Genomic DNA, 57,671 nt, shown 5'->3' on the forward strand with positions numbered 1-57,671 from the left:
CCAGCATACTGCTGTAAAATCGTCGTTTCTGTGCGTGTGAGATAATATTCTGGTAAATCACAGATTTGCTCAAATAGCTCAGAACCACGGTCATCATAAAAGTAACAGGGGGGTAGAGATTTAGATGTTTGAGTTAATCCCTTGACTACATCACTCCCAGTACTAGGAGCAACTATTTGAGTTGCTCCTACCAAACGCTGTATCTGCAAGCGTTTTTCAACGGTGCTTTGAGAAGTAACGTTCCTGTTGACAGCTTTAGATATCGACATTAAACCTCCGTATGCTTGGCGTAATAGGTTACCTGTCATTCATAGGCAAGGGAGCAGGGGGCGCTTTGCTTAGGGGAAAGACTGAGACGGAGCTTGTACTCCGCCCCAGTTCAAGCGTCCTTTATGATGGGGCAACTCTAGGAGACGCTCCGCGAACGTACCCGTGTTTCGCTCCGCTTCACGCTCAAGGGATAGGCTTGCTCCCCCAAGCTTTTAGCTCCCTTTCCCCCCTGCCTCTTCTGTGATGGCAAACCCTTACTCTAATTAGTGAAACACATAGTCATAGCTAATAAAATCATGCTTGAGCAATATTACTTAAGCTTTAAAGGTATTTTTAGGGATTTACCGATTCAAATGACCAAAATTTGGCGTTGCTGAATTCAGCTATGAAAATGATTTTGCATGATTTAAAAGCCTTTGTAGAGACTAGCAATTGCTAATCTCTGCACCCAGATTCATACATTTAATCAGCAACGCCTAAAATTTTAATGGAGTAATTCTTCAACTTGATGCTGGCTCCACAAAGTTCTATATAAACCCTTTTGTTCCAACAGATGTAAGTGATTGCCTATCTCGACAATTTTTCCCTTTTCCATCACAAAAATTCGGTCAGCCGCCGCCGCAGCAGATAATTGATGCGTAATGAAAATTACTGTTTTGCGTATACTACCACCAGAGAGATTTTTAAGGATTTGCGTGGCTGTTTGATTATCCACACTAGAGAGGGCATCATCCAAAATTAATACTGGAGCATTGACCAGCATAGCCCTAGCTAAGGCAGTACGTTGTCGTTGACCGCCAGAAAGAGTAATACCGCGTTCACCAACAAGGGTTTCGTATTGCTGGGGAAAATTGTTAATTTCTGATTCAATTTGGGCAAGTTTAGCGACAGATTCTATCTGCTCTTGTTCGCTAAGTGGATCACCGTAGCGGATATTATTTTTGATTGTAGTGCTAAATAGAAAACTATCTTGAGGAACGTAGGCGATCGCACCTCGCAAATCTGCCAAAGCTATCTTAGTAATATCCACCCCATCTAAAAACAATTGTCCTGATTCAATATCCAATAAGCGCGGCAAAGCATTGGCTAAAGTGGATTTTCCCGAACCAATTGCCCCAACAATAGCCACGGTTTCTCCGGGAGCAATGGTAAAGTTAACATTTTCTAGAGCTGGAGTAGTGGAACCAGGGTAAGTATAGGTGAGATTTTTAGCTGTCACTTCCCCTTTAAGTTCAGCCACTGGTAGATGTACGGCATCGGCTGTATCTTGAATTTTCGGTGTGACAGAGAGAATAGATTCAAGCCTATCGATACTAACTTCACCCCGTTGGTAGGCCGTAATTGTGAATCCTAAAAGGGCTGTGGGGAAAACTAGACGCTCTACATAAATTAACAGTGCTAAAAAGTCGCCAACCGCAAGCGTCCCAGAAGACATCCGCGCCGCCCCTAGCCAGATGATTACCAGCGAGCTAACATTGGCTAGCCCGCCAATTAATGGAAACAGTGTATTTCGGAGTTTTGCCAGTTCCAGGTTAGCAGTCAATAGCTGCTGATTTTTCTTAGCGAAGGCTCGACGCTCGTTTGCTTCTTGGGCATAGATTTTAATTAAGGCAATGCCACTGATATCTTCTTGGATGAGTTCGCTGATGTCAGAGAGTTGCTCTTGGACTGCTGCTTGTTGTTTGCGTAAGCGATCGCTAAACAGACTCACTAACAAGAGCATAAAAGGGTACACTGCCAGGGAGGCTAGTGTGAGATCCACACTAATCGCTAGCATTACTGGCAGTGTCAGGGCGTAGGCAAATACGGTATTTGCCAAACTCAAGACAGCAAAACCCAACAAACGCTTGATATTGTCCACATCACTGGTAGCCCGATTAATCAAATCGCCAGCAGTATTACTAGCAAAATAAGCCGGCTCCAGCTTGAGTAAGTGTTCAAAAATCCGTTGTTTCAGGTCAAATTCCACTTGACGCCCCACCCCAAATAGCCAAATGCGGGATGCCATCCGCATTAGCCACATCGCCGAACTGAGCAAGACAATGATTACTACGTAATGTAGTATTTGGTTCCAGCTAAAGGTTGTCGAGAGTTTATCAACACCAGCACGAATCAACCAAGGGATATAAACGCCCAGTGCATTGACAGACAACAAAGCGAGAATGCCTAAAGACGCCTCCCGCCAATGGGGACGTAGGTAAGCACTGAGTTTAGCGATTCGTCGAGATTTTGCCATTAAAGCAATTTTGCAACTTTATCATCTTAGATTAACTGCTAGTCCAAGAAGACAGCTATCTAGAGGGAATATCGCTTTTGACATACTCCTTGGCGTAAACGCACTCTTGATTCTAATTCATGGGTAAATTAACAAGAAAGAATTCAGGAGTCAGGAGTCAGAATACCCTTTTAGGGAAGCAAGCTACAGAATTTAATTCTTTGCAGCTGCTGCTATTAGCGCAGCGTAAAGCCTTCTCTACCAGAGGCAACGCCTTCGGCATAGCAACTCTTGGAGACGCTACCGCGAACGCTTAGAGCTAGGGATGAGCGTCACCCGTTCGCTCTTAGCTTTACCGCAGGTTAGGGTGGATGATTAACAATTCAAAATTCAAAATTCACGCATTCAAACATTTTAGACATTTTCAGACGAAGAGAAGTGCCAAGCGATAGGTTAAGAGCGTTGTGGCAACTACGTTCGATTTAAACCCCGACTGAAAATGATACTACGTGTAATGGTTGGGGTCTTAAACCCTTTGATTTCCGATAAACGGGTTTAAATCCCCCGCCAAATTCAAAATTTGGTGTTCTTCTCCCAAAGGGAGACGCCCAAGGCGAACAACCTGACTTTTCCCGTTAAGTCATGAAACAACGAAGCAGCAAGAGTTTCAGACTATAATTTATTCTCAATAACTTAATATTACTGACAATAAATTACGAGAGAATAGGGCTTTGGGCTAGGGGTATAGTAAGCGATCGCTCAATCAAGGAGATAACGGGAAAAGTCAGGGCGAACAACCAGTGGCGGGTCTAAATCCTCCACTGATTGCATTCTGAATTCTGTATTCTGAATTCTGACTTCTCTTTTACTTTATTAGCGCTGAACACGCAAGAAGTTGTAAATGTAAGCGAGATAACCTTCCCAAGTTCTTGTTGTAAGTTGCAACGTTTCTGAATTTGGTACAAAGTCTTCAAGCCGTAAACCGCGTGTGCGAATATCTTGAGGATTTCCTTGTTGTAATAGGTAGGGAGGCACTCTCAAATTATAAGAAATAATGCTACCCCCAGTCACATCTGAAATGCCCGCCGCCGTGGTTTGTTGCCCTAATGCCACCAGTGTCCCAGATGTTGGCGTAGCAGTTGCTACATAAGTATCACCTGCCATTGCTAGAGGTGCCCGATAAAGGAAATAGGCGACTGCTGGTGTACTTGCCAACAGCAAAATCGTCAGTGCCCAACCGATTAAGTATCCTCCTGGTTTCTCTATTCCACCTCCTTTGATTTTCTGAGCTGCAAGAATCATCAGTAAAACAGATGCTCCTAGAGGCTTGAGTGGAAAAGATAGCATCCTCCACAAGGATGCTACAGCTGGTTCAGTGGGGTTAAGAAATGATAGGGCTACGATTACTAAAATAACGACTAAGATTGATCGCCCTACAAAACTTCCAGAGGGGTAAAAGCGCTGGAACAGAGAATATACGATAGTGCCAATCAGCAGCCACAGAAGTACTCGGCTTAACAATAGAAACATAGATTAACTCTCAAATTTTCTCGTGCAGTGAGCCAATGTGGTGGTAAGACAGTCCTCCTTGCTTGGGATTTTCACGCTACTTCTCCTGTTCAGAGAAAAAGTGGCTCCCCAAGAGGAACTGTCATGCATGGTTTCCCTGCATAAAACAACTAGCGACTTCTTAGCTATAGCGACGCTAGGAGCGTCACCCGTAAGGGTCAACCTAGAGGTTTTGGGAAATGGATTTATTTTATTGCCAAATTGTAATCGCACTGTTTGACTTAAAATACCTCAAACCTCACACCCAAAGACTACCGTCGTAGTGATTTTAGTGCAATTTTTTGACACTGCGTCTATTATTTATAATTTTCTAGAAGAGTAATATGGTACCGGTAAACTAAATTAATTGAGTAATCGACTGAAAAGGAAAAACTATGTCGCCTGGAAAGCCTACCATTTTGGTAACGGGGGGAGCTGGATATATTGGTTCTCATACGGTGCTTGCTTTGAAACAAGCGGGTTATAACGTTGTCATAATTGATAATCTGGTCTATGGGCATCGTGACCTGGTAGAAAAGGTTTTACAGGTAGAACTGATAGTAGGGGATACAGGCGATCGCGCCTTGCTAGATCATCTATTTCAAACCCACGATATTGCTGCTGTGATGCACTTTTCTGCTTATGCCTACGTAGGAGAATCGGTGACTGACCCGGCTAAATACTACCGCAATAACGTTGTTGGTACTTTGACCTTGTTGGAAGCGATGCTGACGGCATCTGTTAAGAAATTTGTCTTTTCTTCTACTTGTGCCACCTACGGTGTACCAGAATTTGTACCCATTCCAGAAAACCATCCCCAAAATCCGATTAATCCCTATGGCGCTACAAAGCTAATGGTAGAGCGGATTCTTTCTGATTTTGATGTTGCTTACGGTTTTAAATCAGTGCGTTTCCGCTATTTTAATGCTGCTGGTGCTAATCCGAGTGGCTTACTTGGCGAGGATCACAACCCAGAAACCCATTTGATTCCCTTGGTGCTGATGACAGCTTTAGGCAAACGAGAATCCATCTCAATTTTCGGCACTGATTACCCTACGCCCGATGGTACTTGTATTCGTGATTATATTCATGTTAACGACTTAGCAGATGCCCATATTTTGGGATTGGAATATTTATTGAAAGGTAGCGATAGCGAAGTTTTCAATTTGGGCAATGGCAGTGGTTTCTCTGTCAGAGAAGTTATTGCAGCTAGCGAACAGGTGACAGGAATTTCCATACCAGTAGAAGAACGCTCACGCCGTCCTGGCGATCCCCCAATTCTCATTGGCACCAGCGATAAAGCTAGAACAATCTTAGGCTGGCAACCTCAGTATCCATCCATCAAAGATATTGTCGCTCACGCGTGGCAGTGGCATCAGAAGCGACATCATTCGACTTGATGGCATTGAGCCGAGATGCAGTTATGGCTATTTGTCTTTTTCTCTACAATTTGTACAAACTGTACTTATGGTACGACAGTGCATTCATCTCTATAAGTACCAACAGTACAAAAAGTTATGATTGGAATGAACCGTAAAGTGGTAACTATGAGCGGGAAAAGACGAATAGCCGTAAATCTAGAACCTGAAATTTATCAGCAGATGGAACAGGAAGCCACCAAAGACAAGAGGGCAGCATGAGTCAAGCCAAAGATGACCGCCTAGACCGTATCGAAGCCGCCCTAGATAACCAAGTGGTGGTAAACGCACAGTTACGTACCTCAACCCAACAATTGAGCGCAACAGCTGAGGCATTACTCTCTACTGTCCAGATACACCAGCAAAACTTTGAGGTACTCACAGCACGGTTTAACGCCCTTGTTGAGAGGCAATTACAAACCGATGCCAGGTTAGAAGAGTACCAACGTACTACTAGCGCCGCACTCGACAGAATTGGCGCGGTCTTAGACTACCTAGTCAGACAGCAAGACCGTTGAGCAATATGTGACATTTCCATGACTAAACCTGATTATGCGATCGCTTTGGCATTTTATCGACTCAGGGCATGAGGGAGACGAGAGGGACAAGGAAGAGAAATTGCTCCATTGTCTCCCTACTTCCCACTCCCCACTCCCTACTCCCCACCCCTCCTCATACTTTGCATGACGACAACTAAGATGCCAATAAATCCGAGAATTGGCAGTGCGATCGCCCAAGTTGGTAATTGTTGAGATTCACCCTCTACTAAATTACCATTGACATCTCGCAGGTTTCGTGTATTCTGTGTAGACCCGCCTCCTGCCACAGTCACTTCAAATTTGAATTCAAAGGGTTTGAATCTTGCCCCAGAGACAGGTTTTCCATTTAGTTGCAACTGATAAATACCTGGCTTGGGAAAGACAACTTCCGCACCTGGAATGCCTTGATAGCGTTCAGCTGCAACAGGTTCTAACTGTGGTTCTAACAGTGGTGGCTCTCCGGCTGCATAGGGTTGGGCATAAACAGCCAACTGACAATTACACTGTGACAGAGGAATCACCCTTCCACCTCTGCGGGTAAGTGCAAACCAGGCTTGGCTTGGTTCTCCAGCACGGGGATTATCATTTGGTTCAATGTGAAGAGTGCCACCGACATCTCCAGCTACTTCCACTTTATGAGCAAAAACAGGGTAAATATTAGTTATTGATATAACTAAGCAACTCAGGAATAATAAATACTTTATTGTTCCTTGATGCCAGGAAATGCCTTTAAACAGGTAATGCCTCTGTTTTTGACTCGTTGAGATGGAGCCAGAAAATAAGGATGATTTACCGCGATTTGGTTGGGGGAACATAAAACTTTTCTACGGCTAACTTTGACCAAAAAAAGCGCGAACGTACCATCAAGACACCGAGGGTAGCAATTCCCATCAGTACTGCCGCTAATTTATTTCCCCAAGTTGATTCCAAGGAACCCAGGTAATGGGAACCAATCAACACAGTATGAATGGCACTCAAGAGCAAGGCTGGCACACCCAATAGATGAATCTGTCGCCAACGCTTGCCCAAAGATTTCTGCAACGATTCCCAACTCGTTAAAGCGGCGGGGGACATTAATACCAATGCTACAGCACCCGCAGCCATACCCCACTGAAATTCTGGCGGCAGGAAATAAAAGGCGGCAAAATTCCATTGCAATGAGTGTTCTATCATGTGGGCGGTGTGAACCACAGAAAGCACAAAAGATCCCACTCCCAATCCCCGGCGGTAACGCAGTGGTGATGCCCACAAGCCACTAATAGGACGCGCAATTAGCGCCAAGATTAAGCAGATTAAGGCGGCGTGTCCGGTGTAATCTACCATTGTGTCACCAGTCCGCAACAAGGTAATCACGCCAATGATGAGTGTCACCCAACCGCCTAATCGAAACAACTGACTGCGCCTGTCTTTACTTACCAACGATGTGGAAACGCCTACACCTAGCATAGTGGGCAGGGTTCCCAAGCCAAAAGCCAGCATAGTTGCCCCACCCATCCATAAATTGCCAGTTTCAGCAGCTTTAATTTGGGCAGCATACAGGAAACCACAGGGCATTAAACCCCAAGTCATTCCTAAAAGCATTGGCGTCCACCATTTGGTTTTTAAGGAAAGCTTAACCATTCCTGTGCTGAGGCGATCGTGTAAACTACCTTGTAATAATGGGTGTAACACGGGAATGCGCGGCAGCAAATCAGGTTTTACTTGTCCTAAGCCAAACCAAATCAGCATTACGCCAGTTAGAATTGCCATCCAACGCCGGAAGTCGCTACCAACGCCCGCTAGCTGTCCACCTTGCAGCAATACCGAACCTAGCGCCCCAATGCCAGCACCGACTAGGGCATAGCTCAACATCCGCCCCAAGTTTAGCAGGATATGAAATTTTAATTGCTGTTGCCAAGTGTCGGACTTTTCTAAGGTTGATGTCCGTCCCAAAGAGACTGTTTGTGGAATTTTCGACTGATGAGACAGGGAAAACGCCACTGTTAGGGGGCCACACATGCCAAAGCAATGCCCAAAACTCCCCAGGAACCCCAGGATTGTGATCAGCAACAAATCTACCATAAAAAAAACCTGAGTTCTGAGTCATGAGTTCTGAGTGTCAGAATAAAGATTTTGAAGAAGTAATAATAAGTTCTTTTCTTCTTTGCTCAGTACTCAGCACTCCTCTAGTGGGGCACTGTAAGTGAAGTTGCGATCGCTGTCAAAAGACAAGTTGTCAAACTTGATATTCACTCTAGGAAAGAAAGCTTGCCTGTAAATATCTTTAGCTGTGGTTTTAGTCTTTTTCGGGATAATGTCATTAAGCTATACGCCAATCAGTGTGATAACGCATAAAAAAGTAGAAGCTGAGAGGGCAGCGTACATGTCATATTTTGAATCAAACAATGACAATACCGTTCAAGTAAATGGAATTCAATTTGAAACTGTGATGCCTGAGCGTGTACTGCCAATTCCACCAAAGCTACCTGGTGCTAAAACTCAAGTTAAAGTTGGCATTCAGATTACTAACAATACGGCAAATCCTCGTAATTTATTACTCTGGGCAGGGCATCCAGAATTTATCCAACAAAATAAGCAAAAAGTGCCACAGTTTGGCCCTAATGTAAATGGGAGCTACAATCCCCAGCTATCTGATTTTCAATTATTGATGCCCGGAGAAAGCTTGTGTTTCGTATTAGAAGGATATTTTTACTGGGAGAGCAATAAACTGAAATTTCTATTTCTTGAAAAAGATGGTTGTAATTGGATATTCAGTGATTTTAATCATGGCAGATATTGGGTTCAGTTTACTTATAAAAATCAATACTCAGCATGGGAGCAGAGAGGCGGTTGGAGTAACCCTATAGATTTAAAGCCAGTATGGGAGGAAGCAATTTACAATAACCCTATAAGTGATATTAACAAGATAAAAGATGTTTGGGTAGGTGAGGTAAATACACATCCTATTGAGTTTGATTTAACTATGCAGTGAACTGAATTATATTTATAATTTTCATTTTTTTAAGGCAAATAATACCACTGTATTGACGTTTCGATGACTACCTTTAAAATCCCAATTGATCTGAGATGGAAGGAAGGTAAGCTCAGAGTTAAGGCGGGTAAGTATCAGTTCCAGAGTCAAAGCGAATAATATAGGACTGGCATATTGACAAAAAGCATTATTTATGTTACATAGATAGTTCTATCACTACTAAGGTTCTCAAAAATATACTCACGTACAACTAAAGTGACCTGACTTAATTAGATGAGGTATATTGAGCTTAGGACAAATAGATTAAAGCCATAATCACAGGCTTTGTTTATCATGGAAACCTTGAGACTTCGTAAGATCAAAAACAAATTGATACCATCTTTTCAAAGTCTAAAATTTAGACGTAGTAAGAATGGGGTACTTTTCGCTGTGAAACATTCTCGTAATCCTCAAACCACACCTGACAAGTCTGAATTTGAAAAGGCTATGGAAGCTTATCAAAAAGTAAGCAGTAAGTATAGGAATGCACTTCGTGAGCTAGCTAAGTGAATGATATTTTTTGGTTGAGTGAGGCAGTCATTAAAGCGATGCACAAAGAACAACTAGCAGAACACGGCGGACTTCCAGGTATAAGAGATAGAAATCTGCTTTTAGCTAGTTTAGATAGACCGAAAAATTTATTTGCTTATGGCGAACCTACACCAACTGTTTTTGAGTTAGCCGCGGCTTATGCTTTTGCATTTGCGAAAAATCATGCATTTATAGATGGTAACAAAAGGGTAGCTTTCGTTTCGATGGCTACCTTTCTTATATTGAATGGGTATTCTTTAGAAGTGCCAGAAAAAGAAGTTGTATTAATGATAAAAAGACTTTCAACTGATCAAGAGACTCAAGAATCGATAGCAGATTGGATTAAAGAAAATTGTATTAAAATAGACAATTAAGCTGATTGCAAAGTAACTTTGCAGGTTTATCTAAGAATTTAGGAAACCAAAATATTAAACCTTCCTAGCAATCCTGGAAAGTTATACCTGGGGATTTGCGCTACCCTAAGTCAGGAAGCCAAGGATAAGATCGCATGAGAAAATGGATTTGGCTGATGCTGTTGGTGCTGATGGCAGTTGCCGTGGTGGGTAGCAGAGGTGGCACGTTTTTTGAACAGCGTCCGTCGCCAGCAATTGTTGAAAGTATTCCAGTGGAAACACCCCAACCACAGCCAGAGTCAAAGGAAGTTGACAGTGCGCCGCAAGTGTCTACTAATAAGCTATTAACCCATATCCAAAAGTTGAATTTTCAGCGCTACACAACAACAGAGCGATCGCTTACTCGCACTTATATCACAACTGAACTCACAAAATTAGGCTGGAAGCCCAAATTGGAAAAGTTCTCCGAAGGTGTGAATATTTTTGCCGAACGTGTAGGAACGAGCATTGCAGCTAAAGCAATTCTCGTGGGAGCGCATTACGACACTGTTGCTTTATCCCCTGGTGCTGATGATAACGCCAGTGGTGTAGCTGTGGTGCTGGAAGTAGCCCGCTTGCTCGGTTCCCGTCCTACGCCACGGACATTACAGCTAGCTTTTTTTGACAAAGAAGAAGCAGGACTTTTGGGTAGTCAAGCTTTCGTTAGCAAGACGGCACGCTTGCAAAATTTAGGCGGAGCGATCGTTATGGATATGGTAGGTTATGCATGTTACACTCCTGGGTGTCAAAAATACCCTGCCGGATTGCCTGTTACCCCAATTAGCGACAAGGGCGACTTTTTGGCAGTAGTCGGTGATACAGAACATTTGCCTTTGCTGAGTGCCTTTCAAAATTCACAGATGCTCCCTTCAACCGCTGTGAATAAACAAAAATCAATGCCATCAGTCCTAACACTACCAATTCCTTTTAAAGGTTTACTGACACCAGACACCCTACGCAGCGACCATGCACCATTTTGGTATCAGGGTGTGGGTGCTGTGCTGGTGACAGATACCGCAAATTTACGTACTCCCCACTATCATCAACCTAGCGATATTCCAGCGACTATCGAGCGATCGTTTTTTACGGGAGCAGCACAGATTGTAGTCAATGCTACTACTGCCTTGTTAGAGAAAAACGAAGTTTTGGAAACTCAACCACCAAGCTGACTGAATAATTCGTAAATCGTAATTCGTAATTCGTAATTAAATAAGAAATGACTAATTCCGCGTAGCGGTACTAGTTTTTGGTTCAGGGAAAGTCAAAGTCCAATTGTTTTTATCATTGATTTGAAAGTACAAACCTTGGAAAATCAGCCGCAGAGCCGTTCGAGTTCTAATAAAATTCCTTACCAGATAAGTTCCTGGTTCAGCAAAGATATCATTATAGTTTTTTATCTGACCAAATTGTTTTGAACAGTAATTGCCAGCACCTTTTACTGTTAATACAAAAAATGGAGCTTTTTTGTATTTATCAGGAATCATAAAAATTCCATATACATGGTGACGACCACGCCACGGCTGAACTATAACCTTAGTAGCATGTGCTTGGAATTTTATTGTTTTTGAAGCAAGAATTGCCTCGGAATTGCAATCAGAATTATTCACAGGCCACCACAGTATAATAATACTCAGGGAGAGCAGCAAAATCAAAATATAGCGGAGTCTGCGATGCATAAAGCCAAGAAAAATTGTTGATGTGGCTGGTAGAATTTGATGGGTAATGATAGTGCAGTTAAAGCAGTAAGACTATCCCCTGGCAACACCTATGCAACACGTTCTAAAGGGCAAAAAGAAAACATTAAGCGGTCGGTTAAACTTTGCGTCAAAAAAAAATTGCAGTCAAGAAATCAGCCCAGAAAAAGTTTAGATTGTAGATGCGATCGCTTACTCTGTTCTAAAGTTTTCTTACAGTATTAAACCTAGCTGAGAAACAATCAGGCTTTTGTGACTGTGAACACTGATTTATGCTCAATCTTTTTAGCTGTGATGAATTCTACAATTAGTTGCCTTTGTTATGTTTTTGATGTAATTCTGTTCGCATCTGCCGATGCTTTGAGGAGATCAGCGCAACGCCGATAGCGTACCCCTACTCTTAAAGCTTGCTACGCGTAGCGTCTTGTAGAGAAGCGGTAGCGAGTCTTCTCCCTACAGCCCTTCTCAAGACAGGAGACGCTGTGTTTCGACTCCGCTCAACATAAATTCGCGTTCGGGCATCCTACGGCAGGCGCTAGCCTCTCACGAATGGGATTCGGGGAGACGCTAAAGGCGTTAGCGAGTCATCGAGCGTCATAGGCCGTCGTAGACTCGCTATCCAGTTCAGCCAAAAATCTGCTTTTATTTCTAGGTGATTATTGGGGTAGTCAAATACACAAATATTCGTTATATTCCCGTCAGTAACATTTGGTATAAATATTTATGAGAAGAAGTTGGGGAAGTCTAAAGACAGTTGCGGGTTTCTTTGGGGCGATTGCACTTACACAGTTCGGGGCAAATACTTCGGCTATTGCGGCTGACACAGTTGTTGTGCGTTTCGGTTTATTTACAGAAACCATCTCCCTTGCTGAGTTGCAAAAGGCTGGAAAAACTGGGGAATTGCCTGGGAGTTTGCAGCCTTACGCTAAAAAATTATCTGAACAACAAAGTCGCTTCCTCTTGGGAGCGCTGGGTATGAATATACCGATGAATGTTGTCACCGTTAATAGGTTAGTTAATACCCAGATTGGTACAACTATTCTCAATGACTTTGCTACAGCCTTAGCCCGAAAGGACAAAGCTGGGGTGCAAGCGCTCAGAGCAGGATTGGTATTAGGTTCTACTGCACCGCAAGGTCTTTCTATACTTAGTTTTATCGCGGCTTATCCCAGTAAACGCCTAGAAATTGATGTGCCACAAGCTTTTGTAGTTGCACGGAATTTGAATACAGCTTTTTGGCGCACCCAGCAATTTATGCTAGCCATCGCTCCCCAACTCGACCCCATAACACCGCAGCCTAGAACACCGCAGATTGCTTTCCCTTTTGATCCCAGCCAACCAGGAATAGCTCAAGTAAAAATACTCAACTTAAGCCTGAATGACCAAAAGCGCGACCGGAAAATTCCAGTTGATGTTTACTGGTCAACTGCTGCAACTCCTGACAAACCCGTAATTGTCTTTTCTCACGGCTTCGGGTCAGTCCGCACGGACTTGCATTACTTAGCAGAACATTTAGCATCCCACGGTTATGTAGTAGCAGCTTTAGAACATCCCGGTAGTAATGAGACAAATACTAACTTAGCATTCCAAGGCAAAACCAGAGTTATAAAGCCTCAGGAGTTTTTAAATCGCCCTCAAGATATTAGTTTTGTTCTCGACGAATTAGAAAAGCTCAACCAAACGGCTAATCATCCCCTGCAAGGGAAACTTGCAACCAATAAAGCGATGGTCATTGGCTATTCTTTTGGTGGTGGTACAGCTTTAGCACTCGCTGGAGCCGAGTTACAACTCCAAGGTCTCAAACAACGCTGTAAAAAGAACTTGGCTATATTGAGTCTGGGAGAAGCTATGCAGTGCATCGCTCAAGAACTGCCAGAAAATACCTATCAACTACGGGATACTAGAATCAAACAGGCGATCGCTCTCAATCCTACAACTTCTCTAATGTTTGGCGAAACTGGGTTAACTAAGGTGCAAGTTCCTACCCTAGTGTTAGCAGGTTCCGCAGATAAAACCACCCCAGCTTTAACTGAACAGATTGTAGGATTTGACAAAATCCCATCCCCCAAATGGCTAGTTGGTATAGTTGGCGGTACTCATCTGAGTGTAAAAGACCCCAGCACCACTTTGGATCAGATAGGACAACCAAATACACCAATTAGTGGCGGTGAAGTTGTGGGTGAACAAGCAGCAGATGTTCGCAAGTACCTTAAAGCTATAGCTTTGTCCTTTGCTTTCCAGATGACTCCAGAAGCTAAAAACTACGCTATTTTTCTGACATCAGATTATGCCCAATTTGCTTCGACTGCGGCATTTCCATTTCGCCTAATTACGCAGATTCCTCCGGATGCTATGGCTGTGGTGAAAGAATTTGTTGGGAAATAAGCGACTTCCAATTAAACAAATATCTAATTTTGTGAGTAGCAAGCTTTAAGAGTAGGGATAGTTACGGTGTACAAGTCGAAAAAAGCTCGATTTCCATTGTTTTCTCGTTCCCATGCGGAGCATGAGAATGGCTATTAGGGGCTGCTCAATATCTGACTGGAGGCAAAGCCTAGTGAATGCATTTCCAAGCGGGAGCCTCTTAACGAGGAAAGGCTCATCTAAGAGGTTTTACTACGCAAAACCTGTCCCTCTCAGACTCAGAGAGAAACTTGAACTAAAGTTCAAGACAGAGAGAAATTCGTCGAACTCACGTTTCTTAAAGTTCGGATTTTTGGCGTGACCAGCCCATAAGTTACCAAACGTCTTTTACAGATGTCTAATTAAGTCATTTTTGGAGTGATATTAGCTGCTTTTGGAATGCATTCTACTTTATAAATTAATTTATATATTCAGTAATATACAGCTTATAAAACTCCAATTAATTTTTGATATTATGTTTAAAAAAGTATATTAACTTGATAATCAATGCATATTTACTGTTAAATCAATACTAAACTTTTACAGTAAAGCTAATTATTTAGACATAAACTTTATATTTTTCTTATTAAAAATAATAGAAACTTGAGAGTGTAAAAAAAGTAGGAGCATCTGCTGGATAATACATGTATATTCTAGGTAAAATGCCAAAAGTAAAGGAACATAGATTACTTAGTTCAAAAAGATACCTGAATATTTTTTGCATAAATTTTATTAAATTCACAAAAATACTAGAGCATTTTTATCTACTACAAGCCATATATAGCGGTTCTCAGTTGAGTAGGGTGCAAGAACCCCTTCCCCGTAAGCGAGGAGAAGGCTATGATGTACTTAATTTGATTAGGAAAAACTATACCAAAAATATCAAGGCTTGTTTTTTTACGTAGATAATCATTAGTTTCAGACAGATAAAATAGCAATCTTAAATCATTCGTGAGAAAGAAAATTGCTGAAATACCTATAAATACGTACTTTCTCTCTACGTATTTTCTCAGGCTTAAATTCAGATTGCTATATTGTAAAACTGATATTTGATTCAGAATTAAACAATTATTTCGTTTCACTCAAGCTCATGGAACTTTATACAACTCTTGAAATAAAACAACTCCAGCAAAATGAAGACCTTCCTTACTTGATTGAAATTATGGAATGGGTGAAAAATTTTTTAGGAAGACCTCATCCTAACTTAGGAAGGCCCGGCGTAGTTTGCCCTTTTGTACCTCACTCTCTCAAGTCAAACAGTATTTATCTGGCAGTTATTCGCACAAAAGATTTGTGTGCAGAGCAATTAGAAGAGGTTGTTGGACGCTACCGAGATATCTTTCTTAAGATGGATGTTAAAGAACAAGAATTAGCAATAAATAGAGCTTTTTTACTCATCTTTCCTGACATCCATATAGAAGATGCTTCTAAACTGGTAGATAGTGTCCAACAAAAACTTAAACCTTTGTTTGTTGAGTCAGGACTGATGATAGGAGAATTTCATAAACGTAATGAAACTCCTGGTCTGCACAACCCAAACTTTCGTCCACTTCGTAGCCCTATCCCCTTGTTGGCTATCCGGTTTATGGTTGAAGCTGACCTGCCCTTTCTTGAGAGTCCGGCTGATCCATACTTACGTATTCGATATCTGGAAGCTTATATAAACTGTTTTGCTAATAAGTTTACAGATGAAACAAAGTTTAAAAATGCTCATCAAGCATTAGCTTTAGCGAAAGAACAAACAGCTATTTTCAAGTAAATATACCACTCTGTAGAGGCACATCAATGCTCATGCGTGTCAACATTGGGCTGCTGCCACAAGTCAAGAAGTGGCAGCGCCCACTAAAGCCATTGATATGGCTTTTCGTTCGTTATAACCAAAAGTCAGTTCATAACCACAGGTGAACTGAGCAGGTAATTCTTTACTACCTTTAAACTGATTTACGATCTGCACTTCAGTAATGGTAATAAGCTGTTTCACATTCATCACTGTTGTCACAAAAAACTAGGCTCGATATGCGATGCTGAAATCTTTTTGATGTAAGGTTTCTTGCTTAGTTGTGTTGCCTTTTGGTCGGGTGGAAAGCCCCATCTCCTTGAGCAAACGGTTAATGTGACAACTGCTTACCTGAATTCCCAATTCTTTTGCCAAATGCTTGCTTAACCATTGTGCTGTCCAGTGCTCAAATGAATAGCCAACAAGGCGCGGACTATGGCTTACCAATTCTTTTAAGCGAGCGAGGTATTGCTCATTCACAGTTTTAGGTCGTCCCATCAAGTGATCGCTCCATTTTTGAGCTTGTCCTGTTTGTGCGATCGTAATCCAGTAGCGTGCAGTTTCTTGAGAACATCCCAAAGCTTCACAAATTTGAGCCTGAGATTCACCTGCATCGAAAAGCAGCATAATTTCAATGCGACGGCGGTATTCTGCACGTAAGTCGGTTTCTAAGCTTTTCAGTAGGTATCTGCGCTGAAAAGGTGTTAAGCAAAGACCTGGATTTTCCATAACGATTCCTCTTGGTAGAACTTGCACTCTTTGGAAGTTCGTTTAGCTTCTTTGCGAACCTCTGCTTACTTCTCGGAATCAAAAGTCTATCAATTCCACAACTTGTTACAAAAATTCATAATTATCAAGTGAATTAGCATCACTATAGCTTTTTAAGCCTTTATATAGTGAAAACCAGAAAGGATAGAGATATACTTTTTTAAATTCCATGATTTGGAGTAGTCAAAGGACGTTATAACATTTTAGTTTGGAAGATAAAAATAACTATTTTTTGATAACCAGCAAGCATTTTAACAAGAAAACATAAGTCATTGATTTATGAGTAATAAATCAGTTTTTAGTACTTGATTTTATTGATTAAATCTCAGAATATTTAAATGGAATTAAACAATTCATTACTAATTTCCCATCACTATTAATCTGAAATGAAGGAAAGTGACAATGTTAAACCCCAAAGAATACTTCAAACAACTTGATGCAACTCTTACCGTCATGGAACTTGACGATGAGGTTGCTGCTACCTGTAGTGGAGGTGCTGCTCCTGTGAGTTTATATGAAGATATCAACTATGGTGGGGCTGTCAATAATATTTATGGAAATGATGACAACCTTGACAACGCCCTTCGCGGTAGCGGCTGGAATAATAGAACTTCCTCCATTGTAATTAGAGAAGGAACATGGACGATATTTGAAGACAGTGGCTATAAAGGGCGGTCTAAAGTACTGGGACCGGGGAGATACCCTAACCCCGAAGCATTTGGTCTTCGAAACGACTCATTGACTGCTATTCGAAGACTATAACTCTAGTCTTCCGGTAACAGTTGCTTGTTTTTTGTGTCCAGACATAAAGAACAAGCAATTTTAACAATACTAAAGGAGAAAATGATGGAAATGCTCAACTATCTTCATGATGAACCTCTATTTGCCGAATTAAAACCTGAAGAAGCAGAAACTATAAAGGGAGGTCTAACTTTCAGTGAACCGTACACGACTCAGGGTGTCTCTACTCGGCTAAGAATTCGTTCTGGGCCAAGCATTGACGACGACAACATTGTTGGGTACTGGTATCCCGGTCAGGTCAAGTACTTGCAGTCCCCAGCTATTCTGAAGAACGGATTCCGTAAATTCAGTTCTTCTGTGAATAAGTGGGTATCGATCAAGTTTATCAAGCGGGCACCAGGCAAACCTCTTCCTGATTAGGCAAGGCAAACACTCAGAAATCTAAAAGCTGAACCCTAGCTTTAATCTGAGCAAATAATTTGATTAAACTTTACGTTTGTAGGGGCGTACAACGATAGATCGCTCCTACATGAAATTTTTTATGTTCAAAAACAAATTTGCAAAATCAAAGTATTTTTTTATATAAAATATTTGAATAATGAAAACATAATTACTTTAGTTATGCAAATAAAATCACTTTTAAACTATTGACTTTATAGATTTAATCTCAGAAGCTTTAAGTGGAATTAGACAACTTTTCACTAATTCCATTTCAATATAAATCTGAAATGAAGGAAAGTGACAATGTTAAACACGAAAGAATACTTAAATCAACTTGATACAAATCTTGCCGTTAAGAAAGTTGATGATGAGGTCGCTGCTACTTACAGCGGCGGTAGAGTCTATCACACTGCGAACCCTCTTGATGGGGATATAATTTTATATACAAATCCAGGGTTCACAGGAAAAGCTTTAGGAATTAAGGCAACAGTAGTCGGTCAGGGTGATAGCAATATCGGGTTTACTAGAGGCAAATTAAACGGTTTTAATGATAAAATCTCATCTTTTATAATTAAACGGGGTAAGTGGGCGTTGTATAAAGCCTATAAATATGGCGAGTTTGTGACGACTTATAGTAGCTCACAGGCTCGTCTTCCTTCTTCAATAGATAACCAATTAACTTCTATCAAACGCGTAGGGTAAATCTATAGCGCTACATCCGTTCAAAATAGCAGGGCGAATGACCTATTTTCGCCGTTAGTCTCGTCCGGCTTCCGCACTAACGAATTTAATTAAGTTGACCTACTTACTCATTTTTGAGTTGAGTCAACACCTCTAACATTCATTTTGAAAACTAGCTCTGGTCGGGGTGAAAGCCCCGACTCACTTTCTCCTATGCGTAAGTTCTAAGTTATGAAATACCAAAGTGTACTTCAACACAGCGAAGAAGACTGTGGTGCTGCTTGCATTGCTACTATTGCCAAACACTACGGACGCACCTTTGCCATTAGTCGAATGCGGGAAGTAGTTGGTACAGGATCGCGGGGAACCAGCCTGCTGGGTTTGAGGCGGGGTGCAGAAACTCTAGGATTTAATACGCGTCAAGTTAAAGCCTCGGTGCAACTGCTTGACCAATTGCATAAAGCCCCTCTACCTGCCATCATTCACTGGAAAGGCTACCACTGGGTCGTTTTATACGGGCAAAAGGGGAAAAAATACGTAATCGCTGACCCAGGTGTAGGTATCCGCTATCTCACCCGCGAGGAGTTGCTCGAAGGGTGGGGTAATGGCATCATGCTGCTGCTAACGCCAGACGACAGCCGCTTTTATCAGCAATCAGATGATAAAATTGGCGGCTTTGGGCGTTATCTGATGCGGGTTTTACCCTATCGCGCCATTCTCATTCAAGCGATCGCAATTAACATCGTCATCGGACTACTTTCCCTTGTCTCTCCTTTAATGATGCAATTGCTTACTGATGACGTGCTAGTGCGGGGAGATACTCAGCTGCTAACCGTCGTGGCAATTGGGGCGATCGCTATGAGTCTATTTAGCAGTGCGATCGGTTTAGTCCAGTCTCACCTAATTGGTCACTTTGGTCAACGACTGCAATTAGGACTGATTCTAGAATACGGGCGACAACTGTTGCGTTTGCCCCTCTCGTACTTTGAAGGACGACGCAGTGGGGAAGTAGTCAGCCGGATTGCCGATGTAGATCATATCAATGAGCTAGTTTCCCAAATTGTCCTCGGTTTACCCAGCCAATTTTTTATTGCCTTGGTTTCCTTGGGCTTCATGCTCTTTTACAGTTGGGGGCTGACTTTGGCTTCTGTAGCTGCCTTTATTATTGTCACCCTCGTCAACCTGCTTTTTCTCCCAGCTTTGCGCCAGAAAACCCGCAGTGCGATCGTGTTGGGTACAGAAAACCAAGGCTTTCTCGTTGAAACTTTTCGCGGTGTCCAGGTGCTAAAAACTACTCAAGCCACTCCCCAAGCTTGGCAAGAGTATCAGGCAAATTATGGTCGGCTTGCTAACTTGGGCTGGAGTACGATGAAGCTGGGGCTTTATAGTGGCACAATTACTAATATTATTTCTACTTTTACTAGTATTGCCTTACTGTGGTTAGGCTCCTACCTGGTAATTAATCGCACTTTGAGCATCGGTCAGTTGCTAGCGTTTAGTGGTATGAGTGGCAACTTTCTCGGCTTTTTGGGTTCAGTTATCGGCTTAGTTGATGAGTTTATCACTGCCCAGATTGTCATCCAACGCCTGACGGAGGTGATTGATGCTACCCCAGAAGACGACAAAGACGAGAAAAAGCCTTGGGCAGAACTTAAGGGCAATGTAGATATTACTTGCACCAACCTTAATTTCCACCACGCAGGTAGAGTTGACTTGCTGCAAGATTTTTCGCTGATTATCCCTGGCGGTCAAGTCATTGGCTTGATTGGTAAATCCGGTTGTGGTAAAAGCACCTTCGCCAAACTGCTTGCTGGTTTATATCTCCTTCAGTCTGGCAATATCCGCTATGGCATCTATAATCAGCAAGACCTCTCGATGGAATGTCTGCGGCAACAGGTCGTGCTAGTACCTCAAGAACCTCACTTCTGGAGTCGCTCAATTATTGAAAACTTCCGCTTCAGCTATCCTCAAATAACCTTTGAACAAATTGTGCAAGCTTGCGAGATTGCTGGTGCAGACGAGTTTATTAGTAAACTGCCCGATAAGTATCAAACTGTTTTAGGCGAATTTGGCGCGAATCTTTCTGGTGGACAACGGCAAAGATTAGCGATCGCTAGAGCTATAGTTACTGACCCGCCAATATTAATTTTAGATGAATCCACTGGCGCTCTCGACCCAGTAAGTGAAGCCAAACTGCTAGACAGGCTGCTGTCTCATCGGCAGGGCAAAACCACAATTATGATTAGCCATCGCCCCAAAGTCATCGGGCGGGCTGATTGGATTGTACTGCTGGAAGAAGGGCGTTTGAAAATCCAAGGCACTCCAGAGGCTCTGCGCCATCAACCTGGTGAACACTTAGACTTTTTAGACGGTGTTGAGCCATTTACAAATGGTTTAGTGCCATTCTCTTCTAACTCTAACGGTAAATTCAGCGCAACCAGTAAATAAGCTGATGCGCGTCTAGATTGTACATTGCAATCGTTAATAAGTAACTACGCAAAATTAATTACAGTCATTGCGAGCGAAGCGAAGCAATCGCAAGGGTTAAGATTGCTTCATTTCGCTTCTCTACGAGACGCTACCGCGAACGCTGCATTCGCAATGACATTGTGTAATTAATTATGTTTATCTACTTATTGTCCTTTGAAATACAAATGACTAATGACAAATGACTAATGACAACCCTCACGAGTAAATATCCAATTTAAATGCGTAACAGCTTAAAACAGTATGATTAGCCATTCCAACTCAGACTACTTGCCCCCAATTCAAGACAACGAGTTTCTCCCCCCACTTGGTCGTTGGACTACTTGGGGCGGATTAGTTCTTATCTGTGCTGTGGGGTTAGGCGTTCCACTCGCCTCTGTTACCAAATATAAAGTGACAGTTAAAGGACAGGCTGTTGTTCGCCCTGCTGGTGAATTGCGGCTGGTGCAAGCTGCTACGGAAGGTCAGGTGACGCGGGTTTTTGTTGCAGAGAATCAAGTTGTCAAAAAAGGGGATGTCATCGCCACTATTGACAACTCGAAGCTACAAACTAAAAAGAGCCAACTGCAAAGTAACATTGGGCAAAGTCGGTTACAACTCTTTCAAATTAATGCCCAGATTAACGCTATTAATAGCCAGATTTTAGCTGAAACTGAGCGCGTCAATCGTGTTATTGCTGGTGCTGAAGCTGAATTAAGCGATCGCAGCCGGAACTATCAAGATAAACTTATTACTACCGCTACTGATGTCGAAGAAGCGAATGCAAATGTCAAAGCTGCGGATGCTAGTCTTAAAGCAGCCCAGTCAAAGCGAAATCGCTATGAGACTGTAGCTAAAGCCGGAGCCTTGTCTCAAGATCAATTTGAGGAAGCACAACTAGCTGTTCGCCAGCAAGAACAAGCTCTCCAGGCAGCTAAAGCCAAATTGCAAAATGTCCAAACTGCCCTCAATCCCAGTAATGCACAAGTAGCGATCGCTTATAATCGCATTGCCCAAGAAAAAGCTACGGGTCAAGCTAGCATTGCTACTTTAGATAAAGAACGCCTTGCTCTAATCCAGCAACGAATTGAAATCCAAAAACAGCTAGAGCGCGACACCCGCGAACTCCAACAAGTAAATATTGACCTCAGCCAGAGTGTGATTACTGCCACAGCAGACGGGATTATTTCTAAATTAAACCTGCGAAACTCTGGTCAAACAGTGCCTGCTGGAGAGGAGATTGCCCAAATTGTCCCCACTGATGCTCCCTTGGAGATTAAGGCAGTGGTAGCACTTCAGGATAAAAACAAGTTGAAACAAGGCCAAACGGTACAAATGCGGGTTTCTGCTTGTCCTTATCCAGATTATGGTACTCTCAAAGGCAAGGTTAAGACGATTTCCCCGGATGCATTCGCACCTCAAGGGAATGTTGCTAATACCACCGCCACAACATCTGCCAGCCAAAAGATGGCAGCCGTTGGTGCGTTCTATGGGGTAACAATTGAGCCAGAAAGCCTTTCTTTAGGTAGGGACAAACATCAGTGTGCTATTCAATTAGGAATGGAGGGTACAGTTGATATTATTTCTAGAGAAGAAACTGTGATGCAATTCTTTCTAAGGAAGGCAAGGTTGATTGCAGATATATAGCGTGATCGCATTGTAACTATTCGTAATTATTTCTCGCAATCCTACCGTGGATTTTCTATCTATCCTTATAAGAAGGTGTAGTTTACTTGCTGGTTATTTAAGGGGTGCAATGTCTAGAATGAAGCGATATAGGCAGCATTGGTGCTGGAAATTCGCACTGGGAAGTTGGTTGGTGATGGGTAGTGCGATCGGCGAAGCTGTATTGCAGACATTCGCTTTCTCTGTTAATTGCGCTTTTGCCCAGATCATACCTGATAGCACTCTACCCAATAATTCGAGTGTTACAACACAAGACAACATCAGTACTATTGAAGGGGGAACCCAAGCTGGAAGAAACTTGTTCCACAGTTTTCAGGAGTTTTCTGTTCTAACTGGCGGCACTGCTTTCTTTAATAATGCTACGGATATTCAAAATATCATCAGTCGGGTAACGGGTGGGTCAGCTTCTAATATTGATGGGTTAATTCGTGCTAATGGAACAGCTAACCTGTTTCTAATTAATCCTAATGGAATTGTATTTGGTGCAAATGCCAGCTTAAATGTTGGTGGTTCCTTTGTGGCGAGTACAGCGAATGCATTGCAATTTGGAAATATCGGATTTTTTAGCGCTACTGATCAAAATATCCCTTCACCTTTGTTGACTATTAATCCTTCCGCCTTACTATTTAATCAAATCAAAACCGCATCTATCGAAAATAACTCAGTTACTCCCTCCGGTTTAAATCCATCTTCTGAGATTACAGCAAGGGGTTTTTTGCGTGTACCAGATGGTAAGAGTTTGCTGTTGGTAGGCGGTGATATCAATATGGATGGTGGAGGATTGCTTGCTTTTGGTGGGCGAGTCGAGTTAGGTGGGTTAGCAGGTACAGGAACGGTTGGGTTGAATGGGGATGGTAGTAATCTGAGCTTGAGTTTTCCCAATAGTGTAGAAAGAAGTAATGTTTTCCTGAGAAATGGCGCTGGAGTAGCTGTTACTGCTAACGATGGTGGTAGTATCGCGATTAATGCCCGGAATTTAGAAATGACAAAAGAAAGTGGACTGTTTGCAGGCATAGCGACTGGACTGGGTTCTGATAATAGTAAAGCGGGAAATATTCAAGTTAATGCAACTGGAGTAATTAATCTCGACAATGACAGTTTAATTTCTAATCAGGTGGGACGAGAAGCAAACGGACAGGCAGGCGATATCAATCTTAGTGCTAATACTTTACAAGTTGAGAGTGGGGCACAGGTGAATGCTGGTACACGTGGTGTAGGTAAGGGGGGAAATTTAAGCGTTGATGCTCAACAGGTGCGACTGATTGGTGGTAATTCTCAGTTTGTCACTGGTTTGTCTGCTGACGCACAGCCAAACTCAACAGGGGATGCGGGAGATTTAACAATTAAAACTAATATCTTGCTAGTTCGAGATGGGGCACAAGTGAGTGTTGGTACATTTGGTGCAGCTAAGGGAGGAAATTTAAGCGTTGATGCCCAAGAGGTGCAACTTATTGGTGGTGATTCTCAGTTTGTCACTGGTTTGTCTGCTTCTGCACAGCCAGATTCAACAGGGAATGCGGGAGATTTGACTATTAGAACTAATACCTTACTAATCCGAGATGGGGCAGAAGTAAGTGCTGATACACTTGGTACAGGTAAGGGGGGAAATTTAACAATTAAAACTAATACTTTGCTAGTGCGAAATGGGGCACAAGTGCGTGCTATTACATTGGGTGCGGGTAAGGGGGGAAATTTAAGCGTTGATGCCCAAGAAGTGCAACTAATTCGTGGTGATTCTCAGTTTGTCACTGGTTTGTTTACTTCTGCACTGCCAAACTCAACAGGGGATGCAGGAGATTTGACTGTTAAAACTAATACGTTGCTAGTACAAGAGAGGACACAAGTAACAAGTGATACATTTGGTACGGGTAAGGGAGGAAATTTAAGCGTTGATGCCCAAGAAGTGCAACTAATTGGTGGTAATTCTGAGTTTCTCACTGGTTTGTCTGCAACTGCACAGCCAAACTCAACAGGGAATGCTGGAGATTTGACTATTAAAACTAATACGTTGCTGGTACGAGATGGGGCACAAGTGAATGCTGGAAGTTTCAGTGAGGGTAACGGGGGAAATTTGACTGTGGCTGCCTCCCAAGCTATAAGTCTAATTGGAAGAAGAAGCCGCTTGTCTGCTCAAACTCAAGGTAGTGGAGCATCTGGCAATTTGCAAATTTCTACTAAGCGTTTAACTGTCCAGGATGGAGCACAAATATCAGCTTCTTCTTTCGCTCAGGGACAGGGAGGGAGTTTGTTTGTAAACGCCTCCGAATCTGTAGAACTGATTGGAAAATCACCAGATAGTAGTCAGGTTGCCAGTGGTTTATTTGCTCAGGCTCAAGGTGCTGGAGCAGCAGGCAACTTGGCGATTACTACTGGAAAGTTGATTGTTCGGGATGGAGCACGTATATCAACTACTACTTATGCTCAGGGGCAGGGGGGGAGTTTGTCTGTGAACGCCTCCGACTCCGTAGAAGTAATTAGAGGAAGTGGTTTGTCTACTCAAGCTCAAGGTAATGGAGTAGCTGGGAACTTGACGATTGCTACAGGCAAGTTGATTGTCCGGGATGAAGCGCAGGTATTAACTACTACTTATGGTCAGGGGCAGGGGGGAATTTTGTCTGTGAACGCCTCCGACTCCGTAGAAGTAATTGGAAGAGATAGCGGCTTGTTCGCTGACACTCAAGGTGATGGAACAGCCGGAAATTTGACAATCACTACGGGTAAGTTGATTGTCCAGGATGAGGCACAGGTATTTACTGGTACTACTGGTAAGGGACAGGGGGGTAATTTGATAGTGAATGCCTTGGAGTCTGTGGAAATTAACTCTTACTCTTCAGCTGATTCTTCAAGGTTTAGCGGCTTGTTTACTCTAACACAAGGTGCTGGAGCAGCTGGGGACTTGACGATTACTACTGATCAGTTAACTGTAAAGAATAAGTCTCAAGTAGCTGTATCCAGTGAAGGAACCGGGAAAGCAGGCAATTTAGACGTTACAGCTTCCTCGATCCTTCTTGACGGCAACCAAGCAGCGTTAAACGCTCAGACTGCTTCCGGTAATGGTGGTAATATTACGCTCCGAGACCTGGACTTATTGCTGTTGCGTCGTGGCGCTCAAATTTCCACCACCGCAGGCACAGCAGAAGCTGGTGGTAATGGTGGCAACATCACCATCAATGCCCCGTCGGGCTTCATTGTTGCCGTCCCAAACGAAGATAGCGACATCACTGCTAATGCCTACACAGGCAACGGTGGCAGAGTAAATATTCAAGCCTTTGGTATCTATGGCATTCAACCCCGCCAGTTCCTAACTTCTCTTTCGGATATCACTGCTAGTTCCCAGTTTGGAATTAACGGCACTGTAGAACTCAACACACCCGACATTGACCCTAACAGTGGCTTAGTCAATTTGCCAACCGTACCAGTTGATACTCAAGTAGCACAGGGCTGTACCGCAGGTAGCGCTGTAGCTAAGAGTAGTTTTACAATCACCGGACGCGGCGGCTTACCACCAAATCCGGGTGAAGCCCTCAGCGCTGACGCAGTGCAGGTAGATTTGGTGGCTCTCAACCCAGAAGTAGGTAAATCCTCTACTCCAGCAGTTTCCACAAATCCCATTAACCCAACACCAACTCGCATAGTAGAAGCTACTGGTTGGGTAATTGCTGCTAATGGCGATATAATTCTCACTAGCTCTATACCCACCGTTACGCCTCATTCTTCCTGGCAGAGGGCAGCCGATTGCCGTGTGTTTAATAAACACCAGGGAGGTTGAGCAACTTACACTGTCTATTTTTAGTAAAAACGCGGTGCAAGTGGGAGCAAAAACATGACAATAAAAAAATTTAGATTACGGATAATCAAACGCTTTTTAATAGGACTTACGCACAAGAGATCCCCCAACCCCCTTAAAAAGTGGGCTTTTAGCGTTCCCCCCTTTTTAAGGGGGGTTAGGGGGGATCTAGGTTTCAGGTTTTCAGTGCGTAAGTCCTGTTTAAGTGTACTGCTGCTTTTGGCTATGTTCTTAGGCGCTCTTTTATTGCCCCCTACTTTCGCACATGTAACTGCGGAAAACTCCATTGTTCAAAAGTTGTCCTATGCCCAGAGTTTGCTGGAACAGGGCAGTAAATTTTATGAAGCCGAACGGTTTGCTGAAGCTGCTACTTCTTGGCAACAGGCTATCTCTGCATTCAAAGCTAATGGGGATGAACAAAGACTTACGATCGCACTGGGTAATCTCTCATTAGCCTATCAGCAATTGGGACAGTGGTCAGAGGCAGAAAGTGCGATCGCTCAAAGTCTCAACTTATTACAAACTTCTCAAAATATAGATAGCAAAGACTCCTCGCAAATTCTCGCCCAAGTCCTAGATATCAAAGGTCGCCTGCAATTGGCTCAAAGCAAAGCTGAAGATGCCCTGGATACTTGGCGAGTATCACTTGACATTTATACCAAAATCGGCAATGAAAGGGCGGTTCTTCAAAATCGGATTAACCAAGCGCAAGCTTTGCAAGCTTTAGGATTTTATCGACAAGCCGAGAAGACATTAAGAGAAAGTACCCAGATTCTCCAAAGTCAACCCAACTCACCTGTTAAAGTTGCAGCCCTGCATAGTCTCGGCAATGTCATGCAAGTCACAGGTGATTTAGAAACATCTCGGCAGATATTGCAGCAAAGTTTAGAAGTAGCTTCATCATTGCCAGATCAGGAAGCGATCGCTGATATTCTCCTCAGTTTGGGTAATACAGCCCGTGTTCAGCAAGACACGCAAACAGCGATAAAATTTTATCAACAAACTATCAAAACTGCAACCTCACCCATTACACGCATCCAAGCTCAAGCCAATCAACTAAGACTACTGCTGAAAACTGAGCAATTGTCAGCTTTCCAAACATTGTCCTCTCAAATTAAAACTCAGCTTAACGACTTACCCGTTAGTCGGACAGCAATTTCTGCCCGCATTAACTTTGCCCAAAGTCTAATGCAATTCCGAAAAAAAACCGCCGCAGACACTCCCTCATGGTTGGACATTGCCCAATTACTAGCAACTGCGATTGAGCAAGCAAAAAATTTGCAAGATAAACGCACACAATCCTATGCTATTGGTGTTTTAGGTCAAGTGTACGAACAAACTCAACAGTTGTCTGATGCCCAAAACCTCACCCAACAAGCCTTGCTCATCGCTCAAGCTATCGATGCTAAAGACATTGGCTATCAATGGCAATGGCAACTGGGACGTTTGCTTAAAGCTAAGGGAGATACAAAAGGAGCAGTAGCAGCTTACACAGAAGCAGTTAATAACCTCCAAGCCCTCCGCAGTGATTTAGTTGCTGTCAATTCTGCGGTGAAATTTTCCTTTCGAGAGGAAGTTGAACCAGTTTATCGACAGTTGGTTGATTTACTTTTGCAATCTCAGGGTAATCAAGTTAGCTCAGAAAATCTCGAAAAAGCCAGCAATACAATCGAATTACTGCAAATAGCAGAACTAGAAAACTTCTTTCGCAACAACTGTTTGAATGCTCAAATCCGTAATCCAAAAAAAGATCCAACGGCAGCAATTATTTATCCATTTATTTTGCCAGACCGACTAGAGGTGATGATTGAGTTGCCTCAACAGCGTTGGTTGCACTACACTACCCCTGTAGTTGAAAAAGAATTGGAAACTACTTTAGCGCAACTACAGGAAAATTTACCCAAACCACACACGCTGCGACAGGTTCAGTCTTTATCCCAGAAGGTTTACAAATGGCTGATTCAACCTGCTGAAGCTGCCTTAGCTGAAAGTCAGACTCCTACTTTGGTGTTTGTGCTGGATGGTTGGTTGCGAAATATTCCGATGGCAGCTCTCTACGATGGCAAACAGTATCTAGTTGAGAAGTTTAACATTGCACTTACTCCCAGTCTGCAACTGATTGAACCCAAAACATCACAGAAGGAATTCAAGGCAATAGCCGCAGGATTGAGTGAAGCAAGTTCGGGATTTTCTGCACTACCCAACGTCAAACTTGAATTAGAACAAATCCGCTCTCAAGTCCCTAGCAGCATCCTTCTGAATCAAGAATTTACCAGCAAAGCTTTGGAAAACCGGATTAATTCTTTATCTTTCCCTATCGTTCATCTTGCAACTCATGGTAAGTTTAGCTCCAAGGCTGAGGAGACATTTATTGTCGCTTGGGATGAGCGTATTTATGTCAAAAAGTTAAATGAGTTAGTGCGAACGCTAGAGCAAAATAGACCCGAAGCGATTGAATTGCTCATTCTTAGTGCCTGTCAAACAGCTGCCGGGGACGAACAAGCTGCACTAGGAATTGCTGGTGTCGCTTTTCAGGCAGGAGCACGCAGTACGATCGCTTCTTTGTGGAACTTGGATGATGAGTCTACTGCTGTGTTGATGAGTCAATTTTACCAAGAATTAGGCAACAAAAACCTAACTAAAGCTGAAGTACTCCGTCACGCCCAGCTAGCTCTTTTGCAAAATCCCAAATACAAACGTCCCAGGTTTTGGGCCCCCTATGTTCTTTTGGGTAATTGGCTTTGAGCCATCACCACTTCAAGCGGTGGGATTCAGGCTTGGAGTTGGAGTTAACTTTTTGCCCATTTACTTATAGCGGTTCTCGTTTACGTGAGGTACACCCGTAGGGGCACGGCACTGCCCATACGTGTCAACTTAACGTAAAAGCCATGTCCCGCAAGGAACTTCAGTTCCTTGCTAATAGCGAAAGTCATCTCTTGATGACTAAATAATCCGAAAAATCTTTAGTCTACTTTAGTAGACTTTAGCTATTAGCCTAGAACTTTAGTTCGAGGCGGGCGAGTCAGCTAACAGTTAAGCTATTTCTAGCTTAAGTTGACACCAATGGGCACTGCCGTGCCCCTACACCTCGTGATGTAATGTTGTACCGCATCTGAATGGGAACGGCTATATGCAGATGCCATTGCATCAACTTACAACGCCATTGCATCGACTGACAATGCGATTGTATCGACTAACAATGCGATTGTATCAACTGACAATGCGATTGTATCAACTGACAATGCCATTGCATCAACTGACAATGCCATTGCATCAACTGACAATGCCATTGCATCAACTGACAATGCCATTGCATCAACTTACAATGCGATTGTATCGACTTACAATGCCATTGTATTGGCTGACAATGCGATCGCATCGACTGATGAATTATGGTGTATAAATTTATGTAAAGAAATTAGCAAGTTTTGCGTAAAACTAACGCGATCGCAACAGAGAATTATCTAGGGGTGACTGCAACCACCGTAAACCCACATTAGTAGTGTGACATAACCAAAAGTTTAGGAATTACTGTTTGCTTAGAGGGGTACAATGTCCAAGATGAGTATTCGTTGGGACTGGTTTTTAGAAATTGCAATATGTGGTTCAAGCATTTGGAGTACAAATTGCGCTTTTGCCCAAATTATCCCGGATGGGACTTTGCCTAATAACTCTAGTGTCACAAAGGATGGGAACATCTTCAATATCACTGGAGGAACTCAAGCACGCAGCAACTTGTTCCACAGTTTTCAGGAGTTTTCTGTTCCAAATGGCAGCACTGCAATATTTAATAATGCAGTGGATATTCAGAATATTATCAGTCGGGTAACGGGTGGGTCACGTTCTAATATTGATGGGATAATCCGCACTAATCCTACGGCTAACCTGTTTTTAATTAATCCCAATGGAATTGTATTTGGTCAGAATGCTCAATTAAATGTTGGTGGTTCTTTTGTGGCAAGTACAGCGAATGCGATCGCTTTTGGTAATCAAGGTTTTTTCAGTGCTTCAAATCCCGAAAGTTCTTCATCACTGCTGACAGTCAATCCTTCGGCTTTACTATTTAATCAAATCAAAACCGCATCTATCGAAAATAATTCAGTTGCTCCCTCCGGTTTAAATCCATCTTCTGAATTTATAGCAACGGGTTTGCGTGTACCAGATGGCAAGAGTTTGCTATTGGTAGGTGGTGATATCAATATAGATGGTGGAGATTTGTATGCTTTTGGTGGACGAGTCGAGTTAGGGGGATTAGCAGGTGTAGGAACAGTTGGATTGAATAAAGATGGCAATACTCTAAGTTTGAGTTTTCCCGATAATGTAGAAAGAAGTGATGTTTTCCTTAGCAATGGCGCGATAGTAAGAGTTACTGCTGGTGATGGTGGAAGTATCGCGGTTAATGCCCGGAATTTAGAGATGACAGGAGAGAGTGAACTCTTTGCAGGCATAGACAGTGGGCTGGGTTCTGATAACAGTAAAGCGGGAAATATTGAGATTAATGCAACTGGAACAGTAAACCTTAACAGAAGTCCCATTAACAATTTAGTGCTATCAGGAGCAAGTGGGCAGGGAGGTGATGTGAGGATCAGTGCTAATACTTTGCTAGTACAAGATGTGGCACAAGTAGCTACTGTCACATTTGGTGCGGGCAAAGGAGGAAATTTAACCGTTAATGCACAAAATGTGCAACTCATTGGTACAAACAATGATAATCAGTTTACCAACGGCTTGTTTACTCAAGCAGGGCCAAATTCAAAAGGGGATGTGGGTGATTTGACTATTAAAACTAATACCTTGCTAGTACTAAATGGGGCACAAGTAGCTACTGTCACATTTGGTGCGGGCAAAGGAGGAAATTTAACCGTTAATGCACAAAATGTGCAACTCATTGGTACACGTGCCGATGGTCAGTTTGCCAGTGGCTTGTTTACTTCCGCACAGCCAAATTCAAAAGGGGATGCGGGTGATTTGACTATTAAAACTAATACCTTGCTAGTACTAAATGGGGCACAGGTAGCTGCTGGTACATTTAGTGAGGGCAAGGGGGGAAATTTGACCATTGATGCTCAAGACGTGCAAATCATTGGTAGAAGGGCCGATGGTCAATTTGGCAGTCGCTTGAGTGTTGACGCAGCGCCAAATTCAAAAGGGGATGCGGGTGATTTGACTATTAAAACTCATACCTTACTAGTGGGGGATGGGGCACAGGTGGGTGCTGCTACATTTAGTGACGGTAAGGGGGGAAATTTAACCGTTGATGCTATTGATGTGCAAATCATTGGCAGAAGTGCCGATGGTCAATTTGGCAGTCGCTTGTTTGCTGATGCACAGCCAGATTCAACAGGGAATGCGGGTAATTTGACTATTAAAACTAATACTTTACTAGTTAAAGATGGGGCACAAGTGAGTACTAGTACATTTGGTGCGGGCAAGGGGGGAAATTTAACCGTTGATGCTATTGATGTGCAACTTATTGGTACAAGCGCTGATAATAAGGTTGCCAGTGGCTTGTTTGCTTCAGCAGAGCCAAACTCAACAGGGGATGCGGGTGATTTGAGGATTACAACTAATACCTTGCTCGTTGAGGGTGGGGCACAGGTGGATGCTGGTACATTAGGTGCAGGCAAGGGGGGAAATTTAACCGTTGATGCTATTGATGTGCAAGTTATTGGTAGAAGCGCTGATAATCAGTTTCCCAGTGGCTTGTTTGCTTCAGCACAGCCAAACTCAACAGGGAATGCGGGTGATTTGAGGATTACAACTAATACCTTGCTAGTACGAGATGGAGCTGGAATAACTGTACAGAGTTTAGGAACAGGAACCGCAGGTATCATGACATTAAATTCTCGCTCCATCCGTTTAAACAACAATGCCTTACTTATCGGGAACACACAAAGTCCTAAAGTTGACCCCAATAGGGAACAGGCGACAATTAACATTAACTCACAATTTTTGATAATGAGCCTCAATAGCAACATCTTCACCAACGCTACAGGAAAAAACGTCATTGGTGGCAACATTAACATTGACACCGATTTCCTCATTGCTTTTGAAAATAGCGACATCAGCGCCAATTCTGCTAACTTCCGTGGCGGGAATGTGCTCATCAATGCCCAAGGTATCTTTGGTATACAGTTCCGAGATATCGCATCTGATAAAACAAGCGATATCACCGCAACAGGAGCAAGTTCTGAGTTAAGTGGTAATGTAGAACTCAACACACCTGATGTAGACCCTAACAGTGGCTTAGTCAATTTGCCAACCGTACCAGTTGATACCCAAGTAGCACAGACTTGTCAAGCTGGTGGAAATTTAGCTAAGAGCAGTTTTACAATCACTGGACGCGGCGGCTTGCCACCATTACCAGGTGAAGCTCTTAACACTGATGCAGTGCAGGTAGATTTGGTGACTCTCAATTCAAGCGATGATAACCGCGATCGCTCCTCTGTTCCCAGCAAAATAACTACCCCCACACCAGAACCCATCATAGAAGCTACCGGTTTGCTGCTAAACCAAAAAGGGGAAGTCGTGCTGACAGCAAATCTTCCCACCACTACGCCCCATAGTCCTTGGTTGAAGCCTGCATCTTGTAGAACAATTCGTAATTCGTAATTCGTAATTCGTAATTTAAGAAAGTTAGATTGCAATCTGGTTTTTTATCGACCTGCAATGCGATCGCATCGACTAACAATGCCATTGTTTCGACTAACAATTCGATTGTATCGGCTGACAATGCCATTGTTTCGACTAACAATTCGATTGTATCGGCTGACAATGCCATTGTTTCGACTGACAATGCAATTGTATTGGCTTTACTTAACTAAAATTCTCGTGCAAAGTCGGCTAAAACTGTTTTTAGCTACGCCTCCTTCGAGAGATGACGAGATGACAAACGCGATACCGCTAAAATTGTAGATGAGGATGAGGTCAGCAAGGAGAAAAGACGACAGACGATTTTAGATTTGACGATATTTACCTACGCCTCAATGAACTGACGCCAGATGTTACAAACTTCAAAATTCAGGCAGGAACCATTGGAACTTCCCTTTTTAGCGATTGCTCGGACAATTACTTTGGCTACTGCATTAGCGTCGGATATGCGGGAATTCAAAGCGAATATTAGAGAAATGAAGGCTGACAAGAGAAACTTAAACGCAGGGTTAGAAGAACTTCTGCGGTTATTCCGTAATCAAAAAAGTTCGTGAAGCATAGTTCCAGGCATTAAGGAAACAATATCATGTTTCAACCTTTAGTTGAGCCGATAACCTTTGAAGAGTTTATAGAGTGGAAACCAGAAAATGGCAGATATGAATTACATAAAGGAGTCATAGTTGAAATGCAACCAACAGGCGACCATGAGTTGGTCAGGGCATTTTTGATTAGAGAACTTAACTTTGAAATTCGCAGATTCAATCTAGCTTATTCAATCCCTAGCCAAGCGTTAGTTAAAGCAGTAGATAAAAAATCCGGTTATATTCCTGATGTCTTAGTATTGAACCTGACTAATTTAGCGAATGAACCACTTTGGAAAAAGTCATCTACTGTTTCTCAGGCAGAATCAATTCTATTAATAGTGGAAGTGGTCAGTACCAACTGGCGTGATGACTATTTTCTCAAATTTGGTGAGTACGAAGAAATGGGGATTTCTGAATATTGGATTGTTGACTATGCTGCTCTAGGTGGAAAGCGGTTTATTGGCAATCCTAAACAGCCGACGGTATCAGTTTACACTCTAGTTGAAGGAGAGTATCAAATTACTCAGTTTCGAGGAAATGACCGGATTGAATCACTTACTTTTCCAGAGTTAGATTTAACTGCTGAACAAGTTTTTCAAGCTGCTTTGGGAGAAGCTTAACCAAAAACATATACTTTCAAAGGAAACTCTGCAATTTTTAGATTGACTTTTGATATAAAGCATATAAGTCAATACGCTTGGGTTAAGGCTAAAAAATAAGGCGTTGCTGAATCAAGGGATGATTCTTGTAGGGTGGGCGTCTCGCCCGCCCTGAAATACAAGGGACGGGCAAGATGCCCATCCCACAAAACTAGCAAAATCATCCCGCAAATATGCAACGCCAAAAATAAAACTAGTGTAGGTTGGGGAGCCACTGCGTTGGGCGGCTCTGCCGACTTGAAGCAAGTGGCGTTTGAGGAACAAAACCCAACATTATCAAGCCTTTGTTGGGTAACACGAATGTTCAACCCAACGTAGCATTCTTCTTAACCCAAGCGTATTAGCATATAAGTAATATCAAGTTCGGCAAATTACTTACGATATGTCATTGCGTTCGCCCTTGGCGTTCCCGTTGGCGCAGCCTCTCCAAGAGTTGGGTATGTAACGAAGTGGAATGAAGCAATTCCCTTGGCTTTGGGATTGCCGCGCAACTCTTAGAGGATGTTTTAAAAGTAGTTAGCTGTAATTTTAGGCACTTGTTGATCCCCCCTAACCCCCCTTAAAAAGGGGGGAACCGGAATCAAAGTCCCCCAATTTATCGGGGGATTTAGGAGGATCTAAAACGTTTTGCTACCGACCAGAGGACTTTTAAAACATCCTCTTAGAGACGCTGCGCGAACGCTCGCTTTTGACTAAGTATTAAGTCGGACATGATATAATATCATGTCCGCCAAGTTACCCATAATAAAAGAACCCCACCCCCAACCCCTCCCCGCAAGCAGGAGGGGAGCGAAAGCGTAGCTTTTGCGGGGTGGGGTGATTCGGGTTTAATAAGCAATCAAGCGGACATGATATAACTTGCCAAAGGATGAATCAAAAATTTTACTGGTAAGAAACCACCAAACAGCTTGGATTGCAGCAAGGAGTACAACTTGAACGCCGCCAAGTTGTAGAAAACTTGTTGAGATTCCGGTTTGGTTCTGTGGATGAAGAACTGTCAAGAGTGGTTGATAGTTTGTTGCAGTTAACTCCAGAAGAATTTACTCCGCTATGCCCAAATTGATATTGCTCAGATTGACACCAATCAACCAAGGTGGTCTGACAAAGATAGCTCCCGAATCAATTCTCTTAACCACCTTTGGGGGTTAAAGTAAAGAGCAACTAATAAGCAGCGTGTTTTGTGTCGGGGTTTAAATCCCTGTCACAAAACGTAATTGCGTTAGCGTAGCGGGGCGTAGCCCATTGCGAATTGGTTTAAAATCTCTTTCCCCAGCAGCATATCGTTGCAACAACTCCATTCGATTGCATCGACTTACAATGCCATTGCATCAACTGACAATGCCATTGCATCGACTTACAATGCGATTGTATCGACTGACAATGCCATTGTATCGGCTGACAATTCGATTGTATCGACTGACAATGCCATTGTATCGACTGACAATGCCATTGTATCGACTGATGAATTATATTGTATAAATTTATGTAAAGAAATTAGCAAGTTTTGCGTAAAACTAACGCGATCGCAACTGAGAATTATCTAGGGGTGACTTCAACCACTGTAAACCCACATTAGTGGTGTGACATAACCAAAAGTTTAGCGATCGCTGTTTGCTTAGAGGGGTGCAATGTCCAAGATAAGTATTCGTTGGGGCTGGTTTTTAGGAATTGCAATATGTGGTTCAAGCATTTGGAGTACAAATTGTGCTTTTGCCCAAATTATCCCGGATGGCACTTTGCCTGATAACTCTAGTGTCAAATTAGAGGGGAACAACAGCATCATTGAAGGAGGAACCCAAGCAGGTGGCAACTTGTTCCACAGCTTTCGGGAATTTTCTGTCCCGACTAACGGCGCTGCTTTGTTTAATAATAGAGTGGATATTCAAAATATTATCAGTCGGGTAACGGGTGGATCAGTCTCTAATATTGATGGGTTAATTTACGCTAATGGCACAGCTAATTTATTTTTGATAAATCCTAATGGGATTATTTTTGGGCAAAATGCTCAATTAAATATTGGTGGTTCTTTTGTTGCGACTACAGCGAATGCACTGCAATTTGGAAATCGAGGATTTTTTAGCGCGACTGATCAAAATATCCCTTCACCGTTGTTGACTATTAATCCTTCAGCATTGCTGTTTAATCAGATTAATCAAAACGCAGCGATTCAAAATAATTCAGTTGCATTTGCAGGACAAGATCCAACAGGCTTTTTTGATGTATTTGGTTTACGAGTACCAGATGGTAAGAGCTTACTGCTGGTCGGTGGTAATGTCAGCATGGATGGGGGGCAATTAAATGCTTATGGTGGGCAAGTTGAGTTAGGAGGGTTGGCCCAAGCTGGTACTGTAGCGTTGGGTGTAAATGGCGATAATCTCAGCTTGAGATTTCCTGATAATGTTGCGCGAACTGAGGTATCCCTTACTAATCAAGCAAGTATATATGTAGAAGGCGCTGGTGGCGGTAATATTGCAGTCAATGCCTCTAATCTAGAGATATTGGGAAGAAGTTTTTTAATCGGTGGTATTGGGTATGGTTTGAGGACATCTGAAACAATTGGGGGAGATATTACGCTTAATGCTACCGGGTCAATCAAAGTTGCTGGTGGGAGCGCAGTTGACAATCTTGTGCGCTCGGGTTCACAAGGCAATGGGGGTAACATTACTATCGATTCTGGTTCATTCTCGTTACAAGATGGCGCTCTACTTTCAGCCTCAACATTTGGACAAGGCAATGCAGGGAATGTGACAGTGCGGGCACGAGATGCTGTTTCTCTTGCAGATAATGCTGCCATCCTCAGCACGGTGGAAGCCGCAGGTGTAGGTAAGGGAGGTAATATCGACATCAATGCTGCAACCCTCTCGCTAAAAGATGGCGCTATTCTGGCAACCGCTACTGGTGAAGCATCTGCAACAGCGCCAGCAGGACAGGGGGATGCGGGGAATGTGAATGTGAATGTTACTGGTGCTGTTGATATTGCTGGGGAGAAAAATGGTATTTTTAGTGGGATTCGCAGCTTGGTGTCAACGGGGACAGTTGGCAATGGGGGTAACATTACTATCGATTCTGGTTCATTCTCGTTACAAGATGGCGCTCAACTTGAAGCCTCAACTTATGGACAAGGAAATGCGGGGAATGTGACAGTGCAGGCACGAGATGCTGTTTCTCTTGCAGATGATGCTGTCATCCTCAGCACGGTGGAAGCCGCAGGTGTAGGTAAGGGAGGTAATATCGACATCAATGCTGCAACCCTCTCGCTAAAAGATGGCGCTCAATTGCTAACCATTACTCGTGAAGCATCTGCAACAGCGCCAGCAGGACGGGGGGATGCGGGGAATGTCAATGTGAATGTTACTGGTGCTGTTAATATTGCTGGGGAGAAAAACGGTTTTTTTAGTGGGATTCGCAGCTTGGTGTCAACGGGGACAGTTGGCAATGGGGGTAACATTACTATCGATTCTGGTTCATTCTCGTTAGGCGATCGCGCTCAACTTACTGCCGAAACTTCTGGACTTGGGAATGCGGGGAATGTGACAGTGCGGGCACGAGATGCTGTTTCTCTTGCAGATAATGCTGCCATCCTCAGTACAGTGGGAGCAGGGGGTGTAGGTAAAGGTGGCAATATCAACATCAATGCGGCAACACTATCACTATTTGATGGCGCTCAATTGCTAACTATTACTCGTGAAGCATCTGCAACAGCGCCAGCAGGACGGGGGGATGCGGGGAATGTGAATGTTAATGTTACTGGGTCAGTTAATATTGCTGGGGAGAAAAACGGTCTTTTTAGTGGGATTGGCAGCTTTGTGGATACGGGGACAGTTGGCAATGGGGGTAACATTACTATCGATTCTGGCTCATTCTCATTACGCGATCGCGCTCTACTTTCAGCCTCAACTTCGGGACTTGGGAATGCAGGGAATGTGACAGTGCAGGCACGAGATGCTGTTTCTCTTGCAGATAATGCTGGCATCTTCAGCACGGTGTCATCAGGGGGTGTAGGTAAAGGTGGCAATATCGACATCAATGCGGCAACACTATCACTAATTGATGGCGCTCAACTGCAAACTATTACTCGTGGTGCATATGCAACAGCGCCAGCAGGACAGGGGGATGCGGGGAATGTGAATGTGAATGTTACTGGTGCTGTTGATATTGCTGGGGAGAAAAATGGTATTTTTAGTGGGATTTACAGTACGGTGTCAACGGGGACAGTTGGCAATGGGGGTAACATTACTATCGATTCTGGTTCCTTCTCGTTAGGCGATCGCGCTCTACTTGAAGCCTCAACTTATGGACAAGGAAATGCGGGGAATGTGACAGTGAGTGCTAAAAATGCTGTTTCTCTTGCAGATAATGCTGCCATCCTCAGCAGGGTGGAAGCCGCAGGTGTAGGTAAGGGAGGTAATATCGACATCAATGCTGCAACCCTCTCGCTAAAAGATGGCGCTCAATTGCTAACCGCTACTCGTGAAGCATCTGCAACAGCGCCAGCAGGACAGGGGGATGCGGGGAATGTGAATGTGAATGTTACTGGTGCTGTTAATATTGCTGGGGAGAAAAATGGTATTTTTAGTGGGATTTACAGTACGGTGTCAACGGGGACAGTTGGCAATGGGGGTAACATTACTATCGATTCTGGTTCCTTCTCGTTACGCGATCGCGCTCGATTTGAAACCTCAACACTTGGACAAGGAAATGCGGGGAATGTGACAGTGCGGGCACGAGATGCTGTTTCTCTTGCAGATAATGCTGCCATCCTCAGCACGGTGGAAGCCGCAGGTGTAGGTAAGGGAGGTAATATCGATATCTTAGCTGCAACCCTCTCGCTAAAAGATGGCGCTCAACTGGCAACCGCTACTGATGAAGCATCTGCAACAGCGCCAGCAGGACAGGGGGATGCGGGGAATGTGAATGTGAATGTTACTGGTGCTGTTGATATTGCTGGGGAGAAAAATGGTATTTTTAGTGCGATTGCCAGTCGGGTGTCAACGGGGACAGTTGGCAATGGGGGTAACATTACTATCGATTCTGGTTCATTCTCGTTAGGCGATCGCGCTGGACTTACTGCCTCAACTTATGGACAAGGCAATGCAGGGAATGTGACAGTGCGGGCACGAGATGCTGTTTCTCTTGCAGATAATACTGCCATCCTCAGTACAGTGGGAGCAGGGGGTGTAGGTAAAGGTGGCAATATCAACATCAATGCGGCAACACTATCACTAATTGATGGCGCTAGCCTGGTAACCGCTACTCGTGAAGCATCTGCAACAGCGCCAGCAGGACGGGGGGATGCGGGGAATGTCAATGTTAATGTTACTGGGTCAGTTAATATTGCTGGGGAGAAAAACGGTTTTGTTAGTGCGATTGGCAGCGATGTGGATACGGGGACAGTTGGCAATGGGGGTAACATTACTATCGATTCTGGTTCCTTCTCATTACGAGATGGCGCTTTACTTAAAGGCTCAACTTTTGGAGAAGGGAATGCAGGCACAATTAAAGTTAATGCAGCTGATTTTTTCACCGTTTCTGGTAAGAGTTCTAACAACTTTAACAGTGGCTTGTTCGTTAACTCCCAAAGTCCGACGGGTACTGCTGGAGATATTATCGTCACCTCACCTAGAGTTACCTTAGATAACCAAGGCGTACTCAACGCCCAATCTGCATCTGGTAACGGTGGCGACATCAACTTACAAACTGATTTACTGCTTCTGCGTCGTGGCGCTCAAATTTCTACCACCGCAGGCACAGCACAAGCTGGTGGTAATGGTGGCAACATCACCATCAATGCTCGCAATGGCTTCATTGTTGCTGTCCCAAACGAAAATAGCGATATCACTGCTAATGCTTACACAGGCAGTGGTGGCAGAGTCAATATTCAAGCCTTTGGTATCTATGGCATTCAACCCCGCTCTAACCCAACTTCTCTTTCGGATATCACCGCTAGTTCTGAGTTTGGGGTAAACGGCACTGTAGAACTTAACACGCCGGATATTGACCCTAACAGTGGATTAGTCAACTTGCCAACCGTACCAGTTGATACCCAAGTAGCACAGACTTGTCAAGCTGGTGGAAATTTAGCTAAAAGCAGTTTTACAATCATTGGACGCGGCGGCTTGCCACCATTACCAGGCGAAGCTCTTAACACTGATGCAGTGCAGGTAGATTTGGTGACTCTCAATCCAAACGCTGATAACCGCGATCGCCCACATTTTACCAGCAAAACAACTACCCCCGCACCAGAACCCATCATAGAAGCTACTGGTTTGGCGCTAAACGAAAAAGGGGAAGTTGTCCTGACAGCAAATCTTCCTACCACTACGCCTCATAGTCCTTGGTTGAAGCCTGCATCTTGTAGAGCAATTCGTAATTCGTAATTCGTAATTCGTAATTTCAGAAAGTCAGATTGTAATCTGGGTTTTTTTCATCGGACTGCAATGCGATTGTATCGCCTGACAATGCCATTGCATCGATTTACAATGCGATTGTATCGCCTGACAATGCCATTGCATCGATTTACAATGCGATTGTATCGCCTAACAATGTTATTGTATTGGCTTACAATGCGATTGTATCGCCTGACAATGCCATTGCATCGGCTTGCATAATTTACAGCAGTTTTCATGTTTTTAGACCACACTCTTGATGAAGAGGCAGGGGGCAGGGGGAAAGGTACAAACCTCGCCCGACGTTAAGCGAAAGCACCCCTGCTCCAAATCTGGCGAGGGTTGAGAGCAACAACCCTTGTGGGTGGTTTTTCTCCCCTGCTCCCTGCTCCCTGCTCCCCTGCCTCTTTTCACTCCTCTGTGCGCCTGGAGCGGCTTTGGGTGAGATCAAAAAGATGTGGTACATTTACCCGAAAATAGCTGTAAAAGCCCCCTGTTAGCTTTAGAGTTGTAATGGGCATATTAAATGTATACTTTATTACGGTATACATATATGCCTACCCAAGATACAACACGCCGTTTGCCTCCTCAATCAATTAGTCAAGATATTACTTCATTGCACGGTTTTCAAACCATCAACACCTATGAAACAACCCGTGCTGATGCCTCTGCTGCAAACTTACAGCAAGCTTATCAAACTATGTTGAGTTTTCAACAAGTCGAAATCGAGAAACTAACTTTATACCGTGCTGCGGCTGATGCTGCGCGATTAGCAGAATGGGAATTTCACAATGCTGTATTAGCTATGAAAGAAGTTGTGCGCGGGCAATATGGGTCAGACAGCGATCAAGCTCAAGCAGTTGGACTAAAGAAAAAATCAGAGCGCAAGCGTTCTAACCGTAAAAAGTCAGTTGCGGCTGCAAGTTAATCAACTTAACCATTAAGTAAGCGTAGAGCATCGCTGACTTTTCTCCAAAGGCGATCGCTCTTCACTGCTAATTCTGGCGTTGCATAGTTGCGGGATTTATCTCGCGCAAAGACAAGGCAGTGCGCTCTTGCGGCTCTGCCGATAGCCAAGCAACTGCCGTGCAAAAGAAACTCTATAAAATCATCCCACATTTATGCAACGCCCTAATTCTCTAAATTGCAGCACTCTACTTTTGGTTCAGTTGCAAAATCATTCAAACCCACAGCTTGCAACAGCGCCGTCCAAGAAGTATCTTGCAAATTGGTGCGACGCAATTCACTAGCAACGCTCAACGCTTCATACCAAATACCATTAGCCGCATAAAGGTTTACTTGCTGGCGTGGTGTTGCTTTTTCCAATTGAGTTTTCAAAGCAGGCTTTAGTTGCTCCCGTTTTACATAGCCTTCAACATTAGCAATAATTTGGTTATCCTTCTGACAGTAGATGTTAAGATACCATCGGTATTGCTTGCCAATCTCTAAAGATGTTGTTTTTGATGGCAAGCGAAGGTTTACTACTCCAGGTGTCCCCGTTAAAGAAGTTTTATAAGTAGTCTGATTTTGTGCTTCATCTTCTAGCACAAACTCTCCAGATGCAAAGTCCGATGAATAAGGAACATAGAATAAGAAACTAGGATACTCTGCGATCGTTGTTCCAAACACCAATTCTGAGTTTGAATAAACAGGTACTAAAGCTGTGAGCCGCTTTTGAGAAGAAGTCAGAGGCTTATTTATATCCTGACCACAGCCACGACTACCTGCTTCTGCTCGCTTACCTGGTTCCCCGATGTCTTTTGGTGGAGGCGGTGCTGCGAAAATCAATGATTGGTTTAATTTTCCGTTGGTATTTGCAGGCTGTGCCTGCACATCTATAGAGCTAAGGAATGTTAAACTAATGGCGAGGAAGATTTGAATCTTTTGCATAGAGAGTTTCATCTTTATTTACGCCTCAAGTTGTAGAAATTAGTTGTTGCTGCTTTGTTGTGAAAATAGGTAAATTGCCACTGTGCCGCCAGTAGCCACTAAAACCAAAGCTGACGGAACTAGAGGAACCCAAATCCCTTGGTAAAAGAGAATTAAGCAAAAAACGTATAAGACTCCAAGTACACCTCCTCCCGCCAGTATTAAATCTAGTCTTGAGCGATCGCACCAAGCGATCGCCACTGATCCGACTATGCGGAGTGTGTGCGACACGGCTACGCCGAACGCACCTCCAACTACTGACCAACTCCAAACCCATAAAACTTCGCCCCAAACAGGCAAAACTGATATCAAAGTTCGTCCATCCATAACCGCACTCACCAGCTGACTCACCATTTGTGCTTGCAGAATCACCCCTGGTATTTCTTCGGAAAAACCCTGCCCAGTCATGTAGGGGGTAGGACTATAATCACGAAAGCTTTGGGCAGTAGTACCAATGAGAACAATTCGGTCTTTGACTTGTTCGGCGTTGACCTTACCTTTAAGAACATCTGTAAGTGTGACTTTAGGAGCAATTTCTCCAGGAGAATTTTGGAAAGAGCGGTAATTGAGTAATATTTGGTAGCCGCCTGTATCCGCTTGTTGATAGCCACCCATGTGAGGCTGCAACCGCTTAAAAACGACGTTGCCTAACTGCAAATCCCCAGAATCAATATATTTGGCAGAGATGCCTTTTGCCTGTAAGTAGTGGAATGCCAGTTGGGCATTAAGGGCGTAGCGTGCAGCACAAGGGGAGGTTACGTCTGCTGGTTGCATTGCCAATAAATGACGACGCAGAACACGGTCTGCATCTGGGACAATATCACTAAATCCTTGACGTTCTAGCGGAACCCCCAAAGGAGGTGAAATTCCCGGACGGTCTTTTGTGAGTTCTTTCACTTTACAAATTGCAAAAAACCTGTCATCTATTTTTAATTTAGTCGCCAAAAAAGCTGGGTTGCGTTGTGATGGCTGATCACGATAAATATCCAAACCAATGGCTTTGGGTTGGAACTGTGCAAGTTTTTCCAAAAGCCTAGCTAGTGCTAGCTCCGATAGCGACCCTCTTCTTTCCTTTTGTTCTGGTAACTGAAAATCTTCTTCGGTAACAGTGACTATCAACAGGCGCGAATCTTGCTTTTCTTGGGGACGCGATCGCATTAATTGATCGTAAGCTTGTAACTCCCATGTTTGCAATCCTCCCATTTGCCGGACTCCTAGCACGCTGATGGTGAGCATCACACTCATTAGCAATCCCCTTATGAGTACGCTGTTAGATTTAATTCCGGGCTTTGGCCAAGTCATCGCTATGGCAGCAGGATTTTCACAAATTATCGGCAGCCAACTTGCCCCTGGAAATTTGTCCTCTAATCCTTGCAGTTTTTCTCTGGCAGTGCGAACTGCAATATATAAAGATGCGCCTGAAGAAAAAGCTGCCAGAAAATGTTTTAAAAATGCTTGTGCCACAAGATCAGGCACAGGTTCCCGCATGACAATGATTTGGGGAATATGTAAATCTTGTAGTTCTCGCGCTAATCCCAATCCATCACAGGAGTTGAAAATCGCCAACTGTAAACCATTGGTGACGGCATTTCTCAGGGCATATTTCAGGTCTGCAATTGTTAAACTATCTTTGTCATTGATATAGATACGACCAGTCTCACCCTCGCTTCTACTATGACCAGCGAAAAATAAAATGTTCCAAGGTTGGTTCCACAGATGATCGTTGATCTCATCGCGTTGGCGCTGTGGCAAAAACTCTGTGGTCGCATTGGGTAATTTTTTTAGTAATTCGCAGTCTTCGTCCACATCAATACCAGCTTTATCGCCCAAAATCGCCAATATTTTGATTTTCTGTCTGTAGGTAGATGTCTGCAATCGGGTTACTTGTTCTGACTCTAGAACACTCAAAGCTACTTCGGCTTTGGTGTAATCGTCCTCAATCAAATCCCATACATGCCAAGGAAGTTTCTGTAGCTGCATAGAAGCAGTGCGAATCAGCACTCGCAGTTCCTCATTGGGCATTAAGTGTTTAAGCCATTTTTCCCGAATCCGCCAAAATGACGCTGAATTTAGCCAGTGATTTAAGTGCGATCGCAACTCACAAGCTTTGTTTTGACAGTCATCACGCCGTTGGGTAATAGAACCATCGTAAATAATTTTTTTGGCTTTGATGCGGCTATTTCCTAGACTACAATAAGTTGACTGCCACTCGTCAATTGCTTTAGCTATTTTTAGATTGGGAGGTAAGTGACCAGAGGTTTCTATGCTGGGGCGTTTGCCATCTTCTCCAATCTCCAGCATCACCCGCACCCCTAACTCCAAATCGCCATCTAGTTTCAGAACAACTAACTTTCCCATTTGTAGCACCCCAATTGTTTTTCGCTTCAGATGAGAAAACTTTCTATAACGCTAATATTCCCCAAGACCAATTTAATACTAAAACGTTCTCCCACCTCGCCACTAAACTGCAATTGAATATTTTTGTTAGTGCTTCTAGTTTGCGCTTCCATAATAGATTCTCTCTCTGCTCCTTCAAAGTCAAGCACCATCAGTTGGAGATTTGGTGGCAGATAAATTTCTCCCCATATAGGATGCACTTCTACGATAAAGTCTATTTCCTGCTCCTTCTCTTGAATGAAGCCAACGACTAAAATGACAGATTGGATTGTTCCTGTTTTTCCTAAATCAATCAGCTTACCCCTGCTAACAAAAGAACCATTAGCACTTCTCAAACTCCAATCTGCATTAGCTCTTTGATAATCAAAGAGAGTTTCAATTTCTTGCCAACCAACCTCAAAAATATTTTCCAACCATTGTTTCAATTTAACTAAAGTCTTGTTGTCAGTGAGCGATTGAGAAGCTAACTCAGCTTGCCTCACTTGAGTAAGTTCTTCTAAATACTCCAGGAGATTGTCCAAAGGTTGCAATTGGTTGATTGCTAACAAATCAGTTTGTACCTGCCTGACAAATCCCAGCAGCGTCGCTTCTCGAAATGATTTCCTTATCTGCACAGCCACATAGCCAATTCGATTTGACTGTACTTCAGGCGGTACGTAAATAAATTGTGCATCTTCAAATACTGGACGACATTCTAACGATCCCAAGTTTTTTAGCGACAAATCAGCTACATCCATAAGTGTCTGCTGTACAAGGTTCCAACTATCGCTCTTGTCTAAGTCTGTCTCAAATCCCATGTATTGTAGATAAGAGTTTACAAAAGACACAGACAAAGTATTGAGATGAACTTGTTCAGCTTTTTTTTGCGTAGCTTGTCGCCTACATAACTCTTCTGCTCGATGTCTTCCATCTAGCGGTATCGGCCCTGTAAATGTTAAAGTATCTGCGATTTTAGCCATATTTTTTTACCAAATGATTAAATATTATTAAATACATAAATATTCTTGGAGTTTATCAGTAAACTTTTTCAGGCATCGTTGGTAGAAACTATGTAGAGATGTGATTCCAATGCCCCATTCTGCCGAAATATCTTTCCAGGAAATTCCAGAACATCTTCTTTTAGCTATAGCTTGAAAATTTGCCTCTGGATGACCTTTGATGTGTTCTTTAGAAAAAATCAACTCTGGATCAGATTCTATACATTCTATTATTTGTTCAGATAAAGACATAGGTTGAGATTGAGATGATGGTATATTTTCCAGATGAGAGTCTTCGAGATTTATTTCATTTCCTTTGCCGATAACTTTGGGAATAGCTTCTGGAAAAAAGCGTTTACTCAATAGCATATTTACCCAAGTTATCACTTCGCCGCGTTCTGGGTCATACTTATTAATATTGTTATTTTGGCAAAGATAGAAAAATAAATTTTGTACTGCCTCATCATAAATATCTTCATAAAGTAATTGAAATTGGCCCTTATAAGGATGAATAAGTGTACCCGACTGCCAAATGGCATTCATCAGCCGTGTTAAAGCTACCCGCTGTTCTTTGGTTGCGTGTGGGTGTTGTTGGGCTTTGAGCGCTAATTCTTTAAGTTGTACATCTAGTTGTTTTCTCCAGTCGTTAGTCATAAAAGACCTCGAATTCAAACGCACCAACTTGCGAATCTGTATATATCTCATGTATTGATTGCGATTTTTACACAAACTAGCCACAATCGTTACAAAACTTTTCGCTCAGACATTAATGACCTGGCGTTGCAATCCAATACGCTTGGGTTAAGGATAATTGTAGGTTGGGTTGAACATTCGTGTTACCCAACAAATGTCCGAAAATGTTGGGTTTCTAAATGATAAGTCTTTAGCCGGACACGATAAGTAGTCAGACAGAATTAATTACACAATGTCATTGCGAATGGAGCGTAAAGCCTTCTCTTCTCCTTCAGAGACGCTAACGCGAACGAGAGGCTCCGCCAACGGCATAGCTTCGCTTAACGCGGTAGCGTCTCTAAGAGTTGCGGAATGAAGCAATCCCAGCCCAAGCGATGCCCAAGCGATGCCCAAGCGATTGCTTCGCTTCTCTTCTTAGGCTGCGCCAACGCTCGCAATGACTGTAAATATTTTTGTCCTACTACTTTAGGACTTACGCACAGGTAACGGAAAATCGAACCACAGAGACACAGAGAAGCCAGTGCGCCCTTGCGGTTCCCCGACTTGAAGCAACTGGCGCGACACGGAGGAATAAGAGTTTGAGAGGTATTTTGCGTAAGTCCTATACTTATTATTAGGGACTTCCAGAAAATAAATTATCCAATTTACTCAGATAATATTTTTCTTTCTCCCCCTGCTAAGAGCTAATAGCCCCCCTGCCTACACCGCCATAGGATATTTTTTTAGTTGGAAGTCCCTTAGATCCCCCCAATCCACGCCAGTCGCTCCACTTGGGGAGACCCCAGACGCTCTCTACGAGACGCTACGCGTAGCTTGCTTCGACCTAGGAGTACGCAAACTCGCTCATAGCGTTGCTATGCCGAAGGCGTTGCCTCTCTTAGAGCAATACGCTTGGGTTAAGGCTAAAACTTTTTGTCAAAGTTATTTTTTAACGAACCGCGTTCGCGCAGCGTCTCGTTAGAGAAGGACGCGAAGGAAGAGAAGGAAGAAATGCTTAACTGAACTGTATTGTCTGTTAGAGGATGTTTGTAAAGTCTCAATTCATACTAGCCCTGGCGACTAAAAGTCGCGGCTACACAGACAAAACCTGCCTCCGCAGGTTAAAAAACCTTAATTTTTTCTTAGTCCACGGAGGTGGACTTTGTTTGTGTAGTAGCGAATTCTATTCGCCCTATACTTTTAAAACATCCTCTTAGAGAAGGCTTTACGCTGCGCTAGCGCCTGCCGTAGGATGTAGGATGCCCGAACGCGAATTTATTTATGTTGAGCAAAGTCGAAACACAGTGTCTCTTTTAGGAGAAAGGCTGTAGGGATAACAACGCGCTGGCTCCCCTAAAAAAGGAGGGCAAAAACTGATCAAAGTCTTCCTTTTTAAGGGGGATTTTGAGGTATCTAAAAAGTTAGGAGGCTAAACGAGTAGTTTGAAAACACGCTCTACCCTTCAATCGTCAATTCTGTTTTTCCAATAATTATTCTCTATTTTGTGGCATAAATTTAGTGAATGCGAGTGATACGTATATAGCAGCATTGATCATTAGAGATTAACTTATGAATAACTCCACCTATCAGCTTGACGATTCCGCTTTAATATTGCCGATTTCCCAATCAGCTCGCATAACTGCCCAGCAATTTGCTAACCAGCAGCCAAATTCTGAAAAAGCAGAGCAAGTTCGGCTGAATACGCTGGCTGTGTGGGTGGTGAATGACTACTTAGAAATGATGGATATTCCTACTGACCTCCAAGCTAGTGACAGCTGGAACCCCATCATGCGCCTCTGTGGGAATGTAGCTGACTTAGAAGTGCCCTCAATTGGTCGTCTGGAGTGTCGCCCTGTCCATCTGCATCAGCAGATGTGTTCCGTTCCTCCCGAAACTTGGGAAGAACGGGTGGGTTATTTAGTAGTTCAATTTGATGAATTACTCCAAGAAGCGAGGCTGCTTGGTTTTATCCCTAGTGTCGCAACTGAAACGCTGCCTTTAGCGCAACTGCAACCATTGGAAGCGTTTATCGACCACCTAGGTCAACTGCGCCAATCCCCAGCTAGTCCACTGGTGAATTTAAGTCAATGGTTTACTGGTATATTTGAGACAGGTTGGCAGACTGTTGAATCGCTATGGAACGTACCGGAACTCAGACCAACTTATGCCTTTCGCAGTATTGACACTGTGCAACTAAATGCCCTTAACCAACCAGAATCAATTACTAAACGTGCAAAACTGATTGACTTGGGTATTCAAATTCTCAACCAACCCGTGATGTTGATTGTGGAAATCAGTCCAGAAAAGAACCAGCAAACCAGTATTCATCTGCAATTGCACGCCACTGGGAATCAAATTTACTTGCCACCAGGAGTTCATCTCACCGTTTTGGATAGTTCGGGAACAGTATTTCTAAATGCTCAATCTAGAAAATTGGATAACTACATTCAGTTGCAGTTTCGTGGTGAACCTAGAGAGCAATTTAGCGTTAAGGTAGCTATAAATGATACTAGCATTACCGAACATTTTAGGATTTAAAACATCTAGCTATCTTCCCTCGTCGGTAACTTATTAAGTGGTAATTGGTTAATTAAAAATTAAAATCCAAGCCGGCTTTTAGGGTTTTAAAAAAAATCTGTAAATGCTTGTAGAGCTTGTTATAAGACATTAGAACAGGGCATGGTTTTGCACAGGGGGATAGCAACGGTCATGAGTAAGTTAGTGGTTCTGAAATTCGGAGAGGGTAGTTTTGAGCAAGGGTTTGCTGTCACCCTCGAAATTGGTGAAGAACGCGAGCGTGCTACAACAGAAATTACGGGGAAGCTACCTTCATTTCCCGAAATGCCGCTCTATTACAGTCATTGGCAGTCTAGTTATCGGCAAATAGGCAATCGTTATCGTCTCCATGCTGACAAAATGCAGGTGACGAATGTATCTATGATTCAAGACTGCGAAAATGCTTCTCATATTTTGCGGGCACGCTTTAATACCTGGCTGCGAGCAGAAGAGTTTCGCCCTTTGAGGGAAAAGTGGTTAGAAAGATTGTCGTCCACGGAAGAAGTGCGGGTGATTTTGCAAACAGAAAATAGCCAATTACAGCTATTACCCTGGCATCTGTGGGACTTGTTAGAACGCTACCCCAAGGCTGAAATCGCCCTTTCTTCACCATCTTACGATCGCATTCAAAAACCACGCACCTTAAATCAATTAGTCAACATTTTAGCGATTGTGGGCAATAGTCAGGGAATTGACACCCAGGCTGATCAAGCTTTACTACAACAGTGTAGTAATGCAGAGGTTACCTTTCTGGTAGAACCACAACGGAAGGAATTGACTGACCATCTTTGGGGAAAAAATTGGGATATTCTCTTTTTTGCTGGGCATAGTTCCAGTAACAAAAATGGAGAAAGCGGACGAATTTACCTGAATAAAACTGATAGCCTCAGCATTGGCGAGTTAAAGTATGCTCTAAGGAATGCCATTGAAAACGGCTTACAACTAGCTATATTCAACTCCTGTGATGGATTGGGATTGGCGCGAGAACTGGCTGATTTGCAAATCCCTCAGATGATCATCATGCGTGAACCTGTCCCAGACCAGGTTGCCAAGGAGTTCTTAAAGTATTTTCTCGAAGCTTTTGCCAGTGGCGAGTCTTTATATCAAGCGGTACGCCAAGGGCGGGAACGGTTGCAAGGACTTGAGGATAAATTTCCCTGTGCGACTTGGCTACCAATGATTTGCCAAAATCCAGCGCAAATCCCACCCACATGGGATGAATTAAGGTCTACAAAAACTGAAGATATACCAAATTTAGCTTTGTCTACCAGACACAGATTTACGACAACTTTGTTATCTAGTTTGGCGATTACAGCCTTCGTTTGTGGGGCGAGATTGCTGGGATTGCTGGAAAATCCAGAGATTCAAGCCTTTGACTTGATGATGCGTCAGCGCCCTGTGGAGGAAATTGATTCCCGATTGCTGGTAATCACAATTGACGATAACGATCTGGCAATTCAAAGAAAAAATAACGAGTCCTTAATTGGAGCTTCCATTTCCGAAAAATCTCTCAACAAACTCCTGGCAAAACTGGAGCAATACCAACCCCGGGCGATCGGCTTGGATATCTACCGTGATTTTAAGGCTAAAGAACCAGATTTAATTACTCGTCTTCAAAAAACTCAGAATTTGATTGGCGTATGTAAGGGGAGCGATGGCACAGTAAATATCCCAGGCAATGAGCCGCCGCCAGAAATCCCCAAAACAAATCTGGGATTCAGTGACTTTATTCATGATCGTGATGGAGTTATCCGTCGGCATATCCTGTTCATGAACCAAGAGGCGACATCGTTGTGTCCTGCTCCCTTGGCGTTCAGTCTACAACTGGCCTCTCTCTATCTGCGCCCTTCAGGAATCGAACCAAAGTTCACATCTCAAGGGAATTTGCAGCTAGGTAAAACTATTTTTCCGAACCTGAAATCTCGTACAGGCGGCTATCAAAATATTGATGCTAATGGCGGTCAAATCTTACTCAATTACCGTTCCCCAAAACAAATAGCCGAACAGGTGAAGCTAACCCAATTTTTATCTAGTCCCATTAACCCCAGTGCTATCAAAGATAAAATTGTTTTGATTGGTGTGGTGGCAAAGGGGGATTCTCCAGACACCTGGCCTACGCCCTATGGCGTTCCTTTAGATGAGCAAATGCCAGGAGTGTTAGTACAAGCCCAGATGGTCAGTCAAATCCTCAGCGCAGTCCAGGATGGGCGGCCGTTGCTGCGGGTTTGGTCACTGTGGGCTGAGGTAGTATGGATTTGGGGGTGGTCTTTGGTCGGGGGAGTCCTGGCTTGGCGAAAGCTTTCGTCCCCTTGGTTGGCATTGGTAGTCAGTATTACCTCTAGTGTTCTATATTTAGTTTGTTTCGGTCTATTAATTTCGGGTGCTTGGGTGCCTTTTGTACCTTCGGCTTTGTCGTTGGTTATCACGGTTGGCTTGATGTCAATTTATACAACAACAAAAGTTCGGGTGGCTAGTGGGGAATAGAGGGAGCAGGGGGAGAAGAATCTGATAATTGTATTGGACAAAAGAATTTAGATAATATAATTTTTAATTTAATTTTTGGAGTTAAATAGGGAATGGGGGAAGGATTTTTTTATTAAATTTATAGATAACCAGCAGATAAATCTACAAGGTTCGCATACTTAAGGGAAGGTTTTTATGAAGTCACATTCACAACCGATAAAACTGTTTTTAGTAGTAGCTTTAAGCTGCACCAGTTTACTAGTTAGCCTGACTCCAGTACTGGCAAAACCAACTCTTGGTTCTTCATCTAGCGCTCGCTCTGGTGCTAAAACGAACCTTGCTCAAGGCACAATCTTTAATCAACCCCCACTTCCACCTGGCTCCCCTCCTGGAGGTCGCCTTCGTGGTGGAGCGAGGCGCGGGGGTGAATGTGAAGTTAGTAAAATTGACCTGACTGCTTTAGTACACTTTACTGAGGGAGCTAACTCAGTGATCAATGTCTGGGGACAGACAACGGTAGAACGCCCAAGCTGGTTTTTTTATGTGCCATATACCAAAGATTTACCCTATGAAGTTGAATTTGTGCTGAAAGAAGATGCGGACTCTAACGACTCTAACGACTCTAACGAGATTTACCACAAAGCGATCGCTCTACCAGATAAACCAGGAATCATCCGCGTTTCTTTGCCTAGCACTGCTCCTCCCTTGGCGCTAGACAAACAATATCGCTGGTTTTTCCTTATTAACTGTGACAAGCAAAAGAAATATCCTCCGACTTTTGTCGAAGGGGTAATACAAAGAGTCGAACTCAATCCAGCCGCAGTCAAAGAGCTACAAACGACAGAACTTCTAAGGCGCTATACTATCTATGCCCAAAACGGGATATGGTACGACGCACTGACGGCACTGGCTCAACTGCGTCAGAAAAATCCTAAAGATGCGGCACTGCAAGCAGAGTGGCAGAATTTGTTAGGCAGCATCCGCTTAGATGATATTGCAGCAGAACCGATTGTTTCGGAAAAACCTTAGAAGATGTTTGAAAAGTCGCAAAGTATACTATAAACCGTGCTTCCATTCCTCTCCCCGAAAGGTCGAGAGGCTTTGAAACCCCCATTCCCTTCTAGGGAAGGCTTGTTCGGAGGGTTAGGTTTCTGAGGCTTAGATGTTAGCAATAATACTTTTCAAACAATCTCTAATATCATGTCCGCTTGATTGCTTATTAAACCCGAAGAACCCCACCCCGACAATCGTCGCTTTGTCTCCCCTCCCCGCAAGCGGGGAGGGATTGGGGGTGGGGTGTAATGACTGTGGTTAGCATAACTAATTATGCGGACATGATATAAGGGGTTGGGGGTGAGGTTTTGTACTTTATTAAATCCGCGTTCCTAATCTTCTTTTTGCAAGATATCATCATCAATCCGTCGCTCCCGATTAACATCGGGGTTTTCTGCTGTCCAATTATCATCTGCTCTAGGAGATTCAGGAACTATCACAAGCTCAGTCTCTTTTGTATGGTTATTCCCCCATTCATCCAAAACATCTTTTATCAGTACTTCTTGCAACCAAATCTTAGCGACAACAGTCAGGGGTAGTGCCAGAAATAATCCTAAAAAGCCAAAGAAAGTGACGAAAAATAGTTGGGCAATTAAGGTTACGGCTGGCAGCAACGAAACTTGCTGTGCCATTACAATTGGCGTGATGAAATTACTCTCAACCTGTTGAATAACAAAGTAGAGAATTAAGACAGCGATAACTTTCCAAGGATCATCCAACAGTGCGATCGCCATTGCTGGTATTACACTAATTGTCGGCCCCAGATTAGGAATCAAGTTCAAAAATCCTGCTAAAATCGCTAAAGCCAATGCTGCCTTTATACCCAAAATTGATAAGCCAATCAGACTCATCAGCGCTACTACAAACATGGCAATGAAAGCGCCTGTAATCCATCCCTCCAAAGAGACTTCGCACTTATCTAAAATCCCATCTACCCGCCGCCGATAAAATGAAGGGAAAAGCCGCACAAAGACTTTGCGGTAAGCCACGGGATCGGCTAACATCATTCCTGTTAAAACCAACACTAGCAAAATCTTGAGGACGGCTTCCAAAGAGCCAGATACAAAGGCGAAGGAGTTTCCCAGTACCCGATTAACGAAGGGCTGTGCTTGTTGGATGAGGCTGTTGATATCTGGGATGTAAGGAACCAACTGGTTAGGAATACGAGTTCTCAGGGCGTCAAGCCAACTATTAAAGCGCCCAAACCCTTTAGGAACCTGATAGGTTAGTTCTTGAAATTGCTGTGCAAATGGTGGCACAATTAGCCAGAAAAAACCCACGACACCTGCAAAAAAGATAGCTACTGCCAGGAGGACGGCGAATCCACGCCTCATGCCAAAGCGTTGGAAGCGTTTCGCTAGCCGATTTAAGGTGGTGGCTAACACAACTGCGGCAAACATGAGCAAAAGTACTTCCCGAATTTGCCACAGGATGTATAAAGAAAGAACTATGGCGATTAAGCCGATCCATTGACCGAGGTTCACAGGCTGACTCCCAACGGTTGGCGAGATGCAATTTTATTGTAATTTAGCTAGGTTAACTGATTTTAGGAACTTGTGCGTGGATGGCTTGAGTTAATTTTGTTTCTGTGCTTGGAATCGCCACAGTAGCGCGATCGCTATAATCACAATTGGCAACAATACTATAATTAGCGCGTTGGTTGCTGTCGCCGGAATTGATAGACTTGGCCCTGCATATTTAATTAATACTGATAACAAAGCCGAGAGTAAAAGCAGTTTCAGAACAAATCCTAGTTGATTTTGCATAAAAGTATGGCATACAAATTTTTGTGGTACACACGAAGCGCTGTACCGCCCAGTTTCTACAATAAACCTACAGATACAGATGCGCCGTGTGCGACTTTCTTTCAAACCTAACCCCCAGCCCCTTCCCTAGCAGGGAAGGGGAGCAAGCATCAAAGCCTCTCGACCTTTCGGGGAGAGGAATGGAAACGGAGTTTCAAGAAGAAGTTGCACATCGCGTTACAGATACAATCCTTTCCAACTTTCTTTGGGAAATGCCTTTGCTTTATTTACGTCAAACTCAACCAGCCAAAAACTTGTTCTACAGTCAGTTCCAACTCGATACCCTCCAGGATGGGTAATTTATCAGCACCTTCGTATAATTCCAGCCGCTGTCCAGGAAAAATCCCTAGCACACTTTCGTCTTCCGGGTTGATTAACCAGCCTAGTTCAGTACCATTGCGCGAACAATGCAATAATTTACTCAACACTTTTGTAAACTTTTGGTCTGGGGAAAGAATCTCAATTGCCCAGTCGGGATGAATTTCAAAGCGATTAGCAATTCTGCCAGTAGAAGTTTTAGGAATTCTGTCCCAGCGAAACACAGACACATCAGGGACGATAGAAGCACTGCCAAAGGTACAACGCAGTTCGGGCAAAGCCAAAGCAGTTTTTTGCCTTTCGGTTATCTGATTGATGACATGACAAGATTCGCTCCGCAGTAGGCTATGTTCACCTTGAGGCATGGGTTTTTGAATGATTTCCCCCTTGATAAAATCTGATGCTGGTTCAGTTTCTGGCAGTTTGAGGAACTCGTCTAAAGTTAGTTGGGGTTGAATTGCGATCGCCATAAGCAAATAGTATAGAGGGGATGGTTTTATTATCGGCGTTAGCGATCGCCTACGGGTAAGCAAGCTATGACAGGCAATGCTATTTCATTCTCATGTAGGCCACCTCAGAATGAATTCTGAGTCTAATAGCTAAAGTCGTCTAAAGACGACTGAGAAAAGATTATAGTCCGTTTTAACGGACTTTAGCTATGAGCCGCGGAACTTCAGTTCTGGGCGGTTTCTGTCTAGAACGAAATAGCCCTGCTATGATAGGTGCTAAAAATTATATTTTTGGGAAACCTACGAGGCGATGAACTTGGACTGATACATCACCAAAGGCTAGGGGGACAATAGTACCTGTGGTTAATGTCAGTTCAGTTGTGTATTGCCCATTTTTTAAGTCTCGAAATACTTGCAACTGAGAATTTTTGAGATTGACAACCCAATATTCAGCAATGCCTGCTTCTGCATAGATGTCTTTTTTATCACCTAAGTCTTTGCTCAAGGTGGACTGAGAAAATTCGATAATCCAGAAAATATCTTCAGGGTAAGGGTGATGTTCTAAGTAGACCTCGCCTAGAGGTTTGACAATCGCCACATCGGGGACGAGTTCTGAGTCGTTGGGTAGGGTGATGGGTTTGGCATCGCGGATTTTTGCGCGTTCACCAAGCAGTGTGCGGAGATAATCAGCTGCTTCGGTATTGTAGTAGGCATGGGGTTCTCGTTCTGGGGGCATAACTATGAGGTCGCCGCGCAATAGTTCAATGGGTTGGTCATCAAAAATCCCTGCTTCTATTGCTCGGTGATAGCGTTCAATTGTCCATTTATAGGTAGTTACCGTCATAGCCGCCTTTTTTCTACCGCTTCGACAATAGCTTTAGTTTGATTTTAGTTGATTGCTAAGTGACAAACATTTTTGCCTTGCCACGCTACTGACTAATTACGAATTACGAATTACCATAGCCCTCAACCTGCCGCAACTTCTCCAATTCCTCTGGCGTGAGGGGATTATTTCCTGACTTCAGTGATTCTATCCAGCGTAGCCGTCGCTGCTTCACATCATTTGAGTAATCAAGTGCGCCACTGTCTACAGCAGCTTGAAAATCTTCTAATGCCCCTACCAAGTCGCCTGTCAAAACTCTAGCCAGTCCTCGACTGTCTTGATAGATTTTCTTATCCGGGTCTAAGGTAACGGCTTTTTCACAGATTTTGAAAACACCTTGAGCATAACCGTGTAAACAGCCAACCCAGCAAATGCTATTTTGAAATTCAGCAGAGTTTCTCAAACTAGGGTCAAATATTTGGGCTTGCTTGAAAGCTTCTTGTGCTTCTTTAATTTTGCCTTCTCTCACCCAACTGATACCGCGACTCAACGCAACTACAGCCGCAAAAGCTTTGTCCTGGGCTAACTCTGGAGATACGTTTACTGTTTCATGCAGCCCTTTTGCCTTGAGCCATTTTGTGTCACTGTTCCATACAACTTTTTGGAGGTTGGCACCGCTGAGGTTGGCATCGCTGAGATTGGCATCGCTGAGATTGGCATCGCTGAGGTTGGCATGGCTGAGGTTAGCATGGCTGAGATTGGCATGGCTGAGGTTGGCACGACTGAGGTTGGCATCGTTGAGGTCGGCACGACTGAGGTTGGCATCGCTGAGGTCGGCACGGCTGAGGTTGGCATCGCTGAGGTCGGCATCGCTGAGGTCGGCATCGCTAAGGTTGGCATCGCTGAGGTCGGCATCGCTGAGGTTGGCATCGCTGAGGTTGACACGACTGAGGTAGGCATAGCTTAGGTTGGCACGGCTGAGGTAGGCATCGCTGAGATTGGCACGGCTGAGGTTGGCATCGCTGAGGTTGACACGACTGAGGTAGGCATCGCTGCTGAGGTTGGCATTGCTGAGGTTGGCACGGCTGAGGTCGGCACCGCTGAGGTTGGCACGACTGAGGTTGGCATGACTGAGAAATAATCTTAAGTTCTGGTTAAAAGCAGAGATACTCAGGCAGTGACTATAGCCGATAATACGGAGCAAGCGTTGTGAGTCAAATTCATTACTATCAAGTTCACCGCAGGGGTGAAAGGTAATTTTGTCTTTGAGGTCGTCTTTTCTTTGGGCATAGCGATGCAACTCTAGAAGCAAAATCATCACATTCAGCCCTGTATACACATCCACCTGACGCAATCCCAACTCAATTTCTCGCTCTGGTAATTGCTCCCGCAATTGTTTTTTCTTTATCAGAGGCAGGTTTGCATCTTCTGCATCAATAAATTCCCCATCGCACCAACGGAGGTAGAATTGCACTAATCTTTGAAACAGTTGACACAAGCGTTCCACGTTTGGAAATTCCGAATTCTCAGCCAACCAACCCATCAAATATTCGACAATTTCAAGCGTTAAATTTCCATAACC

The 57,671-nt window shown here is 43.5% G+C and carries 41 protein-coding genes and 5 pseudogenes (2 of these 46 cut by a window edge); 25 read left to right on the forward strand and 21 right to left on the reverse strand.

The genetic code is table 11. From position 1 onward, the window contains the following. From egtD to fraI, 3 genes are all read right to left on the reverse strand, one after another. On the reverse strand, window positions 1-269 hold the 5' portion of the coding sequence (gene egtD, locus LC653_RS06570) for an L-histidine N(alpha)-methyltransferase (RefSeq protein ID WP_229493491.1). 766 nt of this gene lie to the left of the window's left edge; the window shows 269 of its 1,035 coding nt (coding positions 1-269); the start codon lies at window positions 267-269; the stop codon falls past the left edge of the window. Between the two features lie 485 nt (window positions 270-754). After that, window positions 755-2,506, reverse strand: a complete 1,752-nt coding sequence (locus LC653_RS06575) for an ABC transporter ATP-binding protein (RefSeq protein ID WP_229493492.1) — start codon at window positions 2,504-2,506, stop codon at window positions 755-757. An 852-nt stretch (window positions 2,507-3,358) separates the two neighbouring features. Beyond that, a complete protein-coding gene (gene fraI / locus LC653_RS06580; RefSeq protein WP_229491248.1) occupies window positions 3,359-4,015 on the reverse strand; it encodes a septal nanopore formation protein FraI in 657 nt (218 codons plus the stop codon). A 413-nt stretch (window positions 4,016-4,428) separates the two neighbouring features. Between fraI and galE the strand changes: the two genes are divergently transcribed. Then, window positions 4,429-5,433 carry a UDP-glucose 4-epimerase GalE gene (gene galE / locus LC653_RS06585; RefSeq protein WP_229493493.1) on the forward strand — a complete coding sequence of 335 codons (1,005 nt, stop codon included), beginning with the start codon at window positions 4,429-4,431 and terminating at the stop codon, window positions 5,431-5,433. A 236-nt stretch (window positions 5,434-5,669) separates the two neighbouring features. Next, a complete protein-coding gene (locus LC653_RS06590) occupies window positions 5,670-5,969 on the forward strand; it encodes a hypothetical protein (RefSeq protein ID WP_229493494.1) in 300 nt (99 codons plus the stop codon). A gap of 137 nt (window positions 5,970-6,106) precedes the next feature. Here LC653_RS06590 and LC653_RS06595 read toward each other — a convergent pair whose 3' ends face one another. Then, a complete protein-coding gene (locus LC653_RS06595; RefSeq protein WP_229493496.1) occupies window positions 6,107-6,805 on the reverse strand; it encodes a hypothetical protein in 699 nt (232 codons plus the stop codon). Beyond that, window positions 6,780-8,051, reverse strand: coding sequence for an urease accessory protein UreH domain-containing protein (locus tag LC653_RS06600; RefSeq protein WP_229493498.1), 1,272 nt, complete (start codon window positions 8,049-8,051; stop codon window positions 6,780-6,782). Before LC653_RS06600 ends, LC653_RS06595 begins: the two co-directional genes overlap by 26 nt. Before the next feature lie 232 nt (window positions 8,052-8,283). Here LC653_RS06600 and LC653_RS06605 point away from each other — a divergent pair, with 232 nt between their 5' ends. From LC653_RS06605 to LC653_RS06615, 3 genes are all read left to right on the forward strand, one after another. Further along, window positions 8,284-8,961: a hypothetical protein gene (locus LC653_RS06605; protein ID WP_229493500.1), complete on the forward strand. Its 678-nt coding sequence runs from the start codon at window positions 8,284-8,286 to the stop codon at window positions 8,959-8,961. A gap of 545 nt (window positions 8,962-9,506) precedes the next feature. Continuing rightward, window positions 9,507-9,905: a type II toxin-antitoxin system death-on-curing family toxin gene (locus LC653_RS06610; protein WP_229493502.1), complete on the forward strand. Its 399-nt coding sequence runs from the start codon at window positions 9,507-9,509 to the stop codon at window positions 9,903-9,905. A gap of 134 nt (window positions 9,906-10,039) precedes the next feature. After that, window positions 10,040-11,092: a M28 family peptidase gene (locus LC653_RS06615; RefSeq protein WP_229493504.1), complete on the forward strand. Its 1,053-nt coding sequence runs from the start codon at window positions 10,040-10,042 to the stop codon at window positions 11,090-11,092. Window positions 11,093-11,143: 51 nt separating this feature from the next. Here the strand turns inward: LC653_RS06615 and LC653_RS06620 are convergent, their stop codons facing one another. Then, entirely contained in the window at window positions 11,144-11,599 is a 456-nt protein-coding gene (locus LC653_RS06620) for a hypothetical protein (protein ID WP_229493506.1), read from the reverse strand. 741 nt (window positions 11,600-12,340) lie between these two features. On the opposite strand from LC653_RS06620, the gene LC653_RS06625 reads away from it, so the two are divergent. After that, a complete protein-coding gene (locus tag LC653_RS06625; RefSeq protein WP_229493508.1) occupies window positions 12,341-14,002 on the forward strand; it encodes an alpha/beta hydrolase in 1,662 nt (553 codons plus the stop codon). A gap of 1,108 nt (window positions 14,003-15,110) precedes the next feature. Continuing rightward, window positions 15,111-15,779, forward strand: a complete 669-nt coding sequence (locus LC653_RS06630; protein WP_229493509.1) for a DUF6875 domain-containing protein — start codon at window positions 15,111-15,113, stop codon at window positions 15,777-15,779. Window positions 15,780-15,851: 72 nt separating this feature from the next. On the opposite strand, the pseudogene LC653_RS06635 reads toward LC653_RS06630, so the two are convergent. Together LC653_RS06635 and LC653_RS06640 are read right to left on the reverse strand one after the other, a co-directional pair. Then, window positions 15,852-15,989 (reverse strand): annotated as a pseudogene (locus LC653_RS06635) (carbon-phosphorus lyase complex subunit PhnI); the annotation flags it as partial. Between the two features lie 36 nt (window positions 15,990-16,025). Then, complete coding sequence (locus LC653_RS06640; protein ID WP_229493511.1) at window positions 16,026-16,526, reverse strand: helix-turn-helix domain-containing protein; 501 nt, start codon at window positions 16,524-16,526, stop codon at window positions 16,026-16,028. A gap of 441 nt (window positions 16,527-16,967) precedes the next feature. Here LC653_RS06640 and LC653_RS06645 point away from each other — a divergent pair, with 441 nt between their 5' ends. From LC653_RS06645 to LC653_RS06675, 7 genes are all read left to right on the forward strand, one after another. Further along, a complete protein-coding gene (locus LC653_RS06645) occupies window positions 16,968-17,327 on the forward strand; it encodes a beta/gamma crystallin-related protein (protein ID WP_229493513.1) in 360 nt (119 codons plus the stop codon). A 33-nt stretch (window positions 17,328-17,360) separates the two neighbouring features. Continuing rightward, window positions 17,361-17,726 carry a hypothetical protein gene (locus tag LC653_RS06650; protein ID WP_229493515.1) on the forward strand — a complete coding sequence of 122 codons (366 nt, stop codon included), beginning with the start codon at window positions 17,361-17,363 and terminating at the stop codon, window positions 17,724-17,726. A 324-nt stretch (window positions 17,727-18,050) separates the two neighbouring features. Continuing rightward, window positions 18,051-18,449 (forward strand): beta/gamma crystallin family protein, encoded by a 399-nt coding sequence (locus tag LC653_RS06655; protein ID WP_229493517.1) that lies wholly within the window; start codon window positions 18,051-18,053, stop codon window positions 18,447-18,449. Between the two features lie 210 nt (window positions 18,450-18,659). Further along, window positions 18,660-20,876, forward strand: a complete 2,217-nt coding sequence (locus LC653_RS06660) for a peptidase domain-containing ABC transporter (protein ID WP_229493519.1) — start codon at window positions 18,660-18,662, stop codon at window positions 20,874-20,876. 282 nt (window positions 20,877-21,158) lie between these two features. Next, window positions 21,159-22,541, forward strand: coding sequence for an HlyD family secretion protein (locus tag LC653_RS06665; protein WP_229493521.1), 1,383 nt, complete (start codon window positions 21,159-21,161; stop codon window positions 22,539-22,541). 118 nt (window positions 22,542-22,659) lie between these two features. Then, a complete protein-coding gene (locus tag LC653_RS06670) occupies window positions 22,660-26,349 on the forward strand; it encodes a two-partner secretion domain-containing protein (RefSeq protein WP_229493523.1) in 3,690 nt (1,229 codons plus the stop codon). Window positions 26,350-26,613: 264 nt separating this feature from the next. After that, entirely contained in the window at window positions 26,614-29,112 is a 2,499-nt protein-coding gene (locus LC653_RS06675) for a CHAT domain-containing protein (protein ID WP_229493525.1), read from the forward strand. 407 nt (window positions 29,113-29,519) lie between these two features. Here LC653_RS06675 and LC653_RS06680 read toward each other — a convergent pair whose 3' ends face one another. Further along, window positions 29,520-29,678: a hypothetical protein gene (locus LC653_RS06680; protein ID WP_229493527.1), complete on the reverse strand. Its 159-nt coding sequence runs from the start codon at window positions 29,676-29,678 to the stop codon at window positions 29,520-29,522. 250 nt (window positions 29,679-29,928) lie between these two features. Here LC653_RS06680 and LC653_RS06685 point away from each other — a divergent pair, with 250 nt between their 5' ends. After that, window positions 29,929-32,979, forward strand: coding sequence for a two-partner secretion domain-containing protein (locus LC653_RS06685; RefSeq protein ID WP_229493529.1), 3,051 nt, complete (start codon window positions 29,929-29,931; stop codon window positions 32,977-32,979). On the opposite strand, the gene LC653_RS06690 is transcribed toward LC653_RS06685, so the two are convergent. Further along, complete coding sequence (locus tag LC653_RS06690) at window positions 32,921-33,163, reverse strand: hypothetical protein (RefSeq protein WP_229493530.1); 243 nt, start codon at window positions 33,161-33,163, stop codon at window positions 32,921-32,923. The two genes, LC653_RS06685 and LC653_RS06690, sit on opposite strands and share 59 nt — an antisense overlap. Window positions 33,164-33,368: 205 nt before the next feature. Here LC653_RS06690 and LC653_RS06695 point away from each other — a divergent pair, with 205 nt between their 5' ends. The 6 genes and pseudogenes from LC653_RS06695 (at window position 33,369) to LC653_RS06720 (ending at window position 41,575) form a co-directional block, all read left to right on the forward strand. Continuing rightward, window positions 33,369-33,572, forward strand: coding sequence for a hypothetical protein (locus tag LC653_RS06695; protein ID WP_229493533.1), 204 nt, complete (start codon window positions 33,369-33,371; stop codon window positions 33,570-33,572). Between the two features lie 32 nt (window positions 33,573-33,604). After that, complete coding sequence (locus LC653_RS06700; protein ID WP_229493534.1) at window positions 33,605-34,222, forward strand: Uma2 family endonuclease; 618 nt, start codon at window positions 33,605-33,607, stop codon at window positions 34,220-34,222. A gap of 952 nt (window positions 34,223-35,174) precedes the next feature. Then, window positions 35,175-35,324 (forward strand): annotated as a pseudogene (locus tag LC653_RS06705) (hypothetical protein); the annotation flags it as partial. Between the two features lie 220 nt (window positions 35,325-35,544). Next, window positions 35,545-35,805, forward strand: a complete 261-nt coding sequence (locus LC653_RS06710) for a hypothetical protein (RefSeq protein WP_229493537.1) — start codon at window positions 35,545-35,547, stop codon at window positions 35,803-35,805. A gap of 84 nt (window positions 35,806-35,889) precedes the next feature. Continuing rightward, window positions 35,890-40,638, forward strand: coding sequence for a two-partner secretion domain-containing protein (locus tag LC653_RS06715; RefSeq protein WP_229493538.1), 4,749 nt, complete (start codon window positions 35,890-35,892; stop codon window positions 40,636-40,638). A 562-nt stretch (window positions 40,639-41,200) separates the two neighbouring features. Then, window positions 41,201-41,575 (forward strand): hypothetical protein, encoded by a 375-nt coding sequence (locus LC653_RS06720; protein WP_229493539.1) that lies wholly within the window; start codon window positions 41,201-41,203, stop codon window positions 41,573-41,575. Between the two features lie 5 nt (window positions 41,576-41,580). Here LC653_RS06720 and LC653_RS06725 read toward each other — a convergent pair whose 3' ends face one another. Genes LC653_RS06725 through LC653_RS06745 form a run of 5 tightly spaced genes read right to left on the reverse strand, consistent with a single transcriptional unit; the run spans window position 41,581 to window position 46,604 of the window. Next, window positions 41,581-41,766 carry a hypothetical protein gene (locus LC653_RS06725; protein ID WP_229493541.1) on the reverse strand — a complete coding sequence of 62 codons (186 nt, stop codon included), beginning with the start codon at window positions 41,764-41,766 and terminating at the stop codon, window positions 41,581-41,583. Between the two features lie 12 nt (window positions 41,767-41,778). Next, on the reverse strand, window positions 41,779-42,549 hold the full coding sequence (locus LC653_RS06730; RefSeq protein ID WP_229493543.1) for a DUF928 domain-containing protein: 771 nt from the start codon (window positions 42,547-42,549) through the stop codon (window positions 41,779-41,781). A 27-nt stretch (window positions 42,550-42,576) separates the two neighbouring features. Next, window positions 42,577-44,934, reverse strand: coding sequence for a CHASE2 domain-containing protein (locus LC653_RS06735; RefSeq protein WP_229493545.1), 2,358 nt, complete (start codon window positions 44,932-44,934; stop codon window positions 42,577-42,579). Window positions 44,935-44,960: 26 nt separating this feature from the next. Next, complete coding sequence (locus tag LC653_RS06740) at window positions 44,961-45,932, reverse strand: DUF1822 family protein (RefSeq protein ID WP_229493547.1); 972 nt, start codon at window positions 45,930-45,932, stop codon at window positions 44,961-44,963. 27 nt (window positions 45,933-45,959) lie between these two features. Then, complete coding sequence (locus tag LC653_RS06745) at window positions 45,960-46,604, reverse strand: sigma-70 family RNA polymerase sigma factor (protein WP_229493549.1); 645 nt, start codon at window positions 46,602-46,604, stop codon at window positions 45,960-45,962. A gap of 1,587 nt (window positions 46,605-48,191) precedes the next feature. On the opposite strand from LC653_RS06745, the gene LC653_RS06750 reads away from it, so the two are divergent. From LC653_RS06750 to LC653_RS06760, 3 genes are all read left to right on the forward strand, one after another. Further along, window positions 48,192-49,160, forward strand: coding sequence for a DUF1822 family protein (locus tag LC653_RS06750; RefSeq protein ID WP_229493551.1), 969 nt, complete (start codon window positions 48,192-48,194; stop codon window positions 49,158-49,160). 171 nt (window positions 49,161-49,331) lie between these two features. Then, on the forward strand, window positions 49,332-51,662 hold the full coding sequence (locus LC653_RS06755; protein WP_229493553.1) for a CHASE2 domain-containing protein: 2,331 nt from the start codon (window positions 49,332-49,334) through the stop codon (window positions 51,660-51,662). A 174-nt stretch (window positions 51,663-51,836) separates the two neighbouring features. Beyond that, window positions 51,837-52,670, forward strand: coding sequence for a DUF928 domain-containing protein (locus LC653_RS06760; protein ID WP_229493555.1), 834 nt, complete (start codon window positions 51,837-51,839; stop codon window positions 52,668-52,670). A gap of 356 nt (window positions 52,671-53,026) precedes the next feature. Here LC653_RS06760 and LC653_RS06765 read toward each other — a convergent pair whose 3' ends face one another. The 5 genes and pseudogenes from LC653_RS06765 to LC653_RS47845 form a co-directional block, all read right to left on the reverse strand. Further along, window positions 53,027-54,178: an AI-2E family transporter gene (locus LC653_RS06765; RefSeq protein ID WP_229493556.1), complete on the reverse strand. Its 1,152-nt coding sequence runs from the start codon at window positions 54,176-54,178 to the stop codon at window positions 53,027-53,029. A gap of 90 nt (window positions 54,179-54,268) precedes the next feature. Next, window positions 54,269-54,460 (reverse strand): hypothetical protein, encoded by a 192-nt coding sequence (locus LC653_RS06770; RefSeq protein ID WP_229493557.1) that lies wholly within the window; start codon window positions 54,458-54,460, stop codon window positions 54,269-54,271. Window positions 54,461-54,726: 266 nt separating this feature from the next. After that, window positions 54,727-55,287 (reverse strand): Uma2 family endonuclease, encoded by a 561-nt coding sequence (locus LC653_RS06775; RefSeq protein ID WP_229493671.1) that lies wholly within the window; start codon window positions 55,285-55,287, stop codon window positions 54,727-54,729. Between the two features lie 262 nt (window positions 55,288-55,549). Next, window positions 55,550-56,110: a Uma2 family endonuclease gene (locus LC653_RS06780; protein WP_229493559.1), complete on the reverse strand. Its 561-nt coding sequence runs from the start codon at window positions 56,108-56,110 to the stop codon at window positions 55,550-55,552. Window positions 56,111-56,213: 103 nt separating this feature from the next. Further along, a pseudogene (locus LC653_RS47845) lies at window positions 56,214-57,005 on the reverse strand (pentapeptide repeat-containing protein); the annotation flags it as partial. Here LC653_RS47845 and LC653_RS47850 point away from each other — a divergent pair. Continuing rightward, window positions 56,980-57,045: pseudogene (locus LC653_RS47850) on the forward strand (hypothetical protein); the annotation flags it as partial. The pseudogenes LC653_RS47845 and LC653_RS47850 overlap by 26 nt on opposite strands. Window positions 57,046-57,143: 98 nt before the next feature. On the opposite strand, the pseudogene LC653_RS06785 reads toward LC653_RS47850, so the two are convergent. Beyond that, window positions 57,144-57,671 (reverse strand): annotated as a pseudogene (locus LC653_RS06785) (NACHT domain-containing protein) (its annotated part continues 2,031 nt past the right edge of the window); the annotation flags it as partial.

It is taken from the genome of Nostoc mirabile CHAB5784 (assembly GCF_020829645.1).
GTDB classification, from domain to species: Bacteria; Cyanobacteriota; Cyanobacteriia; order Cyanobacteriales; family Nostocaceae; genus Nostoc; species Nostoc mirabile.

What these genes read in the sequence shown, in the direction of transcription:
- LC653_RS06575 (WP_229493492.1), bottom strand. Translation starts at nt 2,506, where the DNA reads ATGGCAAAATCTCGACGAATCGCTAAACTCAGTGCTTACCTACGTCCC.
- fraI (WP_229491248.1), bottom strand. Translation starts at nt 4,015, where the DNA reads ATGTTTCTATTGTTAAGCCGAGTACTTCTGTGGCTGCTGATTGGCACT.
- galE (WP_229493493.1), top strand. Translation starts at nt 4,429, where the DNA reads ATGTCGCCTGGAAAGCCTACCATTTTGGTAACGGGGGGAGCTGGATAT.
- LC653_RS06590 (WP_229493494.1), top strand. Translation starts at nt 5,670, where the DNA reads ATGAGTCAAGCCAAAGATGACCGCCTAGACCGTATCGAAGCCGCCCTA.
- LC653_RS06595 (WP_229493496.1), bottom strand. Translation starts at nt 6,805, where the DNA reads ATGTTCCCCCAACCAAATCGCGGTAAATCATCCTTATTTTCTGGCTCC.
- LC653_RS06600 (WP_229493498.1), bottom strand. Translation starts at nt 8,051, where the DNA reads ATGGTAGATTTGTTGCTGATCACAATCCTGGGGTTCCTGGGGAGTTTT.
- LC653_RS06605 (WP_229493500.1), top strand. Translation starts at nt 8,284, where the DNA reads ATGTCATTAAGCTATACGCCAATCAGTGTGATAACGCATAAAAAAGTA.
- LC653_RS06615 (WP_229493504.1), top strand. Translation starts at nt 10,040, where the DNA reads ATGAGAAAATGGATTTGGCTGATGCTGTTGGTGCTGATGGCAGTTGCC.
- LC653_RS06620 (WP_229493506.1), bottom strand. Translation starts at nt 11,599, where the DNA reads ATGCATCGCAGACTCCGCTATATTTTGATTTTGCTGCTCTCCCTGAGT.
- LC653_RS06625 (WP_229493508.1), top strand. Translation starts at nt 12,341, where the DNA reads ATGAGAAGAAGTTGGGGAAGTCTAAAGACAGTTGCGGGTTTCTTTGGG.
- LC653_RS06630 (WP_229493509.1), top strand. Translation starts at nt 15,111, where the DNA reads ATGGAACTTTATACAACTCTTGAAATAAAACAACTCCAGCAAAATGAA.
- LC653_RS06640 (WP_229493511.1), bottom strand. Translation starts at nt 16,526, where the DNA reads ATGGAAAATCCAGGTCTTTGCTTAACACCTTTTCAGCGCAGATACCTA.
- LC653_RS06645 (WP_229493513.1), top strand. Translation starts at nt 16,968, where the DNA reads ATGTTAAACCCCAAAGAATACTTCAAACAACTTGATGCAACTCTTACC.
- LC653_RS06655 (WP_229493517.1), top strand. Translation starts at nt 18,051, where the DNA reads ATGTTAAACACGAAAGAATACTTAAATCAACTTGATACAAATCTTGCC.
- LC653_RS06660 (WP_229493519.1), top strand. Translation starts at nt 18,660, where the DNA reads ATGAAATACCAAAGTGTACTTCAACACAGCGAAGAAGACTGTGGTGCT.
- LC653_RS06665 (WP_229493521.1), top strand. Translation starts at nt 21,159, where the DNA reads ATGATTAGCCATTCCAACTCAGACTACTTGCCCCCAATTCAAGACAAC.
- LC653_RS06670 (WP_229493523.1), top strand. Translation starts at nt 22,660, where the DNA reads ATGAAGCGATATAGGCAGCATTGGTGCTGGAAATTCGCACTGGGAAGT.
- LC653_RS06680 (WP_229493527.1), bottom strand. Translation starts at nt 29,678, where the DNA reads ATGGCATTGTCAGTTGATGCAATGGCATTGTCAGTTGATGCAATGGCA.
- LC653_RS06685 (WP_229493529.1), top strand. Translation starts at nt 29,929, where the DNA reads ATGAGTATTCGTTGGGACTGGTTTTTAGAAATTGCAATATGTGGTTCA.
- LC653_RS06695 (WP_229493533.1), top strand. Translation starts at nt 33,369, where the DNA reads ATGTTACAAACTTCAAAATTCAGGCAGGAACCATTGGAACTTCCCTTT.
- LC653_RS06700 (WP_229493534.1), top strand. Translation starts at nt 33,605, where the DNA reads ATGTTTCAACCTTTAGTTGAGCCGATAACCTTTGAAGAGTTTATAGAG.
- LC653_RS06715 (WP_229493538.1), top strand. Translation starts at nt 35,890, where the DNA reads ATGTCCAAGATAAGTATTCGTTGGGGCTGGTTTTTAGGAATTGCAATA.
- LC653_RS06720 (WP_229493539.1), top strand. Translation starts at nt 41,201, where the DNA reads ATGCCTACCCAAGATACAACACGCCGTTTGCCTCCTCAATCAATTAGT.
- LC653_RS06725 (WP_229493541.1), bottom strand. Translation starts at nt 41,766, where the DNA reads ATGTGGGATGATTTTATAGAGTTTCTTTTGCACGGCAGTTGCTTGGCT.
- LC653_RS06730 (WP_229493543.1), bottom strand. Translation starts at nt 42,549, where the DNA reads ATGAAACTCTCTATGCAAAAGATTCAAATCTTCCTCGCCATTAGTTTA.
- LC653_RS06735 (WP_229493545.1), bottom strand. Translation starts at nt 44,934, where the DNA reads ATGGGAAAGTTAGTTGTTCTGAAACTAGATGGCGATTTGGAGTTAGGG.
- LC653_RS06740 (WP_229493547.1), bottom strand. Translation starts at nt 45,932, where the DNA reads ATGGCTAAAATCGCAGATACTTTAACATTTACAGGGCCGATACCGCTA.
- LC653_RS06745 (WP_229493549.1), bottom strand. Translation starts at nt 46,604, where the DNA reads ATGACTAACGACTGGAGAAAACAACTAGATGTACAACTTAAAGAATTA.
- LC653_RS06750 (WP_229493551.1), top strand. Translation starts at nt 48,192, where the DNA reads ATGAATAACTCCACCTATCAGCTTGACGATTCCGCTTTAATATTGCCG.
- LC653_RS06755 (WP_229493553.1), top strand. Translation starts at nt 49,332, where the DNA reads ATGAGTAAGTTAGTGGTTCTGAAATTCGGAGAGGGTAGTTTTGAGCAA.
- LC653_RS06760 (WP_229493555.1), top strand. Translation starts at nt 51,837, where the DNA reads ATGAAGTCACATTCACAACCGATAAAACTGTTTTTAGTAGTAGCTTTA.
- LC653_RS06770 (WP_229493557.1), bottom strand. Translation starts at nt 54,460, where the DNA reads ATGCAAAATCAACTAGGATTTGTTCTGAAACTGCTTTTACTCTCGGCT.
- LC653_RS06775 (WP_229493671.1), bottom strand. Translation starts at nt 55,287, where the DNA reads ATGGCGATCGCAATTCAACCCCAACTAACTTTAGACGAGTTCCTCAAA.
- LC653_RS06780 (WP_229493559.1), bottom strand. Translation starts at nt 56,110, where the DNA reads ATGACGGTAACTACCTATAAATGGACAATTGAACGCTATCACCGAGCA.